General features: G+C 71.5%; 64 protein-coding genes and 1 tRNA gene (1 of these 65 cut by a window edge). 54 read left to right on the top strand and 11 right to left on the bottom strand.

Annotation, left to right across the window (positions count from 1 at the left end):
- The 5 genes from ECOMGDLI_RS20805 to ECOMGDLI_RS20785 form a co-directional block, all read left to right on the top strand.
- Positions 1–783, top strand: partial view of an MFS transporter gene (locus ECOMGDLI_RS20805; protein WP_088318778.1) — the 3' portion only. The gene continues 462 nt to the left of window position 1, outside the view; 783 of the gene's 1,245 nt are visible here — the last part of the coding sequence; its start codon lies off the left edge, out of view; the stop codon is at positions 781–783.
- A 21-nt stretch (positions 784–804) separates the two neighbouring features.
- Positions 805–1,893, top strand: a complete 1,089-nt coding sequence (locus ECOMGDLI_RS20800) for a UDP-N-acetylmuramate dehydrogenase (protein ID WP_088318777.1) — start codon at positions 805–807, stop codon at positions 1,891–1,893.
- 70 nt (positions 1,894–1,963) lie between these two features.
- Complete coding sequence (locus ECOMGDLI_RS20795) at positions 1,964–2,485, top strand: hypothetical protein (protein ID WP_088318776.1); 522 nt, start codon at positions 1,964–1,966, stop codon at positions 2,483–2,485.
- The gene (locus ECOMGDLI_RS35410) at positions 2,391–3,227 is read left to right on the top strand and encodes a hypothetical protein (protein WP_198955045.1); all 837 of its coding nucleotides are present in this window, start codon (positions 2,391–2,393) and stop codon (positions 3,225–3,227) included. Before ECOMGDLI_RS20795 ends, ECOMGDLI_RS35410 begins: the two co-directional genes overlap by 95 nt.
- 137 nt (positions 3,228–3,364) lie before the next feature.
- Positions 3,365–4,405, top strand: a complete 1,041-nt coding sequence (locus tag ECOMGDLI_RS20785; protein WP_088318775.1) for an adenosine deaminase — start codon at positions 3,365–3,367, stop codon at positions 4,403–4,405.
- Between the two features lie 22 nt (positions 4,406–4,427).
- On the opposite strand, the gene ECOMGDLI_RS20780 is transcribed toward ECOMGDLI_RS20785, so the two are convergent.
- The 6 genes from ECOMGDLI_RS20780 to ECOMGDLI_RS20755 form a co-directional block, all read right to left on the bottom strand.
- Entirely contained in the window at positions 4,428–5,060 is a 633-nt protein-coding gene (locus ECOMGDLI_RS20780) for a response regulator transcription factor (RefSeq protein ID WP_088318774.1), read from the bottom strand.
- The gene (locus ECOMGDLI_RS20775) at positions 5,057–6,253 is read right to left on the bottom strand and encodes a sensor histidine kinase (RefSeq protein WP_158221087.1); all 1,197 of its coding nucleotides are present in this window, start codon (positions 6,251–6,253) and stop codon (positions 5,057–5,059) included. Before ECOMGDLI_RS20775 ends, ECOMGDLI_RS20780 begins: the two co-directional genes overlap by 4 nt.
- Positions 6,254–6,275: 22 nt before the next feature.
- A complete protein-coding gene (locus tag ECOMGDLI_RS20770; protein ID WP_088318772.1) occupies positions 6,276–7,133 on the bottom strand; it encodes an ABC transporter permease in 858 nt (285 codons plus the stop codon).
- Positions 7,130–8,056, bottom strand: coding sequence for an ABC transporter ATP-binding protein (locus ECOMGDLI_RS20765; RefSeq protein ID WP_088318771.1), 927 nt, complete (start codon positions 8,054–8,056; stop codon positions 7,130–7,132). The genes ECOMGDLI_RS20770 and ECOMGDLI_RS20765 overlap by 4 nt, the downstream gene beginning before the upstream one ends.
- A 118-nt stretch (positions 8,057–8,174) precedes the next feature.
- Positions 8,175–8,654: a hypothetical protein gene (locus tag ECOMGDLI_RS20760; protein ID WP_088318770.1), complete on the bottom strand. Its 480-nt coding sequence runs from the start codon at positions 8,652–8,654 to the stop codon at positions 8,175–8,177.
- Positions 8,655–8,834: 180 nt separating this feature from the next.
- Positions 8,835–10,088, bottom strand: a complete 1,254-nt coding sequence (locus ECOMGDLI_RS20755; RefSeq protein ID WP_233153562.1) for a pyridoxal phosphate-dependent aminotransferase — start codon at positions 10,086–10,088, stop codon at positions 8,835–8,837.
- 203 nt (positions 10,089–10,291) lie between these two features.
- Between ECOMGDLI_RS20755 and ECOMGDLI_RS20750 the strand changes: the two genes are divergently transcribed.
- From ECOMGDLI_RS20750 to rplA, 5 genes are all read left to right on the top strand, one after another.
- A tRNA-Trp gene (locus ECOMGDLI_RS20750) sits at positions 10,292–10,364 on the top strand.
- A 104-nt stretch (positions 10,365–10,468) separates the two neighbouring features.
- Complete coding sequence (secE, locus tag ECOMGDLI_RS20745; RefSeq protein ID WP_158221086.1) at positions 10,469–10,696, top strand: preprotein translocase subunit SecE; 228 nt, start codon at positions 10,469–10,471, stop codon at positions 10,694–10,696.
- A 69-nt stretch (positions 10,697–10,765) separates the two neighbouring features.
- Positions 10,766–11,680: a transcription termination/antitermination protein NusG gene (gene nusG, locus ECOMGDLI_RS36315; RefSeq protein WP_255396013.1), complete on the top strand. Its 915-nt coding sequence runs from the start codon at positions 10,766–10,768 to the stop codon at positions 11,678–11,680.
- A gap of 104 nt (positions 11,681–11,784) precedes the next feature.
- The gene (rplK, locus tag ECOMGDLI_RS20735) at positions 11,785–12,216 is read left to right on the top strand and encodes a 50S ribosomal protein L11 (protein WP_088289620.1); all 432 of its coding nucleotides are present in this window, start codon (positions 11,785–11,787) and stop codon (positions 12,214–12,216) included.
- Positions 12,217–12,323: 107 nt separating this feature from the next.
- Positions 12,324–13,040, top strand: coding sequence for a 50S ribosomal protein L1 (gene rplA / locus ECOMGDLI_RS20730; protein ID WP_088289621.1), 717 nt, complete (start codon positions 12,324–12,326; stop codon positions 13,038–13,040).
- Between the two features lie 89 nt (positions 13,041–13,129).
- On the opposite strand, the gene ECOMGDLI_RS20725 is transcribed toward rplA, so the two are convergent.
- Positions 13,130–13,585 carry a flavodoxin family protein gene (locus ECOMGDLI_RS20725; protein ID WP_088318768.1) on the bottom strand — a complete coding sequence of 152 codons (456 nt, stop codon included), beginning with the start codon at positions 13,583–13,585 and terminating at the stop codon, positions 13,130–13,132.
- A 407-nt stretch (positions 13,586–13,992) separates the two neighbouring features.
- On the opposite strand from ECOMGDLI_RS20725, the gene rplJ reads away from it, so the two are divergent.
- From rplJ to ECOMGDLI_RS20515, 42 genes are all read left to right on the top strand, one after another.
- Complete coding sequence (rplJ, locus tag ECOMGDLI_RS20720; RefSeq protein WP_088289624.1) at positions 13,993–14,643, top strand: 50S ribosomal protein L10; 651 nt, start codon at positions 13,993–13,995, stop codon at positions 14,641–14,643.
- Positions 14,644–14,705: 62 nt separating this feature from the next.
- Complete coding sequence (gene rplL / locus ECOMGDLI_RS20715; RefSeq protein WP_088318767.1) at positions 14,706–15,095, top strand: 50S ribosomal protein L7/L12; 390 nt, start codon at positions 14,706–14,708, stop codon at positions 15,093–15,095.
- A 533-nt stretch (positions 15,096–15,628) separates the two neighbouring features.
- Positions 15,629–19,114 (top strand): DNA-directed RNA polymerase subunit beta, encoded by a 3,486-nt coding sequence (gene rpoB / locus ECOMGDLI_RS20710; protein WP_088318766.1) that lies wholly within the window; start codon positions 15,629–15,631, stop codon positions 19,112–19,114.
- A gap of 141 nt (positions 19,115–19,255) precedes the next feature.
- Positions 19,256–23,134 (top strand): DNA-directed RNA polymerase subunit beta', encoded by a 3,879-nt coding sequence (locus tag ECOMGDLI_RS20705; RefSeq protein ID WP_088318765.1) that lies wholly within the window; start codon positions 19,256–19,258, stop codon positions 23,132–23,134.
- Between the two features lie 406 nt (positions 23,135–23,540).
- The gene (gene rpsL, locus ECOMGDLI_RS20700) at positions 23,541–23,915 is read left to right on the top strand and encodes a 30S ribosomal protein S12 (RefSeq protein ID WP_088289628.1); all 375 of its coding nucleotides are present in this window, start codon (positions 23,541–23,543) and stop codon (positions 23,913–23,915) included.
- A 1-nt stretch (position 23,916) separates the two neighbouring features.
- The gene (gene rpsG, locus ECOMGDLI_RS20695) at positions 23,917–24,387 is read left to right on the top strand and encodes a 30S ribosomal protein S7 (protein ID WP_088289629.1); all 471 of its coding nucleotides are present in this window, start codon (positions 23,917–23,919) and stop codon (positions 24,385–24,387) included.
- A 75-nt stretch (positions 24,388–24,462) separates the two neighbouring features.
- The gene (fusA, locus tag ECOMGDLI_RS20690; protein ID WP_088318764.1) at positions 24,463–26,565 is read left to right on the top strand and encodes an elongation factor G; all 2,103 of its coding nucleotides are present in this window, start codon (positions 24,463–24,465) and stop codon (positions 26,563–26,565) included.
- A 167-nt stretch (positions 26,566–26,732) separates the two neighbouring features.
- Entirely contained in the window at positions 26,733–27,926 is a 1,194-nt protein-coding gene (gene tuf / locus ECOMGDLI_RS20685) for an elongation factor Tu (protein ID WP_088318763.1), read from the top strand.
- A gap of 466 nt (positions 27,927–28,392) precedes the next feature.
- Positions 28,393–28,701 carry a 30S ribosomal protein S10 gene (gene rpsJ, locus ECOMGDLI_RS20680; protein WP_088289632.1) on the top strand — a complete coding sequence of 103 codons (309 nt, stop codon included), beginning with the start codon at positions 28,393–28,395 and terminating at the stop codon, positions 28,699–28,701.
- A 14-nt stretch (positions 28,702–28,715) separates the two neighbouring features.
- Positions 28,716–29,360: a 50S ribosomal protein L3 gene (gene rplC, locus ECOMGDLI_RS20675; protein ID WP_088289633.1), complete on the top strand. Its 645-nt coding sequence runs from the start codon at positions 28,716–28,718 to the stop codon at positions 29,358–29,360.
- Position 29,361: 1 nt separating this feature from the next.
- Positions 29,362–30,045 (top strand): 50S ribosomal protein L4, encoded by a 684-nt coding sequence (gene rplD / locus ECOMGDLI_RS20670; RefSeq protein ID WP_088318762.1) that lies wholly within the window; start codon positions 29,362–29,364, stop codon positions 30,043–30,045.
- A 5-nt stretch (positions 30,046–30,050) separates the two neighbouring features.
- On the top strand, positions 30,051–30,353 hold the full coding sequence (gene rplW / locus ECOMGDLI_RS20665) for a 50S ribosomal protein L23 (RefSeq protein ID WP_088289694.1): 303 nt from the start codon (positions 30,051–30,053) through the stop codon (positions 30,351–30,353).
- A 35-nt stretch (positions 30,354–30,388) separates the two neighbouring features.
- Positions 30,389–31,225 carry a 50S ribosomal protein L2 gene (gene rplB, locus ECOMGDLI_RS20660; RefSeq protein ID WP_088318761.1) on the top strand — a complete coding sequence of 279 codons (837 nt, stop codon included), beginning with the start codon at positions 30,389–30,391 and terminating at the stop codon, positions 31,223–31,225.
- A 15-nt stretch (positions 31,226–31,240) separates the two neighbouring features.
- Positions 31,241–31,522, top strand: a complete 282-nt coding sequence (gene rpsS, locus ECOMGDLI_RS20655) for a 30S ribosomal protein S19 (protein ID WP_088289636.1) — start codon at positions 31,241–31,243, stop codon at positions 31,520–31,522.
- 66 nt (positions 31,523–31,588) lie between these two features.
- Positions 31,589–31,999, top strand: a complete 411-nt coding sequence (rplV, locus tag ECOMGDLI_RS20650; RefSeq protein ID WP_088289637.1) for a 50S ribosomal protein L22 — start codon at positions 31,589–31,591, stop codon at positions 31,997–31,999.
- Positions 31,999–32,844, top strand: a complete 846-nt coding sequence (gene rpsC / locus ECOMGDLI_RS20645) for a 30S ribosomal protein S3 (protein ID WP_088289638.1) — start codon at positions 31,999–32,001, stop codon at positions 32,842–32,844. Before rplV ends, rpsC begins: the two co-directional genes overlap by 1 nt.
- Before the next feature lie 3 nt (positions 32,845–32,847).
- Positions 32,848–33,267 (top strand): 50S ribosomal protein L16, encoded by a 420-nt coding sequence (gene rplP / locus ECOMGDLI_RS20640; RefSeq protein ID WP_088289639.1) that lies wholly within the window; start codon positions 32,848–32,850, stop codon positions 33,265–33,267.
- Positions 33,267–33,500 (top strand): 50S ribosomal protein L29, encoded by a 234-nt coding sequence (rpmC, locus tag ECOMGDLI_RS20635; protein ID WP_088289640.1) that lies wholly within the window; start codon positions 33,267–33,269, stop codon positions 33,498–33,500. Before rplP ends, rpmC begins: the two co-directional genes overlap by 1 nt.
- Entirely contained in the window at positions 33,497–33,802 is a 306-nt protein-coding gene (gene rpsQ, locus ECOMGDLI_RS20630) for a 30S ribosomal protein S17 (RefSeq protein WP_088318760.1), read from the top strand. Before rpmC ends, rpsQ begins: the two co-directional genes overlap by 4 nt.
- Positions 33,803–33,920: 118 nt before the next feature.
- Positions 33,921–34,289, top strand: coding sequence for a 50S ribosomal protein L14 (rplN, locus tag ECOMGDLI_RS20625; protein WP_088289642.1), 369 nt, complete (start codon positions 33,921–33,923; stop codon positions 34,287–34,289).
- A gap of 1 nt (position 34,290) precedes the next feature.
- Positions 34,291–34,644 (top strand): 50S ribosomal protein L24, encoded by a 354-nt coding sequence (rplX, locus tag ECOMGDLI_RS20620; RefSeq protein ID WP_088289643.1) that lies wholly within the window; start codon positions 34,291–34,293, stop codon positions 34,642–34,644.
- Complete coding sequence (gene rplE, locus ECOMGDLI_RS20615; protein ID WP_088318759.1) at positions 34,644–35,225, top strand: 50S ribosomal protein L5; 582 nt, start codon at positions 34,644–34,646, stop codon at positions 35,223–35,225. Before rplX ends, rplE begins: the two co-directional genes overlap by 1 nt.
- Before the next feature lies 1 nt (position 35,226).
- Positions 35,227–35,412, top strand: a complete 186-nt coding sequence (locus tag ECOMGDLI_RS20610) for a type Z 30S ribosomal protein S14 (protein ID WP_088289645.1) — start codon at positions 35,227–35,229, stop codon at positions 35,410–35,412.
- Between the two features lie 57 nt (positions 35,413–35,469).
- Positions 35,470–35,613, top strand: a complete 144-nt coding sequence (locus tag ECOMGDLI_RS34780) for a hypothetical protein (RefSeq protein ID WP_158220595.1) — start codon at positions 35,470–35,472, stop codon at positions 35,611–35,613.
- Complete coding sequence (rpsH, locus tag ECOMGDLI_RS20600) at positions 35,610–36,008, top strand: 30S ribosomal protein S8 (protein WP_088289647.1); 399 nt, start codon at positions 35,610–35,612, stop codon at positions 36,006–36,008. The genes ECOMGDLI_RS34780 and rpsH overlap by 4 nt, the downstream gene beginning before the upstream one ends.
- Before the next feature lie 15 nt (positions 36,009–36,023).
- Entirely contained in the window at positions 36,024–36,563 is a 540-nt protein-coding gene (gene rplF, locus ECOMGDLI_RS20595; RefSeq protein WP_088318758.1) for a 50S ribosomal protein L6, read from the top strand.
- On the top strand, positions 36,563–36,952 hold the full coding sequence (rplR, locus tag ECOMGDLI_RS20590; RefSeq protein ID WP_088318757.1) for a 50S ribosomal protein L18: 390 nt from the start codon (positions 36,563–36,565) through the stop codon (positions 36,950–36,952). The genes rplF and rplR overlap by 1 nt, the downstream gene beginning before the upstream one ends.
- Positions 36,953–36,998: 46 nt before the next feature.
- The gene (gene rpsE / locus ECOMGDLI_RS20585; RefSeq protein WP_088318756.1) at positions 36,999–37,643 is read left to right on the top strand and encodes a 30S ribosomal protein S5; all 645 of its coding nucleotides are present in this window, start codon (positions 36,999–37,001) and stop codon (positions 37,641–37,643) included.
- Positions 37,643–37,828: a 50S ribosomal protein L30 gene (gene rpmD, locus ECOMGDLI_RS20580; protein WP_088289651.1), complete on the top strand. Its 186-nt coding sequence runs from the start codon at positions 37,643–37,645 to the stop codon at positions 37,826–37,828. Before rpsE ends, rpmD begins: the two co-directional genes overlap by 1 nt.
- Positions 37,828–38,292 carry a 50S ribosomal protein L15 gene (rplO, locus tag ECOMGDLI_RS20575; protein ID WP_088318755.1) on the top strand — a complete coding sequence of 155 codons (465 nt, stop codon included), beginning with the start codon at positions 37,828–37,830 and terminating at the stop codon, positions 38,290–38,292. Before rpmD ends, rplO begins: the two co-directional genes overlap by 1 nt.
- 304 nt (positions 38,293–38,596) lie before the next feature.
- Positions 38,597–39,910, top strand: coding sequence for a preprotein translocase subunit SecY (gene secY, locus ECOMGDLI_RS20570; protein WP_088318754.1), 1,314 nt, complete (start codon positions 38,597–38,599; stop codon positions 39,908–39,910).
- Positions 39,911–39,949: 39 nt separating this feature from the next.
- Positions 39,950–40,522: an adenylate kinase gene (locus ECOMGDLI_RS20565; protein ID WP_088318753.1), complete on the top strand. Its 573-nt coding sequence runs from the start codon at positions 39,950–39,952 to the stop codon at positions 40,520–40,522.
- A 135-nt stretch (positions 40,523–40,657) separates the two neighbouring features.
- The gene (map, locus tag ECOMGDLI_RS20560) at positions 40,658–41,491 is read left to right on the top strand and encodes a type I methionyl aminopeptidase (protein WP_088318752.1); all 834 of its coding nucleotides are present in this window, start codon (positions 40,658–40,660) and stop codon (positions 41,489–41,491) included.
- A gap of 248 nt (positions 41,492–41,739) precedes the next feature.
- Positions 41,740–41,961, top strand: a complete 222-nt coding sequence (gene infA, locus ECOMGDLI_RS20555; protein WP_088289656.1) for a translation initiation factor IF-1 — start codon at positions 41,740–41,742, stop codon at positions 41,959–41,961.
- 66 nt (positions 41,962–42,027) lie between these two features.
- Entirely contained in the window at positions 42,028–42,141 is a 114-nt protein-coding gene (gene rpmJ, locus ECOMGDLI_RS20550; protein ID WP_088289657.1) for a 50S ribosomal protein L36, read from the top strand.
- A 198-nt stretch (positions 42,142–42,339) separates the two neighbouring features.
- Positions 42,340–42,720 (top strand): 30S ribosomal protein S13, encoded by a 381-nt coding sequence (rpsM, locus tag ECOMGDLI_RS20545; RefSeq protein ID WP_088318751.1) that lies wholly within the window; start codon positions 42,340–42,342, stop codon positions 42,718–42,720.
- Between the two features lie 112 nt (positions 42,721–42,832).
- Positions 42,833–43,240 (top strand): 30S ribosomal protein S11, encoded by a 408-nt coding sequence (rpsK, locus tag ECOMGDLI_RS20540; RefSeq protein ID WP_088289659.1) that lies wholly within the window; start codon positions 42,833–42,835, stop codon positions 43,238–43,240.
- A gap of 38 nt (positions 43,241–43,278) precedes the next feature.
- Entirely contained in the window at positions 43,279–43,905 is a 627-nt protein-coding gene (rpsD, locus tag ECOMGDLI_RS20535; RefSeq protein WP_088318750.1) for a 30S ribosomal protein S4, read from the top strand.
- Between the two features lie 162 nt (positions 43,906–44,067).
- The gene (locus tag ECOMGDLI_RS20530) at positions 44,068–45,084 is read left to right on the top strand and encodes a DNA-directed RNA polymerase subunit alpha (RefSeq protein WP_088289661.1); all 1,017 of its coding nucleotides are present in this window, start codon (positions 44,068–44,070) and stop codon (positions 45,082–45,084) included.
- Positions 45,085–45,143: 59 nt separating this feature from the next.
- Positions 45,144–45,872 carry a 50S ribosomal protein L17 gene (gene rplQ / locus ECOMGDLI_RS36910; RefSeq protein ID WP_088318749.1) on the top strand — a complete coding sequence of 243 codons (729 nt, stop codon included), beginning with the start codon at positions 45,144–45,146 and terminating at the stop codon, positions 45,870–45,872.
- 182 nt (positions 45,873–46,054) lie between these two features.
- Positions 46,055–46,846 (top strand): tRNA pseudouridine(38-40) synthase TruA, encoded by a 792-nt coding sequence (locus ECOMGDLI_RS20520; protein ID WP_233153561.1) that lies wholly within the window; start codon positions 46,055–46,057, stop codon positions 46,844–46,846.
- Between the two features lie 151 nt (positions 46,847–46,997).
- Positions 46,998–50,135 carry an ExeM/NucH family extracellular endonuclease gene (locus ECOMGDLI_RS20515; protein WP_198955044.1) on the top strand — a complete coding sequence of 1,046 codons (3,138 nt, stop codon included), beginning with the start codon at positions 46,998–47,000 and terminating at the stop codon, positions 50,133–50,135.
- Positions 50,136–50,151: 16 nt separating this feature from the next.
- Here the strand turns inward: ECOMGDLI_RS20515 and ECOMGDLI_RS20510 are convergent, their stop codons facing one another.
- Positions 50,152–50,847 (bottom strand): maleylpyruvate isomerase N-terminal domain-containing protein, encoded by a 696-nt coding sequence (locus ECOMGDLI_RS20510; protein WP_088318748.1) that lies wholly within the window; start codon positions 50,845–50,847, stop codon positions 50,152–50,154.
- Positions 50,844–51,734, bottom strand: a complete 891-nt coding sequence (locus ECOMGDLI_RS20505) for a hypothetical protein (protein WP_088318747.1) — start codon at positions 51,732–51,734, stop codon at positions 50,844–50,846. The genes ECOMGDLI_RS20510 and ECOMGDLI_RS20505 overlap by 4 nt, the downstream gene beginning before the upstream one ends.
- Positions 51,735–51,889: 155 nt before the next feature.
- On the opposite strand from ECOMGDLI_RS20505, the gene ECOMGDLI_RS20500 reads away from it, so the two are divergent.
- Positions 51,890–52,288: a DUF5709 domain-containing protein gene (locus tag ECOMGDLI_RS20500; RefSeq protein WP_369812775.1), complete on the top strand. Its 399-nt coding sequence runs from the start codon at positions 51,890–51,892 to the stop codon at positions 52,286–52,288.
- Positions 52,289–52,292: 4 nt separating this feature from the next.
- On the top strand, positions 52,293–52,733 hold the full coding sequence (locus tag ECOMGDLI_RS20495; RefSeq protein WP_158221085.1) for a VOC family protein: 441 nt from the start codon (positions 52,293–52,295) through the stop codon (positions 52,731–52,733).
- On the opposite strand, the gene ECOMGDLI_RS20490 is transcribed toward ECOMGDLI_RS20495, so the two are convergent.
- Together ECOMGDLI_RS20490 and ECOMGDLI_RS36905 are read right to left on the bottom strand one after the other, a co-directional pair.
- Entirely contained in the window at positions 52,723–53,649 is a 927-nt protein-coding gene (locus ECOMGDLI_RS20490; protein ID WP_143447820.1) for a pyridoxamine 5'-phosphate oxidase family protein, read from the bottom strand. The genes ECOMGDLI_RS20495 and ECOMGDLI_RS20490 overlap by 11 nt on opposite strands.
- Before the next feature lie 33 nt (positions 53,650–53,682).
- Positions 53,683–53,812: DUF2510 domain-containing protein (locus ECOMGDLI_RS36905; protein ID WP_143447819.1), on the bottom strand; the 130-nt coding region annotated here is incomplete at its 5' end.

Raw genomic sequence — 53,812 nt, 5'->3', positions numbered from 1 at the left:
GTGGGCGGCGCCGGGCTGGGCGCCGTCATGGCCGGGTTCGACGTGCCGGTCGCGGTCCACCTGCCGCTCGTCGCGCTCGCCGTGCTCGGCGCCGCGTACGCCTGCACTCGGGCGTTCCTGCCGGGCGACCACGTCCGGACGGCGGCCGCCCCGGACGAGCCCCGCACCGAGCGGCGCGGCTCCGGCGCGCTCGCTGCCTGGACCGAGCCGCGCACCCTGCTGCTCGGCCTCATGGTCCTCGGGATGGGGATGTCCGAGGGCTCCGCCAACGACTGGATCGCCGTCGGCATGGTCGACGGCTACTCGGTCGACGACGGCATCGGCGCGGCCGGCTACGGCTGCTTCGTCGCCGCCATGACGCTCGCCCGGTTCACCGGCCCGTGGTTCCTGCGCCGGGTCGGGCGGGTCGCGGCGCTGCGGGCCGGCGCGCTCGCCGTCCTCGTCGGGGTCTCGGTCTTCATCCTCGGCTCCCGGCTCGTCGGGGACGTCCCGCTCGCCGTCCCGCTCGCCGTCGCCGCCCTCGGCACCCTGCTGTGGGGCTGGGGCGCCGCGCTCGGCTTCCCGGTCGGGATGAGCGCGGCCGCGGACGACCCGGTCCGGGCCGCGGCCCGGGTCAGCGTCGTCGCGACCGTCGGCTACACCGCCTTCCTCGCCGGGCCGCCGTTCCTCGGGCTGCTCGGCGACCGGTTCGGGGTCGTCCCGGCGCTGTCCGGGGTCGCCGTCGCCGTCGCGCTGTCCCTCCTCGCCGCCGGTTCGGCGCGCCCCCTGGCGCCGTCGGAGTGACGGAGGGTTAGGGTCGAGGTCGTGACCGAGACCTCAGCGGCCACGTCGTCGCCCGGGGTTCCCGGGCAGGCCCTCGCGCTGGCGGATCTGACCACCCTGCGCGTCGGGGGCCCGGCGCGGACCCTCCTGCACGCGACGACGACGGACGCCCTCATCGAGGCGGTGAGCTCGTGCGACGCCGCCGGCGAGCCGGTGCTCGTCCTCGGCGGCGGGTCGAACCTGCTCGTCGGGGACGACGGCTTCGACGGCACCGTCGTGCGGGTCGGCACCCGCGGGGTGGACGTCGACGCGGCCGACCGCTGCGGCGGCGTCTCGCTGCGCGTGGCCGCGGGCGAGCCGTGGGACGACCTGGTCGCCCTCACGGTGGCGCGCGGCTGGGCCGGCGTCGAGGCGCTGTCCGGCATCCCCGGCTCGACCGGCGCCACGCCGCTGCAGAACGTCGGCGCCTACGGCCAGGACGTCGCGGAGACCGTCGCCACCGTCCGCACCTGGGACCGGCAGGACCGCCGCGTCGTCACCATGGCCAACGCCGACCTCGAGTTCGGCTACCGGACGTCGCGGCTCAAGGAGGAGCGGTTCCGTGGCGGCCCGCGCTACGTCGTCCTCGAGGTGACGTTCCAGCTGGTCATCGCCGACCTGTCCGGCCCGGTCCGGTACGCCGAGCTCGCCCGCACGCTCGGCGTCGAACCGGGCGGCCGGGCCCCGACGGCGGCGGTCCGGGAGGCGGTGCTGGGCCTGCGCCGCGGCAAGGGCATGGTCCTGGACGCCGCCGACCACGACACGTGGAGCGCCGGCTCCTTCTTCACCAACCCCGTCCTCGACGTCGCCGCGGCCGCCGCGCTGCCCGAGGGCGCCCCGCGCTGGCCGATGCCGGACGGCCGGGTCAAGACGAGCGCCGCGTGGCTCATCGAGCACGCCGGGTTCGCCCGCGGCCACGGCCTGCCCGGCCCCGCGTCGCTCTCGACGAAGCACACCCTCGCGCTGACCAACCGCGGCACGGCCCGGGCGGCGGACGTCCTGGCGCTCGCCCGCGAGGTGCGCGACGGCGTCCGGACGGCGTTCGGCGTCACCCTCGTGCCGGAGCCGGTCCTCGTCGGCTGCGTGCTGTAGCGGCCGTACCCGGGCCGCCGGGCCGGGCGCGGGGGTCAACCCCGCACCCCCGGCTGCCGAGGACCAGGACATGGACCGGCCGGGCCTCGACGCCCTCTACGCGATGGTCGTCGACGACGCCCTCGGCACGCTCGCGCCGCGGGTGCAGGCCGGGCTCGCCGGGCTCATGGTCGTCGCGGCGCTCTGGGCGGCGCTGCGGCCCCGTCCGCTGCCCGTCGTCGGGTTCCTCGCCGCGGCCTTCGTCTTCGGCCGCGCCAACCACGCCTTCGAGGGGCCGGTGCTCGTCTCCTTCACGCCGGGCCACGGCCTGGTCCTCGCGGACCTGGCGCCGGTCGCCCTGCTCGGGCTCGTCGTCGTCCGGGCCCTCGTCGTCCGGGGCCCGCGCGTCCGGGGCTCCCGCGTCCGGTCCTCCGGCGTCCAGTCCGGCCCGGTGTCTGACGGCTCACACCCGGCCCCCGCCGCGCGTGAGGCGGAGCCCGGTGGGTACCGGGACACCCATGGAGCACTTCGAGTTCGACTTCGCCCTTCCCCTATCGCTGCCGCTGCGGTTCCTCGGGGTCCGGCCCGGCACCGCGCGCGTCGAGGTCGGTGACGAGCACCTCGAGGTCTCGTTCGGCCCGTGGCGCCTCGTCACCGCGCTGAGCAACGTCGAGGACGTCACCGTGACCGGGCCGTACAACCCGCTCAAGGCCTACGGGGTCCGGGTCTCGCTCGCCGACCTCGGCGTCACGTTCGGCACGACGACGGCGCAGGGCCTGTGCGTCACCTTCCGCGAGCCGGTCGCCGCGGCCGTCCCGGGCGGCCTGCTGCGCCACCCGTCGATGACCGTGACGGTCGCCGAGCCGGAGCGGCTCGCACGCGTCCTCACCCGCGTCGCCGGCGCCCCGCGCCCGCTGCTCGCGGCCGTCGAGTCGGACGTCGTCCCGACCGTCCCCGTGCTCGAGCCCGCCGAGGACCGCCGTGACCGCGAGTCGGCCTCCCGCCGGGCCCGCAAGGCCGCCCGCACCCGCGCCGAGCACCGGGCCCAGGAGCAGGCCGAGGCCGAGCGCGCGGCCGCCCGCCGGTCCGCGGCCGCCAAGCGCGGTGCCGCCAAGCGCAGTGCCGCCAAGCGCAGCGAGCGCAGCGCCGTGACCGAGCCGGTCGGCGACGCGCTGGACACCGCGCAGCGCACCGCCGGGCGCACCGTCGAGCGCACGGCCAAGCGCGCGGCGAAGGCCGCCGACCGGACCGCCGACCGGGCCGCCAAGCGCACCGCCAAGCGCACCGCCAAGCGCACGCCCGCCAAGCGCACGCGCACCGCGGCGTCCACTGCGGGGCCCGGCGTCTCCGCCTGACCATGACCGCCGCCGCTCTACCCGTCGGGTGCTTCCGGGTGTCCTTCGGGTAGACGGACGGCGATCGCGGGGGAGACGTTCGCCCGGACGGCGGGGTTGGTGAGCGGAGCGTCGCCGGACGCTGGCAGACTGCGTTCATGGAGGGCACGGGAACCGCACGCACGATCGAGTCGCTGCCCAAGGCCCACCTCCATCTGCACTTCACCGGCTCCATGCGGCCGTCCACGCTCAAGGACCTCGCCGCCAAGCACCGCATCCGGCTGCCGGAGAGCCTGCGCGAGCAGCACCTGCTCCGGCTCACCCCGGACGAGCGGGGCTGGTTCCGCTTCCAGCGCCTGTACGACGCCGCGCGCAACTGCGTCCGGGACGCCGCCGACATGCGCCGCATCGTCGTCGAGGCCGCGGAGGACGACGCCGCCGAGGGCTCCGGGTGGCTCGAGATGCAGGTCGACCCGACGTCCTACGCACCGCACGTCGGCGGACTCACGAACGCGCTCGAGATCGTCCTCGACGCCGCCCGGGAGGCGAGCCGGACGACCGGCTGCAGCGTCGGTGTCGTCGTCGCCGCGAGCCGGATCCGGCACCCCCTCGACGCCCGCACCCTCGCCCGGCTCGCCGCCCGGTACGCCGGCGACGGCCCCGGGGACGTCGTCGGCTTCGGGCTGAGCAACGACGAACGACGCGGCTCCACCGAGGAGTTCGCCGCCGCCTTCGGGATCGCCGCCCGGGCCGGGCTCGCGAGCCTGCCGCACAGCGGCGAGCTGCTCGGCCCCGACCACGTCGACACGACCCTGCGCTACCTGCGGCCCGCGCGCCTGGGCCACGGCGTGCGCAGCGGCGAGGACCCGGACGTGCTGGCCCGCGTCGTCGACGCCGGGATCGCCCTCGAGGTGTGCCCGGCGAGCAACGTCGCGCTCGGCGTCTACCCGACGCTCGCCGAGGTCCCGCTGCGCCCGCTCGTCGACGCCGGCGCCGTCCTCGCCCTCGGCGCCGACGACCCGCTCCTGTTCGGCCCGCGGCTCGCGGCGCAGTACGAGGCCGCCCGCGACGTCCACGGCTTCGACGACGCCGGCCTGGCGCACCTGGCCCGCAGCTCGATCGAGGCCTCCCGGGCGCCGGCCGACGTCCGCAAGCGCCTCCTGACCGCCGTCGACGACTGGCTCGGCGCCCCGGCCTGACCGCACGCCGGGGGAGCGGCCGTCAGCCGCCCGGGCTCGGCAGGATCCCGCGCTCCATCGCGACCGTGACGGCCCGGGTGCGGTCGTCGACCCCGAGCTTGGTGAACGCCCGCAGCAGGTGCGTCTTCACGGTCGCCTCGCCGATGAACAGCACCCGGCCGATCTCGGCGTTCGACAGCCCCTGGGCGACCGCGGCGAGCACCTCGACCTCGCGCGGGGTCAGCGGGTCCGCCGCCGGGCCGCGCATCCGGGACACGAGCCGGGCCGCGACGGCCGGGGCGAGCACGGTCTCGCCGCGCGCCGCCGACCGGACCGCCTCGACGAGCTGCACCCGCGGGGTGTCCTTGAGCAGGTAGCCGGTGGCCCCCGCCTCGACCGCGCGGACGATGTCGGCGTCCGTGTCGTACGTCGTGAGCACGAGCACCCGCACCTCGGGGTGCGCGGCGAGGATCGCCCCGGTCGCCGCGGCACCGTCCATCGTCGGCATCCGCAGGTCCATGAGGACGACGTCGGGGGCCAGTGCGGCCACCTGCGCGACCGCCTCGGCGCCGTCCCCGGCCTCCCCGACGACCTCGAGGTCGGTCTCGACGTCGAGCAGCCCGACGAGGCCCGAGCGCACCACCGGGTGGTCGTCGACGACGAGCACCCGGATCACGCCCCACCGCCCGCGGCGACGAGCGGCACCCGGACGACCAGGTGGGTGCCGCCGCCCGGCGCGCTCGCGACGTCGACGTCGCCGCCGACCTCGCCGACCCGCCCACGCATCCCGGTGAGCCCGAAGCCCTCCGCGGCGCCCGGCGTGAAGCCCTGCCCGTCGTCGGTCACCTCGAGCCGCACGTCGCCGTCCTGCGGCACGAGGCGCAGGACGACGCTGCGTGCCCCGGAGTGCCGGCGGACGTTCGTCAGCGCCTCCTGGACGGCGCGCAGCAGCACGACCTCGCCGTCCCGGGTCAGGTGCGCCACGGCCTCCGGCGCCTCGACCCGGACGACGAGCCCGGTCTCGCGGGCGAACCGCTCGCCGAGGCGGCGGACGGCGTCGGCGAAGGTCCGCCCGTCGAGGTCCACCGGCGACAGCGCCGCGACGAGCGCCCGGGCCTCGGCGAGGTTGTCCCGGGCGACCTCCTCGATCGTCCCGAGCCGGTCGGCCGCGCCGTCCGGGTCGTGCGGCAGCCGCGCGGCCGCGCCCTGGGCGAGCATGACGATGCTCGTGAAGCCCTGGGCGAGCGTGTCGTGGATCTCCCGGGCGACCCGCTCGCGCTCGGCGAGGGTGCCGCGGGCCTGCTCGGCGAGCGCGAGGTCGGCCCGGGCGGCCTCGATCTGGGTGATGAGGTCGGCCCGCTCCTTGGACTGGTCGATGATGCGGGCCACCCAGAAGCCGAGCAGCAGGCTGAACCCGAGGGCGATCCCGAGCTGGGGGACCACCTCGCGGGCCACCTCGGCCGACCAGCCGGCGTTCGTCATGAGCCCCGCCGACGCGCTCACCGTGAGCAGGGCCGCGAACACGGCGCCGCGGAACCGGGTGGCGGTGAACATCCACACGTGCGAGAAGACGACGAACAGCAGCATCGTCATCGCGACGTCGACCGCGCAGGCCACCCCGGTCACGGCGACGGCGACGAGCAGGTACGCCGTCCCGCGGTGGCCCTGGCGGACGTCCTGGCTCGCCGGCAGCACGAGCGTCGCGTACGCGACGGCGAGCACCCCGAGCAGCGCGAAGCACGCGACCCGTTCGGCCGGCGTCAGGTGGGTCGTCGAGGTGACCCAGATCGCGGCGAGCCCGACGAACAGCCCGAACGCGACGTGCCAGCCGGTCATGAACCGGTCCCACACGTGCTCGTGCGTGCTCATGGGGTCCATTCTGCGCCGCGCCTCAGCCGGCGTCCCGGCGCTGCCAGCGGAACGTCCGCAGCGCGAGCAGCAGGCCGACGACCGTCCAGGCGGCGAGCACGAGCGCGGTCTGCCCCAGCGCCCACGTACCGCCCGTCTCCTGGGACGCGAACCCCTCCGGCAGGAACACCGACCGCATCCCCTGGGCGAGCCACTTGAGCGGGAACACCGCCCCGACGTTCTGCATCCACCCGGGCAGCTCGCTGTAGACGAAGAACACCCCGGAGATGAACTGGAGCACGATGACGACGGGGCTGACGACCGCGCCGGCGCTGCGGGAGGACCGCGGGACGCTCGAGTAGGCGATCCCGACGACGGTGCCGGCCGCCGTCCCGAGCACGAAGATCCAGGCGAAGCGCAGCCACAGGTCGCCGGACGTCGGCAGGTCGAGCCCGTAGAAGACCCGGCCCACGGCGAGCAGCACCGCGGTCTGCACGACGCTCGTCACGAGGACGAGCCCGATCTTGCCGAGGAAGTACGCCGCCGGTGGCATCGGCGTCCCGCGCAGCCGCTTGAGGGCGCCGTCGTCGCGCTCCACGGCGATCCCGATGGCGAGCGACTGGAAGCTCGACAGCGCGATGCCGGAGGCGATCATCCCGGCCGTGAAGTACTGGGTGAACGAGACCCCGCCGCCGATGTCGCCGGAGAAGACGGCCCCGAAGATGAAGAGCATGATCACCGGGAACGCGAAGGTGAAGACCATGCTGTCGCGCTCGCGGAAGAACTCGCGCAGCTCGATCCGGGTCCGGGCGACGCCGAGGCCCAGCACGGACGGCGTGCGCGCGGCGTGCGGGCGGGCGGCGGTGGCGGCGCCCGTCGGGGTGGTGGCCGGGGTGGTCATCGGGTGCTCCTCGCGAGCTCGGCCGCGGCGTCCTCGACGTCGCCGATCAGGGACAGGTAGACGTCCTCGAGGCTCGGCCGGACGACCTGCAGGCCCGGCACCTCACCGCCGAAGCGGCGTGCGAGCTCGACGACGAGCGGGGTCGGCGCGTCCGTCGACTCCTCGTGGACGACGCCGTCCTCCTCCCACCGGACCCGGGCCCGGTGCGCCATCCGGCCGCCGAGCCGCTCCGGGGTGTCGAGGGCGACGATCCGCCCGGAGGCGATGACCGCGACCCGGTCCGCGAGCTGCTCGGCCTCGTCGAGGTAGTGCGTCGTCAGCAGGATCGTCGTGCCGTCGCTGCGCAGGGAACGCACGAGGTCCCAGAAGTCGCGGCGGGCCTGCGGGTCGAAGCCGGTCGTCGGCTCGTCGAGGAAGAGCAGCTCGGGGTTGCCGACGATGCCGAGCGCGACGTCGAGGCGGCGGCGCTGGCCGCCGGACAGCGCCCGCATCCGGGCCCTGCGCTTCTCCTCGAGGCCGACCGCGGCGATGACCTCGTCGGGGTCGCGGGATCCGGGGTAGTAGAGCGCGAAGTGCCGGACCATCTCCTCGACGGTCAGCTCGGCGTTCTCGTTCGAGGTCTGCAGGACGATCCCGATCCGGGACCGCCAGGTACGCCCCGCGGACGCCGGGTCCGCGCCGAGGACCTCGACCTCGCCGCCGTCGCGGTGCCGGTAGCCCTCGAGGATCTCGACGGTCGTCGTCTTGCCCGCGCCGTTCGGGCCGAGGAGCGCGAAGACCTCGCCCCGCTCGATGTCGAGGTCGAGGCCGTCGACGGCGTGCTTGTCGCCGTAGCTCTTGCGCAGGTCGCGCACCCGGACGGCGTGGGTGTCCCGCGCCTGTCCTGGGGTCGTGGCCGGGGTGGTCGCCGGTGTCGTCGCCATGCCGCCCAGCCTTGCGCGCCGGGGGCCGGCCGCGCGACGACCGATCGTCTGCCCGCCCGTCCACCGACCGGTGGACGCGGTCGGACGTCAGCGGCGCGGCCGCTCGCGGGCCGTGCCGTCAGTCGTCGCTGCCGTGCCCGCCGCTGCCCTTGCCGGAGCCGCCCTTGCCCGAACCGCCCTTGTCGTCGCTGCTGTCGTCGCTGCTGTCGTCGCTGCCCTTGCCCGAACCGGAGCGGGTGCCGCCCTTGTCGTCGGCCTGGGTGTCGTCGGAGCCGCCGGAGCCGCTCTTGCGCAGCCCGCCCTTGTCGTCCCCGGCCTCGGTGCCGTCGTCGCCGTCGTCGCTCCCGTGACCGCCCTTGTCGTCGCCGGCGTCGTCCCCGTCGTCGTCGCGGGACGCGCTCGGGGTGGCCCGGGCCGTGGGCGAGTCGTCGTCCGACGGCTCGGACTGGGACGCGTCGGACAGGTGCAGGCTGCGGTCCCCGCGGACGACCCGCTCCGGCGGCGGCGGCTGCGCCGCCGACCAGACGGCCCCCGTGGCGACCGCGGCCGCCACGACGACGAACGCGATCGAGCCGAGGGCGTTGAGCGGGCGGGACATGGGCGACGGACCTCCACCGGGAGCCGGGCAGGGCGGCCGGGTGCGGAACGACACCCGGCCACCCTCAGTTCTGCCAGCCCACGGCCGCAGCGGCCAGATGCACCTTCGGGCTAGTACCGCCGTCCCGCCCGCCCGTCCCGACCGTCCCGACCGGCCCGGCCCGGTGCGCCCGGCCGGGCGTCAGCGCGCCTCGGCGAGCAGCCGCTGGATCCGGCCGACCCCCTCGGCGAGGTCCTCGTCGCCGAGCGCGTACGACAGGCGCACGTAGCCGCTCGGGCCGAACGCCTCGCCGGGGACGACCGCGACCTCGGCCTCCTCGAGGATGAGGGTCGCGAGCTCGGCGGAGGTCTGCGGGGTCCGCCCGCGGATCGTCCGGCCGAGGACGCCCTTGACGCTCGGGTACACGTAGAAGGCGCCCTGCGGGGTCGGGCAGACGACGCCGTCGATCTCGTTGAGCATCCGGACCATCGTCCGGCGGCGGCGGTCGAAGGCCACCTTCATCTCGTCGACGGCCGCCAGGTCGCCCGAGACGGCGGCCAGCGCGGCGCGCTGGGAGACGTTCGCGACGTTGGACGACAGGTGCGACTGCAGGTTCGTGGCCGCCTTGACGACGTCCTTCGGACCGATCAGCCAGCCCACCCGCCAGCCGGTCATCGCGTACGTCTTGGCGACCCCGTTGAGGACGACGCAGGTGTCGGCGAGCTCGGGGACCTCGACGGCGATGGACGCCGCGCGCACGCCGTCGTAGACGAGGTGCTCGTAGATCTCGTCCGTGATGACCCAGACACCGTGCTCGACGGCCCAGCGGCCGATCGCGCGGACCGCCTCGACCGGGTACACCGAGCCGGTCGGGTTGGACGGCGAGCAGAACAGCAGCGCCTTCGTCCGCGGCGTCCGCGCGGCCTCGAGCTGCTCGACGGTGACGAGGTAGTCCTGGTCCTCGCCGGCGAAGACCTCGACGGGGACGCCGCCCGCGAGCCGGATGGCCTCGGGGTAGGTGGTCCAGTACGGCGCGGGGAGGATCACCTCGTCGCCCGGGTCGACCAGCGTCGCGAACGCCTGGTAGACGGCCTGCTTGCCGCCGTTGGTGATGAGCACCTGCTCGGGCGTCACCGACAGGCCGGAGTCGCGCGCGGTCTTGGCGGCCACGGCGGCCCGCAGCTCGGGCAGGCCGGCCGCGGGGGTGTACCGGTGGTTGGCGGGCTGCGCGCACGCGGCGACGGCGGCCTCGACGACGTAGCCGGGGGTGGGGAAGTCGGGCTCGCCGGCGCCGAAGCCGATCACGGGCCGGCCGGCGGCCTTGAGCGCCTTGGCCTTGGCGTCGACGGCGAGCGTCGCCGACTCGGCGATCGAGCCGATCCGGCGGGACACCCGGGCGGGGGCGTCGGCGTCGTCGGCGACGGGAGGGGCCTGCGGGATGGTCTGTTCGGTCACGGGCCCATCCTTCCACCGCGGGCGGGACGGCTCGCCACGCAATACCCCGTCGTCCCGCGGCGGGTCGGCCCCTCCTTACCACCCGCGCCACGCGGTCGGTTCGACCCGGGGCCGCCGGGTTGCGTATAGTCGCTTACCGGTGGTTGCGAACCGCCATGATGGCGCCTGCCCCGCAGGCCCGTCGGGGCGGCTCACGATCTCCTAGGGCAGTGGCGCAACTGGCAGCGCTCCGGTCTCCAAAACCGGCGGTTGGGGGTTCGAGTCCCTCCTGCCCTGCGAACGATCAGAACGACCCGTGGCTCAGCGGTGCGGAGACCCTCGCCGGTCGCCGGACCAGGCGCGACGGGCCCGAACCGACAGTCGATGATCAGGTGGATCTCGTGACGACAACGCCCGCGACGAAGAGCCGGCGGCGTGGGGGCGGTCTCGGCCTCTTCGTGAGGCAGGTCATCGCAGAGCTGAAGAAGGTCGTCCGGCCCACCCGGAACGAGCTGGTCACCTACACCGCGGTGGTCCTCGTCTTCGTCTGCGCCGTCATGGGCTTCGTCTCGGTCCTGGACTACGGGTTCGGCAAGCTCGTCCTGTGGGTCTTCGGCGGGTCGAGCTGACACCGGGCCCGGCGTGAGCCGGAGCCAGATCCGCACAACGACCGACAGGCGAAGGAAGTAGGACGACAGGTGTCCGAGCAGAGCCCCCACCTCGACGTGGACGACGACCTCGACAGCACGACCGGGGTCTCGGGCGAGGCCGCCCCCACGTGGGAGGACTTCGAGCGTGGCGCGGCGCCGTCCGACGAGGACGCGCAGGCCGACGAGGCGGACGACGCCCCGGTCGCCGACGCGACCCCGGCCGGCTCCGACGACGAGGACGACGCGTCCGACGACGAGCCCGCCGGTGACGACGAGCCCGTGGCGGCCGCCGCCGACGAGCCGACCGACGAGGCCGCCGACGAGGCAGCTGACCAGGCAGCTGACCAGGCGACGGAGGACGAGGACGGCGACGTCGTCGACCCGGTCGCCGAGTTCAAGACGCAGCTGCGGCGCGCCCCCGGCGACTGGTACGTGATCCACTCCTACGCGGGCTACGAGAACCGGGTCAAGGCCAACCTCGAGAACCGGACCTCCAGCCTCAACATGGAGGACTTCATCTTCCAGGTCGAGGTCCCGATGGAGGAGGTCACGGAGATCAAGAACGGGCAGCGCAAGCTCGTCCGTCGGGTCCGGATCCCCGGCTACGTGCTCGTCCGCATGGACCTCACCGACGAGTCGTGGGGCGCCGTCCGGCACACCCCTGGCGTCACCGGCTTCGTCGGCCACACCCACCAGCCGGTGCCGCTGAGCCTCGACGAGGTCTTCTCGATGCTCGCGCCGTCGCTGCAGGCCGCCGAGGGCGCCAAGCCCGCGAAGGCCGAGATCAAGGTCGTCGACTTCGAGGTCGGCGAGACCGTCACGGTCATGGAGGGCCCCTTCGAGACCCTGCCGGCGACGATCAGCGAGATCAACGCCGACCAGCAGAAGCTCAAGGTGCTCGTCTCGATCTTCGGTCGCGAGACCCCGGTCGAGCTGTCGTTCTCGGACGTCTCCAAGCTCTGACCCCACGAGTTCGCGGACGACGGGCCACGCCGTCCGCTGGCCCGTAACGGGCCGAACCGCACGGTCACGCGACCGTGCAGACCACCGAACAGAAGGACCCGGACATGCCCCCCAAGAAGAAGGTCTCAGCTCTGATCAAGCTGCAGATCAACGCCGGCCAGGCGACGCCGGCGCCGCCGATCGGCCCCGCGCTGGGTCAGCACGGCGTGAACATCATGGAGTTCTGCAAGGCGTACAACGCCCAGACCGAGGGCTCGCGCGGCAGCGTCATCCCGGTGGAGATCACGGTCTACGAGGACCGGTCCTTCACCTTCATCACGAAGACGCCGCCGGCCGCCGAGCTCATCAAGAAGGCCGCGGGCGTCCCCAAGGGCTCCGGCGAGCCGCACAAGACCAAGGTCGGCAAGCTCACCGCCGCCCAGGTCCGCGAGATCGCCCAGACCAAGCTCGAGGACCTCAACGCGAACGACCTCGACCAGGCGTCGAAGATCATCGCCGGGACCGCGCGCTCCATGGGCATCACCGTCGAGGGCTGAGCACCACCCCCGACGCGTCACCCGATGCACCGCACCTGAAGCACCATCCGCAGTGGCAGGGCCCGCGCGGCCCACGAGACCACGACTCCACGTACCGAGGAGCAGCAATGCAGCGCAGCAAGGCCTACCGGTCCGCCGCCGAGAAGATCGACGCGGACAAGCTCTACGCCCCGCTCGAGGCCGTCCGGCTCGCGAAGGTGACCTCGACGACGAAGTACGACGCGACCGTGGAGGTCGCGTTCCGGCTCGGCGTCGACCCCCGCAAGGCCGACCAGATGGTCCGTGGCACCGTCAACCTCCCGCACGGCACCGGCAAGACCGCCCGGGTCCTGGTCTTCGCCACCGGTGACCGTGCAGCGCAGGCCGAGGCCGCCGGCGCCGACTACGTCGGCTCCGACGACCTGCTCGAGAAGATCCAGGGTGGGTGGCTCGACTTCGACGCCGTCGTCGCCACCCCGGACCTCATGGGCAAGGTCGGCCGGCTCGGCAAGGTGCTCGGCCCCCGCGGCCTCATGCCCAACCCCAAGACCGGCACGGTGACCATGGACGTCGCCAAGGCGGTCGAGGAGATCAAGGGCGGCAAGATCGAGTTCCGTGTCGACAAGCACGCGAACCTGCACTTCATCATCGGCAAGACCTCGTTCGACGAGACGGCGCTCCTGCAGAACTACGCCGCCGCGCTCGACGAGGTGCTCCGGCTCAAGCCGTCCGCGGCCAAGGGCCGGTACCTCCGCAAGGCCACGATCGCGACGACGATGGGCCCGGGCATCCCGGTCGACCCGAACCGCACGCGCAACCTCGAGGCCGAGGACGTCGACGCCTGACGCGTCGCCCCTCACCGCAGCGGTAATCGCCAGGGCCCGCCGTCCACCCGGACGGCGGGCCCTGGCGCCGTCCGGGGCGCCGCCCCCGGTCAGTCCAGCAGCGTCGCCGCGAGCGTCCCGCCGAGGTCGCGGCAGGCCTCCCGGACGCCGGTGTCGACCGGCCCGGTGACCTCCAGCGGCGCTGCGACCGCCGTCCAGCCCAGCCCGCCGGCGATCGACCGGACGGCCCGGACGGCGCCCGTGACGTCGTCGTTGCCGTGCACCCAGAGCCCGTACGGGCGGCCGGCGACGGCGCCCAGGCACGGGTAGTAGACGGTGTCGAAGAAGTGCTTGAGCGCCCCCGACATGTAGCCGAAGTTCGCCGGCGTCCCGAGCAGGTAGCCGTCGGCGGCGAGCACGTCCGCCGCCCCGGTCGACAGCGCAGGCGAGGCGACGACGTCCACCGCCCCGCCGAGGTCGGGGTGCCGGGCCCCGGCGAGCACCTCCTCGAGGAGGGCGCGCGTCACGGGCGAGGGCGTGTGGTGGACGACGAGCAGGCGCGGCACGCCCCGAGGCTACGGCGCCCGTCCACCGCTCATGCTCGCGGCGCGTACCGCCTTCGGCGCACTTTGTCCCGGTTCGGCGCTGCGAACGGGTACCTGCCGCGAGCATGAGCGGTGGGCGGGGCGGGCGCGGAGGTGCTGGGGGAGAGGCGATTTGGTAGCCCGTCGCGCGTCCCGTACTCTGGAGGCTGCCGAAGACCGCCGGTCGCCACCCCGCAAGGGTGGTCGAAGGTCCCGCATCACGCGGGCGGCCCGCGCAGGTGAACGAGACGCTCGTGCAGCACGTACCGCGACCGCCCGTCAGGGCGGGGTCGGCACGTCTCCACCGACGCCCCGTGCGCCTGCGCCGGGGCGTTCCGCATGTCCGGGCCCTTCTGCGCAGACCGGCACCACTGCACGGAAGGAGAGCCATGGCGAGGCCCGACAAGGCCGCCGCGGTTGCTGAGATCACGGACCGGTTCCGTGAGTCCAACGCCGCTGTGCTGACCGAGTACCGCGGGCTGACCGTGGCGCAGCTCACCCAGCTCCGCAAGAGCATCGGTGGCAACGCCACGTACTCCGTGGTGAAGAACACGCTGACCGAGATCGCCGCGAAGAACGTGGGCATCTCCGCGTTCGACGGCCAGCTTGCTGGCCCGACCGCGATCGCCTTCGTCACCGGTGACCCGGTGGAGACGGCGAAGGGTCTGCGCGACTTCGCCAAGACGTTCCCCGCGCTCGTCATCAAGGGCGGTGTCCTCGACGGCAAGCCGCTGACCGCCGACGAGGTGAAGAAGCTCGCCGACCTCGAGTCGCGCGAGGTTCTGCTGGCCAAGATGGCGGGCGCCATGAAGGCGTCGCTCAGCAAGGCCGTCTACCTGTTCGCCGCCCCGCTGTCGCAGGCGGCGCGGACCATCGACGCGCTCCGTCTCAAGGCGGAGAGCGACCCGAGCGTCCTCGCGGGCGGTGCCGGCACGCCGGCCCCGGTCGCCGAGGCCGCCCCCGCCGAGGTCGAGGCCGCGGCCGAGACCGAGGCACCCGCTGAGGCCGAGCCGGCCGCCGCGGAGACCACCGAGGGCTGAACCGCCCGCCACCACCGCGGGCGCCCTCGCCTCGCGGATCCACAAGGGAAGGACACGCCACCATGGCGAAGCTCAGCACCGACGACCTCCTTGACGCGTTCAAGGAGATGACCCTCATCGAGCTCTCCGAGTTCGTGAAGAAGTTCGAGGAGACCTTCGAGGTCACCGCCGCCGCTCCGGTCGCCGTCGCGGCCGCGGGTGTGGCCGGCGGCGGCGCCGCCGCCGAGGAGGTCGTCGAGCAGGACGAGTTCGACGTCATCCTCGAGGCTGCCGGCGACAAGAAGATCCAGGTCATCAAGGAGGTGCGCACGCTCACGTCCCTCGGTCTCAAGGAGGCCAAGGACCTCGTCGACGGCGCGCCGAAGCCGGTCCTGGAGAAGGTCAACAAGGACGCCGCGGAGAAGGCCAAGGCTGCCCTCGAGGGCGCCGGCGCCACCGTCTCCGTCAAGTGAGGCCGCGCCCCGTCCGGGGCGCGCTCGCTGCACCACCTGCACCGTCTGCATCATCTGCACCACCCGCGAACGGGCGGCCGGTCCTCCGGCCGCCCGTTCCGCGTCCCGGGGCGTGTCGGTGCTGGACACGGGCACCGGCGCGTGCCTCCCCCGATCACGGTCCGTACCCGTGCGGTCGTTGCTCCGTTCGGGTGACGGCGTGACACGCCACGCAGCGACCGAGGGCCGAGTTCTCTTGACGCACCGCCTACGGCCAGTCATCCTCGTTGTGGCTCCACACGGCAGGTCGCAGGCACGAGGCGGCTGCAGTCGGGGGGCTTCGCAGCACAGGTTCCAGCGGCCCAGGAGGTGCCCGGTCAGACCCGCGAGAGGCTTCGCGAGGTCCCGGGAGGTCACTCCTGCGTGGCGGCTGGACATCTCTTCGCGCGCACGGTAGTCTGCCGCTTTGCGCCCGCCCTGTGCCTACCCGTGGATCAGCCATGGGGCACTCGGCGCGCGCCCGTAACGCCCGCAGGCCCGTGGAAGGACCCCTCTTGGCCGCCTCGCGCACCGCGTCCGCTCTTGGCTCGATCGCCCGCACAGCAGCAGGCCGTATCTCGTTCGCAAAGATCAGGGAACCGCAGGAGGTCCCGAACCTCCTCGCTCTCCAGACGGAGAGCTTCGACTGGCTCCTCGGCAACGACAAGTGGAGGGGCCGCGTAGAGGCCGCTCTCGCCGGCTCCCGCCAGGACGTCCCGACCACCTCCGGTCTGGAGGAGATCTTCGAGGAGATCTCCCCGATCGAGGACTTCTCGGGATCCATGTCCCTGTCGTTCCGGGACCACCGCTTCGAGCCGCCCAAGTACTCGATCGACGAGTGCAAGGAGCGGGACATGACCTACTCGGCCCCGCTCTTCGTGACGGCCGAGTTCATGAACACCACCACCGGTGAGATCAAGAGCCAGACGGTCTTCATGGGCGACTTCCCGCTCATGACCGACCGCGGCACCTTCGTCATCAACGGCACCGAGCGCGTCGTCGTCTCCCAGCTCGTCCGCTCGCCGGGCGTGTACTTCGAGCGCACCGCCGACAAGACGAGCGACAAGGACGTCTACACGTCCAAGATCATCCCGTCGCGGGGTGCCTGGCTCGAGTTCGAGATCGACAAGCGCGACATGGTCGGTGTCCGCATCGACCGCAAGCGCAAGCAGTCGGTCACGGTCCTCCTCAAGGCTCTCGGCTGGACCGAGGCGCAGATCCTCGAGGAGTTCGGCGACGTCGAGTCGATGCGCGCCACGCTCGAGAAGGACCACACCGCCGGTCAGGACGAGGCGCTCCTCGACATCTACCGCAAGCTGCGTCCGGGCGAGCCGCCGACCCGCGAGGCCGCGCAGACGCTGCTCGACAACCTCTACTTCAACCCCAAGCGCTACGACCTCGCGAAGGTCGGCCGCTACAAGATCAACAAGAAGCTGGGGCTGGAGCAGGGTCTCGAGCAGGGCACCCTGACGATCGAGGACGTCGTCGCGACGATCCGCTTCCTCGTGTCGCTGCACGCCGGCGCCACGACGATGCCGGGCACCCGCAACGGCGAGCCGTTCGAGGCGCGCGTCGAGGTCGACGACATCGACCACTTCGGCAACCGCCGTCTGCGCACCGTCGGCGAGCTCATCCAGAACCAGGTCCGCACGGGCCTGTCCCGGATGGAGCGCGTCGTCCGCGAGCGGATGACGACCCAGGACGTCGAGGCGATCACGCCGCAGACGCTCATCAACATCCGCCCCGTCGTGGCCTCCATCAAGGAGTTCTTCGGGACGAGCCAGCTCTCGCAGTTCATGGACCAGACGAACCCGCTCTCAGGGCTCACCCACAAGCGCCGCCTGTCCGCGCTCGGCCCGGGTGGCCTCTCGCGCGAGCGGGCCGGCTTCGAGGTCCGTGACGTGCACCCGTCGCACTACGGCCGGATGTGCCCGATCGAGACGCCGGAAGGCCCGAACATCGGTCTCATCGGCTCGCTGTCGACGTACGCGCGGATCAACCCGTTCGGGTTCGTCGAGACCCCGTACCGCAAGGTGAACGACGGTGTCGTCACGGACGACATCCACTTCCTCACCGCGGACGAGGAGGACGAGTTCGTCATCGCGCAGGCCAACGCGCCGATCGCGGAGAACCAGCACTTCGCCGAGGACCGCGTGCTCGTCCGTCGTAAGGGCGGCGAGATGGAGCTGTGGCCGGCCGACGGGGTCGACTACATGGACGTCTCGGCGCGCCAGATGGTCTCGGTCGCGACCGCGATGATCCCGTTCCTCGAGCACGACGACGCCAACCGCGCACTCATGGGCTCGAACATGATGCGCCAGGCCGTCCCGCTCGTCATGGCGGAGACGCCGCTCGTCGGCACCGGCATGGAGTTCCGTGCCGCGGTCGACGCCGGCGACGTCGTCGTCGCGGACAAGGCCGGCGCCGTCACCGAGGTCTCGGCCGACGCCGTCACCGTCATGAACGACGACGGCACGCACACGACGTACCGGATCGCGAAGTTCCGCCGGTCGAACCAGGGCACCGCGTACAACCAGCGCGTGCTCGTCGACGAGGGCGACCGCCTCGAGGTCGGCGGCGTCATCGCCGACGGCCCCTCGACCGACATGGGCGAGATGGCGCTCGGCAAGAACCTCCTCGTCGCGTTCATGTCGTGGGAGGGCCACAACTACGAGGACGCGATCATCCTGTCGCAGCGCCTCGTGCAGGACGACGTCCTGTCCTCGATCCACATCGAGGAGCACGAGGTCGACGCCCGGGACACCAAGCTCGGCCCGGAGGAGATCACCCGCGACATCCCGAACGTCGCCGAGGACGTCCTCGCCGACCTCGACGAGCGCGGCATCATCCGGATCGGTGCCGAGGTCGTCCCCGGCGACATCCTCGTCGGCAAGGTCACGCCCAAGGGCGAGACCGAGCTGACCCCCGAGGAGCGCCTGCTCCGCGCGATCTTCGGCGAGAAGGCGCGCGAGGTCCGCGACACCTCCCTCAAGGTGCCGCACGGCGAGTCCGGCACGGTCATCGGCGTCAAGGTGTTCGACCGCGAGGAGGGCGACGAGCTCCCGCCCGGCGTCAACCAGCTCGTGCGGGTCTACGTCGCCCAGAAGCGCAAGATCACCGACGGCGACAAGCTCGCCGGCCGGCACGGCAACAAGGGCGTCATCTCGAAGATCCTCCCGGTCGAGGACATGCCGTTCCTCTCGGACGGCACCCCGGTCGACGTCGTCCTCAACCCGCTCGGTGTCCCGAGCCGGATGAACATCGGCCAGGTCCTCGAGACGCACCTGGGCTGGGTCGCCTCCCGCGGCTGGTCCGTCGAGGGCACCCCGAAGTGGGCCGCCCGGCTGTCCGACGAGGCCCGCTCGGCCGAGCCCGGCCAGCGCGTCGCGTCGCCGGTCTTCGACGGCGTCAAGGAGGAGGAGATCATCGGTCTCCTCGACTCCTCGACGAAGACGCGTGACGGCGTCCGTCTCATCGACGGCACCGGCAAGGCGCAGCTGTTCGACGGTCGTACGGGTGAGCCGTTCCCGATGCCCATCTCGGTCGGCTACATGTACATCCTCAAGCTGCACCACCTCGTCGACGACAAGATCCACGCCCGTTCGACGGGTCCGTACTCGATGATCACGCAGCAGCCGCTCGGTGGTAAGGCGCAGTTCGGCGGCCAGCGCTTCGGCGAGATGGAGGTGTGGGCCCTCGAGGCCTACGGCGCCTCCTACGCGCTCCAGGAGCTGCTGACCATCAAGTCGGACGACGTCCTCGGCCGGGTCAAGGTGTACGAGGCGATCGTCAAGGGCGAGAACATCCCCGAGCCCGGCATCCCCGAGTCCTTCAAGGTGCTCATCAAGGAGATGCAGTCGCTGTGCCTCAACGTCGAGGTGCTCTCCAGCGACGGCCTGGCGATCCCCATGCGTGAGACCGACGAGGACGTCTTCCGTGCCGCCGAGGAGCTCGGCATCGACCTGTCCCGGCGCGAGCCGAGCAGCGTCGAAGAGGTCTGAGCGCGTCCGGGACCGCCCGCCCCCTAGGGGCGGGCGGCACCCCGTCCGGCACGGACGCCGCGGACCGCGGCGCACACGGCCGGCCAGCTACGTAGTCATCGAGCAAAGACACAGCACCACCACGAGAAAGCAGGCAGCGTCTTGCTGGACGTCAACAACTTCGACGAGCTTCGCATCGGCCTCGCCACGGCCGAGGAGATCCGTCAGTGGTCGCACGGCGAGGTCAAGAAGCCGGAGACCATCAACTACCGCACGCTCAAGCCGGAGAAGGACGGGCTCTTCTGCGAGAAGATCTTCGGTCCGACCCGGGACTGGGAGTGCTACTGCGGCAAGTACAAGCGCGTCCGCTTCAAGGGCATCATCTGCGAGCGCTGCGGCGTCGAGGTCACGCGCGCCAAGGTGCGTCGTGAGCGGATGGGCCACATCGAGCTCGCCGCGCCGGTCACGCACATCTGGTACTTCAAGGGCGTCCCGAGCCGCCTGGGCTACCTGCTCGACCTCGCTCCGAAGGACCTCGAGAAGGTCATCTACTTCGCGGCCTACATGATCACCTGGGTGGACGACGAGTCGCGTCACCGCGACCTGCCGTCGCTCGAGGCGAACATCGAGGTCGAGAAGAAGGAGATCGAGAACCGCCGCGACTCCGACGTCGACGCCCGCGCCAAGAAGCTCGAGGCCGACCTGGCCGAGCTCGAGGCCGAGGGTGCCAAGGGCGACGTCCGCCGCAAGGTCAAGGAGTCGGCCGAGCGCGAGATGGCGCAGCTGCGCAAGCGCGCCGACGCCGAGGTCGACCGGCTCCAGCAGGTCTGGGACCGGTTCAAGAACCTCAAGGTCCAGGACCTCGAGGGCGACGAGATCCTCTACCGCGAGATGCGGGAGCGGTTCGGCCTGTACTTCGAGGGCGGGATGGGTGCGGCCGCGATCCAGAAGCGGCTGGAGTCCTTCGACCTCGACGCCGAGGCCGAGAGCCTGCGCGAGACGATCGCGACCGGCAAGGGCCAGCGCAAGACGCGTGCCCTCAAGCGGCTCAAGGTCGTCTCCGCGTTCCTCACGACCCGCAACTCGCCGATGGGCATGGTCCTCGACTGCGTCCCGGTCATCCCGCCGGACCTGCGCCCGATGGTGCAGCTCGACGGCGGCCGGTTCGCGACGTCCGACCTCAACGACCTGTACCGCCGGGTCATCAACCGGAACAACCGGCTCAAGCGTCTGCTCGACCTCGGTGCGCCCGAGATCATCGTGAACAACGAGAAGCGGATGCTCCAGGAGGCCGTCGACGCGCTGTTCGACAACGGCCGCCGCGGCCGGCCGGTCACCGGCCCGGGCAACCGCCCGCTCAAGTCGCTGTCCGACATGCTCAAGGGCAAGCAGGGCCGGTTCCGCCAGAACCTGCTCGGCAAGCGCGTCGACTACTCGGGCCGTTCGGTCATCGTCGTCGGCCCGCAGCTCAAGCTGCACCAGTGCGGCCTGCCCAAGCAGATGGCGCTCGAGCTGTTCAAGCCGTTCGTCATGAAGCGGCTCGTCGACCTCAACCACGCGCAGAACATCAAGAGCGCCAAGCGCATGGTCGAGCGCGCGCGTCCGGTCGTCTGGGACGTGCTCGAGGAGGTCATCTCCGAGCACCCGGTGCTCCTGAACCGTGCACCGACGCTGCACCGCCTCGGCATCCAGGCCTTCGAGCCGCAGCTCGTCGAGGGCAAGGCGATCCAGATCCACCCGCTCGTCTGCACCGCGTTCAACGCGGACTTCGACGGCGACCAGATGGCGGTGCACCTGCCGCTGTCGGCCGAGGCCCAGGCCGAGGCGCGGATCCTCATGCTCTCGAGCAACAACATCCTCAAGCCGGCCGACGGCCGGCCCGTGACCATGCCCACCCAGGACATGATCATCGGCCTCTACCACCTCACCTCCCAGCGGGAGGGCGTCACCGGTGAGGGCCGCTCGTTCGGCTCGGTGGCCGAGGCGATCATGGCGTACGACGCCCGTGAGCTCGACCTGCACGCCAAGGCCAAGATCCGCATCGCGGGTGTCGTGCCGCCGGCGTCGTGGGTCGCGCCCGAGAACTGGGAGGCAGGCGACCCGATCGTCCTCGAGACCAGCCTCGGTCGCGCGCTGTTCAACGAGACGCTGCCGCCGGACTACGTGTTCGTCGACACCGACGTGGACAAGAAGGAGCTCTCGCGGATCGTCAACGACCTCGCCGAGCGCTACCCGAAGGTCGCCGTCGCCGCGACGCTGGACGCCCTCAAGGAGGCCGGTTTCCACTGGGCCACCCGCTCGGGCGTCACGGTCTCGATCTCGGACGTCGTCACGCCTCCGGGCAAGCAGGACATCCTCGACCGCTACGAGATCAAGGCGGCGAAGGTCCAGTCCCAGTACGAGAAGGGCCTCATCACCGACGACGAGCGTCGGCAGGAGCTCATCGAGATCTGGACCCAGGCCACCAACGAGGTCGCCAAGGAGATGGAGGGCAACCTCCCGCGGACGAACTCCATCTACAAGATGGTCGCGTCCGGTGCCCGTGGTAACTGGATGCAGATGCGCCAGATCGCGGGTATGCGAGGCCTCGTCGCCAACCCGAAGGGCGAGATCATCCCGCGCCCGATCAAGGCGAACTTCCGCGAGGGCCTGACCGTGCTCGAGTTCTTCATCTCGACGCACGGTGCGCGAAAGGGTCTGGCCGACACCGCGCTGCGGACGGCGGACTCCGGCTACCTGACGCGTCGTCTCGTCGACGTCGCGCAGGACGTCATCATCCGCGAGGAGGACTGCGGCACCGAGCGCGGTCTCATGATGCCGATCGCGACCGAGGTCGCCGGTGGCGGCCTGCGCCGTCACGACGACGTCGAGACGAGCGTGTACTCGCGCTCGTCGGCCGAGGACGTCGTCGTCGGCGGCGAGGTCCTGCTCCCGGCGAACACCGACCTGGGCGACGTGAACATCAACGCCCTCGTCGAGCGCGGCGTGAAGCAGATCAAGGTCCGCTCGGTCCTCACCTGCGAGTCCAAGGTCGGCACGTGCGCCCGGTGCTACGGGCGTTCGCTGGCGGCCGGGATCCTCGTCGACATCGGCGAGGCGGTCGGCATCATCGCCGCCCAGTCGATCGGCGAGCCGGGCACGCAGCTGACGATGCGGACCTTCCACACCGGTGGTGTCTCCTCCGAGGGCGGTGACATCACCCACGGTCTGCCGCGTGTCCAGGAGCTCTTCGAGGCGCGCACCCCGAAGGGTGTCGCCCCGATCTCCGAGGCGGCCGGCCGGGTCCGGATCGACGACGCGGAGCGCTCGCGCAAGCTCGTCGTCGTGCCGGACGACGGCTCGGAGGAGATCGCCTACCCGATCTCCCGGCGGTCCCGTCTCCTCGTCGAGGACGGCGGTCACGTCGAGGTCGGCCAGCAGCTCATCCAGGGCGCCGTGGACCCCAAGCAGGTCCTGCGCATCCTCGGGCCGCGCGCCGTCCAGGTGCACCTCGTGGACGCCGTCCAGGAGGTCTACCGGAGCCAGGGCGTGTCGATCCACGACAAGCACATCGAGGTCATCGTCCGCCAGATGCTCAAGCGGGTGACGATCATCGAGTCCGGGGACGCCGAGCTGCTGCCCGGCGAGCTCGTAGAGCGCTCGCGCTTCGAGGGCGAGAACCGGCGGGTCGTGTCCGAGGGCGGTACGCCGGCCTCGGGTCGTCCCGAGCTCATGGGCATCACGAAGGCGTCGCTCGCGACGGAGTCGTGGCTGTCCGCCGCGTCCTTCCAGGAGACGACCCGGGTCCTCACCGACGCCGCGATCAACGGCAAGAGCGACCCGCTGCTCGGCCTCAAGGAGAACGTCATCATCGGCAAGCTCATCCCGGCCGGTACGGGGCTGCCCCGCTACCGGAACATCCGGGTCGAGCCGACCGACGAGGCGAAGGCCGCCATGTACACGATGCCCGGCTACGAAGAGGTCGACTACGGCCACTTCGGCACCGGCAGCGGTGCGGCGGTCCCGCTCGAGGAGTTCGACCTCGGACGCTACGACCGCTGACGCGGTCGCCGGGGCACTGTTCCCACGGTGTCGCCGGCGCCGGTGGGGGAGGGCACTACCAGCCCTCCTCCGCCCGGCGTCGGCGACCCGCCGGGGGACCCGCCGACGGGGCGGGGGCCGTTTTGACGCTCGCTGCGGCAGACGGGTAACCTCGACATCCGTGCCTGGGTCTGCCCGGGCTTTCCCGGCTGCCCGGGGCGGTCGCTGAGCCGAAACGTCCAGCGACTCGTGGCAGCCAGAGCGCCTGCTCCAACCGACTCCCTCTCGGAACCGGTCCGGAGCGCAGCGCGGACGACGCGACACGCCCGACCCCGGGGGTCGGGGAACACCCGGTGCGGCAGCCGCCGCCCACGACGGAAGACCACACGAGCCACGGCTCGAGGCGAAGAGAGAGTTCGGAGAACCGGTGCCCACGATCCAGCAGCTGGTCCGCAAGGGCCGCCAGGACAAGGTCGGCAAGACGAAGACGCCGGCCCTCAAGGGGAGCCCCCAGCGGCGCGGCGTGTGCACCCGCGTCTACACGACGACGCCGAAGAAGCCGAACTCGGCGCTGCGCAAGGTGGCGCGTGTCCGCCTCACCAGCCAGATCGAGGTCACGGCGTACATCCCGGGCGTCGGCCACAACCTCCAGGAGCACTCGATCGTGCTCGTCCGCGGTGGCCGTGTGAAGGACCTTCCCGGTGTCCGCTACAAGATCATCCGCGGCTCGCTCGACACCCAGGGCGTGAAGAACCGCAAGCAGGCCCGCAGCCGTTACGGCGCGAAGAAGGAGAAGAGCTGACATGCCCCGCAAGGGTCCGGCCCCGAAGCGGCCGCTCATCGTCGACCCGGTCTACGGGTCCCCGCTGGTGAGCCAGCTCGTCAACAAGGTTCTCCTCGACGGCAAGAAGTCCGTCGCGGAGCGCATCGTCTACGGCGCACTCGAGGGCTGCCGCGAGAAGACCGGTACCGACCCGGTCATCACGCTCAAGCGCGCGCTCGACAACGTCAAGCCCAGCATCGAGGTCAAGAGCCGCCGCGTCGGCGGTGCGACCTACCAGGTGCCGATCGAGGTCAAGGCCGGCCGCTCGACGACGCTGGCGCTGCGCTGGCTCGTCGGCTACTCCAAGGCGCGCCGCGAGAAGACCATGACCGAGCGGCTCATGAACGAGATCCTCGACGCGAGCAACGGCCTCGGCGCCGCGGTCAAGCGTCGCGAGGACACGCACAAGATGGCCGAGTCCAACAAGGCCTTCGCGCACTACCGCTGGTGACGCGGCGGCGCGGGTCACCCCCGCGCCGCACCCCGCACCGGCTGACGACTTCGACACGAGGCGAGGCAGACTTCCGTGGCACTCGACGTGCTGACCGACCTGAACCAGGTCCGCAACATCGGCATCATGGCGCACATCGACGCCGGCAAGACCACGACCACCGAGCGGATCCTCTACTACACGGGGATCAACTACAAGATCGGTGAGGTCCACGACGGCGCGGCCACGATGGACTGGATGGAGCAGGAGCAGGAGCGCGGCATCACCATCACGTCCGCCGCGACGACCTGCTTCTGGCAGGGCACCCAGATCAACATCATCGACACCCCGGGCCACGTCGACTTCACGGTCGAGGTCGAGCGGTCGCTGCGCGTCCTCGACGGCGCGGTCGCGGTGTTCGACGGCAAGGAGGGCGTCGAGCCCCAGTCCGAGACGGTCTGGCGCCAGGCGGACAAGTACAACGTCCCCCGGATCTGCTTCGTCAACAAGATGGACAAGCTCGGCGCGGACTTCTACTTCACCGTGCGCACGATCAAGGAGCGTCTCGGCGCGGAGCCGCTGCCGATCCAGATCCCGATCGGCGCCGAGTCCGACTTCGTCGGCGTCATCGACCTCGTCTACAACCGCGCGCTCACCTGGCGCGGGGACACCGGCAAGGGCGAGGACTACACGATCGAGGAGATCCCGGCCGACCTGGCCGAGAAGGCGGCGGAGTACCGCCACCACCTCATCGAGCGCGTGGCCGAGACCGACGAGGCCCTCCTCGAGAAGTACCTCGGCGGCGAGGAGCTGACGCCCGAGGAGATCAAGGGCGCCATCCGCAAGATGGTCATCGCCTCCGAGATCTACCCGGTGCTCTGCGGCTCGGCGTTCAAGAACAAGGGCGTCCAGCCCATGCTCGACGCCGTCCTCGACTACCTGCCGTCGCCGCTCGACGTGCCCCCGATGGAGGGCCACGCCGTCAACGACCCCGACGTCATGGTGCTGCGCAAGCCGGAGTCGAGCGAGCCCTTCTCGGCGCTGGCGTTCAAGATCGCCACGCACAAGTTCTTCGGCAAGCTGACGTACGTGCGGGTCTACTCCGGCCGGATCACCACCGGCGCCCAGGTCATCAACTCGACCAAGGGCAAGAAGGAGCGTCTGGGCAAGTTCTTCCAGATGCACGCCAACAAGGAGAACCCGGTCGACGAAGCGACCGCCGGCCACATCTACGCCTTCATCGGCCTCAAGGACACCACCACCGGCGACACGCTCTGCGACATCGCCAACCCGGTGGTCCTGGAGTCGATGACGTTCCCCGAGCCGGTCATCAGCGTCGCCATCGAGCCGAAGACCAAGGGCGACCAGGAGAAGCTCGGCACCGCGATCCAGAAGCTCGCCGAGGAGGACCCGACCTTCCAGGTCCAGCAGGACGAGGAGACGGGCCAGACCATCATCAAGGGGATGGGCGAGCTCCACCTCGACATCCTCGTCGACCGGATGCGCCGCGAGTTCGCCGTCGAGGCGAACGTCGGCAAGCCGCAGGTCGCGTACCGCGAGACGATCCGCACCGCGGTGCCGAAGTACGACTACACCCACAAGAAGCAGACCGGTGGGTCGGGTCAGTACGCCAAGATCCAGTTCAAGATCGAGCCGATGGACACCGCCGAGGGCACGTTCTACGAGTTCGAGAACAAGGTCACCGGCGGCCGCGTCCCGCGCGAGTACATCCCGAGCGTGGACCAGGGCTTCCAGGACGCCATGCAGTACGGCGTCCTCGCCGGCTACCCGATGGTCGGCGTCAAGGCGAGCCTGCTCGACGGTGCCTCGCACGACGTCGACTCGTCCGAGCTGGCCTTCAAGATCGCCGGCTCGATGGGCTTCAAGGAGGCGGCACGGCGCGCCGACCCCGTCCTCCTCGAGCCGATCATGGCCGTCGAGGTCCGTACGCCCGAGGAGTACATGGGCGAGGTCATCGGCGACCTCAACTCCCGCCGTGGTCACATCCAGTCCATGGAGGACGTCAGCGGCGCCAAGGTCGTCAGGGCCCTGGTCCCGCTGTCGGAGATGTTCGGGTACGTGGGTGACCTGCGGAGCAAGACCCAGGGTCGTGCCGTGTACACGATGCAGTTCGACTCGTACGCCGAGGTCCCGCGCAACGTGGCCGAGGAGATCATCAAGAAGTCCCGGGGGGAGTGAGCCCCAGGCTCACGCCCTTCGGGAGCCTCGGTCGGCAGATCGGGTCCGGAGCGCCGGCACCACCGGTAACCGGTTCGACCAGCAGGCCCGGCACCACCTAGCGTCAAACCCCAAGACCATCACGTCAGGCAGCACCAACACCCGACAGCGCAAACAGGAGGACCACCGTGGCGAAGGCGAAGTTCGAGCGGACTAAGCCGCACGTCAACATCGGCACCATCGGTCACATCGACCACGGGAAGACGACGCTCACCGCGGCGATCACCAAGGTGCTGCACGACAAGTACCCGGAGCTCAACCCCTTCACGCCGTTCGACCAGATCGACAAGGCTCCCGAGGAGCGTCAGCGCGGTATCACGATCTCGATCGCGCACGTCGAGTACCAGACGGAGGCGCGGCACTACGCGCACGTGGACTGCCCGGGTCACGCGGACTACATCAAGAACATGATCACCGGCGCGGCCCAGATGGACGGCGCGATCCTCGTGGTCGCGGCGACCGACGGCCCGATGCCGCAGACGAAGGAGCACGTCCTCCTGGCCCGCCAGGTCGGCGTCCCCTACATCGTCGTGGCGCTCAACAAGTCGGACATGGTCGACGACGAGGAGATCCTCGAGCTCGTCGAGATGGAGGTCCGCGAGCTGCTGACCTCCTACGAGTTCCCCGGCGACGACCTCCCGGTCGTCCGCGTCTCGGCGCTCAAGGCGCTCGAGGGCGACGAGGAGTGGAGCGCCAAGCTCCTCGAGCTCATGGACGCCGTCGACTCGTCGATCCCCGAGCCGCTGCGTGAGACGGACAAGCCGTTCCTCATGCCGATCGAGGACGTCTTCACGATCACCGGTCGTGGCACGGTCGTCACCGGCAAGGTGGACCGCGGCATCCTCAAGGTGAACGAGACGGTCGAGATCGTCGGCATCAAGGAGAAGTCGACGACCACGACGGTCACCGGCATCGAGATGTTCCGCAAGCTGCTCGACACCGCCGAGGCGGGGGAGAACGTCGGCCTCCTGCTCCGTGGTATCAAGCGCGAGGACGTCGAGCGCGGCCAGGTCGTCGTCAAGCCGGGCTCGATCACGCCGCACACCGAGTTCGAGGCGAACGTCTACATCCTCAGCAAGGACGAGGGTGGCCGGCACACGCCGTTCTACGACAACTACCGTCCGCAGTTCTACTTCCGGACGACGGACGTCACGGGCGTCGTGCACCTGCCCGAGGGCACCGAGATGGTCATGCCCGGTGACAACACCGAGATGCGGGTCGAGATGATCCAGCCCATCGCCATGGAGGAAGGCCTCAAGTTCGCGATCCGTGAGGGTGGCCGCACCGTCGGCGCCGGCCGGGTCACGAAGATCCTCAAGTGATCCCACGGGCCGCCGCCCGCCTCTGACGAGGTGGGCGGCGGCCCGCGGCACGCCCTCTGCGGGCGCGCCGCACACCGCGGGCCCGGGGTTCCGGGCGGCGGAGGGCAGGCCGGCGGTGACCCCGCCGGTGCGCCGTCCGACGCCCTTCCGGGGCCGGCGGAGCACCACAGCACGACGTGCGCGCCCACCGGGCGCGCGTCCAGAGGCGGATTCGCCAAGGGCTGTCCGGTTCTGGCACACTGTTCAGGTTGTTCGGTGCGCTGAGGTCCTTGCCTTGCGCGCCGCTGTCCGGCTCCTGCCGGGTCGACGACCATCTCGAGATCGAGGCACCGGAAGGTGCCGGGGCCAGTCCGTGCGAAGCGCGCGACACGCCCGACCTCGGGGGTCGGAGACCCACGGCGGTCGGCGGCCGCGAGGAACCCGTGACGAGAAGCACCGGATCGAAGAGAGAGAGCACAGCGAAGCGATGGCGGGACAGAAGATCCGCATCCGGCTGAAGGCCTACGACCACGAGGTCATCGACAGTTCGGCGCGCAAGATCGTCGACACGGTCGTTCGTACCGGTGCGTCCGTGGCCGGCCCGGTGCCGCTGCCGACCGAGAAGAACGTGTTCTGCGTGATCCGTTCTCCGCACAAGTACAAGGACAGCCGCGAGCACTTCGAGATGCGCACGCACAAGCGGCTCATCGACATCATCAACCCCACGCCGAAGACGGTCGACTCGCTCATGCGGCTCGACCTCCCGGCCGGGGTCGACATCGAGATCAAGCTCTGAGGGACCTCGCAGTCATGACGAAGCAGATCAAGGGTGTCCTGGGCGAGAAGCTCGGTATGACGCAGGTCTGGGACGACGCCGGCAAGCTCGTGCCGGTCACCGTCGTCCAGGCCGGGCCGTGTGTCGTGACCCAGGTGCGCACCGCAGACAACGACGGTTACGACGCCGTGCAGATCGCCTTCGGGGCGATCGACCCGCGCAAGGTGAACAAGCCGATGTCGGGGCACTTCGAGAAGGCAGGCGTGACTCCGCGCCGCTTCGTCGTCGAGCTCCGGACGCCCGATGCGGGCGAGTACACGCCGGGCCAGGAGGTGACCGCCGAGCTCTTCGAGTCCGGGCAGGTCGTCGACGTGGTCGGCCGTACCAAGGGCAAGGGCACCGCGGGTGTCATGAAGCGCCACGGCTTCAAGGGCCTCGGCGCCTCCCACGGCACGCAGCGCAAGCACCGTTCGCCCGGTTCCATCGGCGCCTGCGCGACCCCCGGTCGCGTCTTCAAGGGCGTCCGGATGGCGGGCCGGATGGGCGCCGAGCGCCAGACCACCCAGAACCTCACCGTCCACGCCGTCGACGCCGAGCGCGGGCTGCTCCTCATCAAGGGCGCCGTCCCCGGCCCCCGGGGCGCCGTCGTCCTGGTGAAGACCGCTGCGAAGGGAGCCTGACATGGCGACCGTCGACGTGCTCGACCCCACGGGCAAGAAGGCCGGCACGGCCGACCTGCCCGACGAGGTGTTCGACGTCCAGACGAACGTCCCGCTGATCCACCAGGTCGTCGTCGCCCAGCTCGCCGCGGCGCGCCAGGGCACGGCCTCCACCAAGAACCGTGGTGAGGTCTCCGGCGGCGGCAGGAAGCCGTACAAGCAGAAGGGCACCGGCCGCGCCCGTCAGGGCTCGACCCGTGCGCCGCAGTTCACCGGTGGTGGGGTCGTCCACGGCCCGACGCCGCGGGACTACTCGCAGCGCACGCCCAAGAAGATGAAGGCCGCCGCCCTGCGCGGCGCCCTCTCGGACCGGGCCCGTCACGGCCGGATCCACGTGCTGTCCAGCCTCGTCGAGGGCGAGCAGCCGTCGGCGAAGTCGGCGCTCGCGGCGCTGCTCAACGTGTCGACCCGCAAGAACCTGCTCGTGGTCGTCGAGCGTGACGACAACGTCGCGTGGAAGAGCCTGCGCAACCTCGAGCAGGTCCACGCGATCGTCGCCGACCAGCTGAACACCTACGACGTGCTCGTCTCCGACGACGTGGTGTTCACCGCCGGTGCGCTCGAGGCCTTCGTCGCCGGCCCGGTCAAGGGCAAGGGCGTCAAGGCCGTCGCGTCCGAGAGCGAGACCGAGGAGGCTGCGCTGTGAGCACCATCGGCAACGTCCACAAGGACCCGCGCGACATCCTGCTCGCGCCGGTCGTCTCCGAGAAGAGCTACGGGCTCCTCGACGAGGGGAAGTACACCTTCCTCGTCGACCCGCGGGCGAACAAGTCCGAGATCAAGCGCGCCGTCGAGGCTGTCTTCGGCGTCACGGTGTCCTCGGTCAACACGGCCAACCGTCAGGGCAAGACACGCCGGACCAAGTTCGGTACCGGTCAGCGCAAGCACACCAAGCGCGCGATCGTCACGCTCAAGGACGGCACCATCGACATTTTCGGCGGTCCGGTCGCCTGACGGCCCGGCTGATCTGACTCGAGGACTGAAACCCCATGGGAATCCGTAAGTACAAGCCGACGACGCCGGGCCGACGTGGCTCGTCCGTCGCCGACTTCGTCGAGATCACCCGGACCACGCCTGAGAAGTCGCTCGTCCGTCCGCTGTCGAAGAACGGCGGGCGGAACAACGCCGGTCGTGTCACGACGCGGCACCAGGGCGGCGGCCACAAGCGTGCGTACCGCGTCATCGACTTCCGTCGTCACGACAAGGACGGAGTGCCGGCCAAGGTCGCGCACATCGAGTACGACCCCAACCGCACGGCGCGCATCGCGCTCCTGCACTACGCGGACGGCGAGAAGCGCTACATCCTCGCGCCGAACAAGCTGTCGCAGGGTGACCGCATCGAGAACGGCCCGTCGGCCGACATCAAGCCGGGCAACAGCCTCGCGCTGCGCAACATCCCGGTCGGTACGGTCGTGCACGCCATCGAGCTCCGCCCCGGCGGCGGCGCCAAGATCGCCCGTTCCGCGGGGGCCTCGGTGCAGCTCGTCGCCAAGGACGGCCCCTACGCGCAGCTGCGCATGCCGTCGGGCGAGATCCGCAACGTCGACGTCCGCTGCCGCGCGACGATCGGTGAGGTCGGCAACGCGGAGCAGTCGAACATCAACTGGGGCAAGGCCGGCCGTATGCGGTGGAAGGGCAAGCGCCCGACCGTCCGTGGTGTCGCCATGAACCCCATCGACCACCCGCACGGTGGTGGTGAGGGCAAGACCTCCGGCGGCCGTCACCCGGTCAGCCCCTGGGGCCAGGCCGAGGGTCGTACGCGCAAGCCGAACAAGCCGAGCGACTCCCTCATCGTCCGTCGCCGTCGTACCGGCAAGAAGCGCTGACAGGAGCCCTGAACGATGCCTCGCAGTCTGAAGAAGGGCCCCTTCGTCGACGACCACCTCCAGAAGAAGGTGGACGTGCAGAACGAGAAGGGGACCAAGAACGTCATCAAGACCTGGTCCCGTCGCTCGATGATCATCCCGGGGATGCTGGGTCACACGCTCGCGGTGCACGACGGCCGCAAGCACGTCCCGGTGTTCGTCACCGAGTCGATGATCGGCCACAAGCTGGGGGAGTTCGCTCCGACCCGGACGTTCCGCGGCCACGAGAAGGACGACCGTAAGGGCCGCCGCCGCTGACGCGGTGGCCGGTCGTTCACAGAAAGCTCAAGGACAACCCCAGTGGTAGAAGGCAAGGGGACAGCGATGGAAGCCAAGGCGCAGGCGCGGTACGTCCGCGTCACGCCCATGAAGGCCCGCCGCGTCGTGGACCTCATTCGTGGCCGGGACGCCCAGCAGGCGCTCGCGGTGCTCGAGTTCGCCCCTCAGGCGGCGAGCGAGACCGTTCGCAAGGTCGTGCAGAGCGCGATCGCGAACGCGCGGGTGAAGGCCGACAAGGCGTCGGAGCCGTTCGACGAGCGTGAGCTCTTCGTGTCGGCGGCCTACGTCGACGAGGGCCCGACGCTCAAGCGCTTCCGGCCACGTGCGCAGGGTCGCGCGTACCGGATCAACAAGCGCACGAGCCACATCACGGTCGTGGTCGCACCGCGGCCGGCCAAGTCCGGCGCCGGGGCATCGCCCGCGGCGAAGTCGAGTACGAAGGGGAGGACCCGATAGTGGGGCAGAAGGTCAACCCGCACGGGTTCCGCCTCGGTATCACCACCGAGCACAAGAGCCGTTGGTTCGCCGACTCCACGAAGACCGGTCAGCGTTACCGGGACTACGTGAAGGAGGACGTGGCGATCCGCAAGCTCATGTCCAAGGGCATGGACCGTGCAGGCATCAGCCGTGTCGAGATCGAGCGCACGCGGGACCGCGTCCGCGTCGACATCCACACCGCCCGGCCGGGCATCGTCATCGGCCGTCGCGGCGCGGAGGCCGACCGCATCCGCGGCGAGCTCGAGAAGCTCACGGGCAAGCAGGTGCAGCTGAACATCCTCGAGGTCAAGAACCCCGAGATCGACGCGCAGCTGGTCGCCCAGGGCATCGCCGAGCAGCTCGCGAGCCGCGTGTCCTTCCGGCGCGCGATGCGCAAGGGCATGCAGTCGTCGCTGCGCGCGGGTGCCAAGGGCATCCGGGTCCAGTGCTCGGGCCGCCTCGGCGGCGCCGAGATGAGCCGGTCGGAGTTCTACCGCGAGGGTCGTGTGCCGCTGCACACGCTGCGCGCGAACATCGACTACGGCTTCTACGAGGCCCGCACGACCTTCGGCCGCATCGGCGTGAAGGTCTGGATCTACAAGGGTGACGTGACGAGCCGCGAGCTCGCCCGCGAGCAGGCGGCTGCGCCGCGCGCTCCGCGGCGCGAGGGCGGCCGTGACGGCGGCCCGCGCGGCGACCGCGCGGCCCGTCCGCAGCGTCGCCGTCCCGACAGCGCTCCCGGTCAGGACGCGGCCCCCGCCGCGGCCGCGCCGGCTGCCGAGGCTCCGGCCGCGGCCGAGCCGACCAGTGGAACGGAGGCCTGAGCCGTGCTCATCCCCCGTCGTGTGAAGCACCGCAAGCAGCACCACCCGGACCGTACGGGCGCTGCGAAGGGTGGCACGGCTGTGACGTTCGGCGAGTGGGGCATCCAGGCCCTCGAGCCGGCGTACGTGACCAACCGGCAGATCGAGGCCGCTCGTATCGCGATGACCCGCCACATCAAGCGTGGCGGCAAGGTCTGGATCAACATCTACCCGGACCGTCCTCTCACGAAGAAGCCCGCCGAGACCCGCATGGGTTCCGGCAAGGGCTCGCCCGAGTGGTGGATCGCGAACATCAAGCCCGGCCGCGTGATGTTCGAGCTGTCGTTCCCCAGCGAGAAGGTGGCTCGTGAGGCGCTCACCCGCGCCATCCACAAGCTGCCGATGAAGTGCCGGATCGTCCGGCGCGAGGGCGGTGACCTCTGATGGCAGTGGGTTCCAAGGACCTGGCTCCGGAGAACCTGCGGGCTTTCGACGACGATCGTCTCGTCGAGGAGCTCCGCAAGGCCAAGGAGGAGCTGTTCAACCTGCGCTTCCAGTCGGCCACCGGGCAGCTCGAGAGCCACGGCCGCCTGCGCGCCGTGCGCAAGGACATCGCGCGGATCTACACCATCATGCGCGAGCGGGAGCTCGGCATCACCGAGGGGCCGCAGGCATGAGCGAGACGAGCGAGAAGGCTGCAGTGAGCGAGACCAGCGAGACCGAGGAGACGCGCGGGTACCGCAAGACCCGTCGCGGCTACGTCGTGAGCGACAAGATGCAGAAGACCGTCGTGGTCGAGGTGGAGGACCGGGTCAAGCACCCGCTCTACGGCAAGGTCCTTCGGCGTTCGCACAAGGTCAAGGTGCACGACGAGCAGAACACCGCCGGCGTGGGCGACCTCGTGCTCATCATGGAGACCCGGCCGCTGTCGGCGACGAAGCGCTGGCGTCTGGTCGAGGTCCTCGAGAAGGCCAAGTAAGACGTTCGGTGCCGTCCGGCCGGGGTGACCCGGCCGGACGTGCGCCACAGGCAACTGCCATTTCAGTTCCGCAAGGCTCCCTCGCGGGAGAACCGGCGCGACGACAGGAGCAAACGAAGTGATCCAGCAGGAGTCGCGACTGCGAGTCGCCGACAACACGGGTGCCAAGGAGATTCTCTGCATCCGCGTTCTCGGTGGCTCCGGTCGCCGCTACGCGGGCATCGGCGACGTCATCGTCGCGACCGTCAAGGACGCGATCCCGGGCGGCAACGTCAAGAAGGGCGACGTCGTCAAGGCGGTCATCGTCCGCACGGTCAAGGAGCGCCGCCGTCCCGACGGCTCGTACATCCGCTTCGACGAGAACGCAGCCGTGATCCTGCGGGCCGACGGGGACCCCCGCGGTACCCGCATCTTCGGCCCGGTGGGCCGCGAGCTGCGCGACAAGAAGTTCATGAAGATCATCTCGCTCGCGCCGGAGGTGCTCTGACATGGCGAAGATCCGTATCAAGAAGGGCGACACCGTCCAGGTGATCTCCGGCCCCAAGTCCAACAAGGGCAAGCAGGGCAAGGTCATCGCGGTGTACGTCGAGACGAACCGGGTCCTCGTCGAGGGCGTCAACCGGATCAAGAAGCACACCAAGGTGGGCACCTCGGGCCGCGGGGCGAAGACCGGCGGCATCATCACGCAGGAAGCCCCCATCCACATCAGCAACGTCGCGCTGGTGGACCCGGAGACGAAGAAGCCGACCCGCGTCGGCATCCGCACCGAGACCGTCGAGCGCGACGGCCGCACCAAGACCGTGCGCGTCCGGTTCGCCAAGCGCTCGGGTAAGGACATCTGATGACGAGCGACACGGTCGAGACGACCGGCACGAAGGTGCTGCCGCGGCTCAAGACGCGCTACCGCGAGGAGATCGCGCCGGCGCTCCGCAAGGACTTCTCGTACCCGAACGTCATGCAGACGCCCGGTCTGGTGAAGATCGTCGTCAACATGGGCGTCGGCGAGGCGGCCCGTGACTCCAAGCTGATCGAGGGCGCGATCCGCGACCTGGCCGCGATCACCGGCCAGAAGCCGCAGGTCACCAAGGCCCGCAAGTCCATCGCGCAGTTCAAGCTGCGCGAGGGCATGCCGATCGGCTGTCACGTGACGCTGCGCGGCGACCGGATGTGGGAGTTCCTCGACCGGCTGCTGTCGGTCGCGCTCCCGCGCATCCGCGACTTCCGCGGCCTGTCGCCGAAGCAGTTCGACGGGCGGGGCAACTACACGTTCGGTCTCAACGAGCAGTCGATGTTCCACGAGATCGACCAGGACCGCATCGACCGGGTCCGGGGCATGGACATCACCGTCGTGACGACCGCGACGACGGACGACGAGGGTCGGGCGCTGCTGCGTCACCTCGGCTTCCCCTTCAAGGAGAACTGACGTGGCCAAGACCGCACTGATCAACAAGGCCAACCGCAAGCCCAAGTTCGCCGTCCGCGGCTACACGCGCTGCCAGCGCTGCGGCCGTCCGCACTCGGTCTACAAGAAGTTCGGCCTGTGCCGCGTGTGCCTTCGTGAGATGGCGCACCGCGGCGAGCTGCCGGGCGTGACGAAGAGCAGCTGGTAACCGGCGATGGCAACCCTCGAGCTGGTCCCCCTGCGGTCCACGCTTCCCACGGGCCGGATGACGCTGCGACACAGCATCCCGGCCTTCAACCCCGTCGTCCTGGACCTCGAGTCCGTGGACGACATCATGACCACTACGCCGCAGGTCGCCGAGCTCGGTGACGGCGAAACCGCGGCGAGGAAGGGCGGCGAAGCCCGATGACCATGACCGACCCGATCGCAGACATGCTGACTCGTCTGCGCAACGCGAACTCGGCCTACCACGACGCCGTGAGCATGCCGTACAGCAAGCTCAAGGCGCACGTGTCCGAGATCCTCCAGCAGGAGGGCTACATCGCCTCCTGGAACGTTGCGGACGCAGAGGTCGGCAAGACGCTGACGATCGTCCTGAAGTACGGGCCCAACCGGGAGCGCTCGATCGCCGGCATCCGGCGCATCAGCAAGCCCGGTCTGCGCGTCTACGCGAAGTCGACGAACCTGCCGCGCGTGCTCGGCGGCCTGGGTATCGCGATCCTCTCGACGTCGTCGGGCCTGCTGACCGACAAGCAGGCGAACAAGAAGGGCGTGGGTGGGGAAGTCCTCGCCTACGTCTGGTGACGGGAGAGTAGACAGATGTCCCGCATCGGCAAGCAGCCCATCCCGGTCCCCTCGGGCGTCGACATCAACGTCGACGGCCGAGAGGTGACGGTCAAGGGGCCCAAGGGCACCCTGTCCCACGAGGTCGCCGGCGCTCTCGTCGTCCAGCGCGAGGACGACAAGCTCGTCGTCGTGCGCGCCGACGAGGAGCGCAGGACCCGTGAGCTCCACGGCCTCACCCGGACCCTCATCTCCAACATGGTCGTGGGTGTCACCCAGGGCTACGAGAAGAAGCTCGAGATCGTCGGCACGGGTTACCGCGTCGTCGCGAAGGGCTCCAACCTCGAGTTCGCCCTGGGGTACAGCCACCCCATCACCGTCGAGCCGCCGGCCGGCGTGACCTTCGCGGTCGAGGCGCCCACGCGCTTCTCCGTGTCGGGCATCGACAAGCAGCAGGTCGGCGAGGTCGCGGCCAACCTTCGCAAGCTCCGCAAGCCCGACCCCTACAAGGGCAAGGGTGTTCGCTACGCGGGCGAGCAGGTCAAGCGCAAGGTCGGAAAGGCTGGGAAGAAGTAATGGCAGTCGGTCTGAAGCGCAGCGGTGGCGGCGCCGGCAAGGGGTCCGTCGCGGCCCGCGTCCGCCGGCACGTCCGTGTCCGCAAGCACATCGTCGGCACGACGGCGCGTCCGCGCCTCGTCGTGACGCGGTCCGCCCGGCACCTCTTCGTCCAGGTCGTCGACGACTCGGTCGGCAAGACCGTGGCCTCGGCCTCCACCATGGAGGCCGACCTGCGCGCCCTCGAGGGCGACAAGACGGACAAGGCCAAGCGGGTCGGCGAGCTCGTCGCCGCCCGGGCCAAGGCCGCGGGCGTCGAGTCGGTCGTGTTCGACCGGGCCGGCAACAAGTACCACGGCCGGGTGGCCGCGGTGGCCGACGGCGCACGCGAGGGTGGTCTGGCGCTGTGACGTACGCACGGACCGCAGTGAACATGCGAGAGGGAAGGAACCTCTGATGGCTGGACCCCAGCGCCGAGGCGGAGGCCCCGTCGGAGCCGCCGGTGGTGGCAGCGGCGACAACAGCGGCCGCCGTGGCGGTCGTGACCGCGACAACCAGCGCGGCGGTCGTGACGGCGGCGCGGAGAAGACCGCGTTCGTCGAGCGCGTCGTGACGATCAACCGTGTGGCCAAGGTCGTCAAGGGTGGCCGCCGCTTCAGCTTCACCGCGCTCGTCGTGGTGGGCGACGGCGACGGCACCGTGGGCGTCGGCTACGGCAAGGCCAAGGAGGTGCCCGCGGCGATCGCCAAGGGTGTCGAGGAGGCCAAGAAGCACTTCTTCAAGGTGCCCCGCATCCAGGGCACCATCCCGCACCCGATCCAGGGTGAGGCCGCCGCGGGCGTCGTCATGCTCAAGCCGGCGTCGCCGGGTACCGGCGTCATCGCCGGCGGCCCGGTCCGCGCCGTCCTCGAGTGCGCCGGCATCCACGACGTCCTCAGCAAGTCGCTCGGCTCGAGCAACGCGATCAACATCGTGCACGCCACGGTGGCCGCGCTGCGCGGGCTCGAGCGTCCCGAGGAGGTCGCGGCCCGCCGCGGTCTCCCGATCGAGGACGTCGCCCCGGCGGCGCTCCTGCGGGCCCGTGCGGGGGTGACCAGCTGATGGCACGCCTCAAGGTGACCCAGATCAAGTCCAAGGTTGGTGGCATCCAGGCGCACCGCGACACCCTGCGTTCGCTGGGCCTGAAGCGGATCGGCGACACCGTCGTCAAGGAGGACCGTCCCGAGTTCCGCGGGATGGTCCGCCACGTCCGCCACCTCGTCAAGGTCGAGGAGGTCGACGACTGATGTCGGAGTCGACGAACAGCGAGCACACGCTCAAGGTCCACCACCTGCGTCCGGCCCCGGGCGCCCGTACCGCCAAGACCCGTGTGGGTCGTGGTGAGGGCAGCAAGGGCAAGACCGCCGGTCGTGGCACCAAGGGCACGAAGGCGCGTTACCAGGTCTCGGCCGCCTTCGAGGGCGGTCAGATGCCTCTGCACATGCGTCTGCCCAAGCTCCGTGGCTTCAAGAACCGCTTCCGCGTGGAGTTCCAGGTCGTCAACCTGGATCGGCTCTCCGCTCTCTTCCCCGAGGGCGGTGCCGTCAGCGTCGAGGACCTCGTCGCCAAGGGCGCCGTCCGTGACGGCGCTCCGGTCAAGGTGCTCGGCGACGGCGAGGTGACGGTGGCCCTGCAGGTCACGGTCAACGCGTTCTCCGCCAGCGCCCGCGAGAAGATCGCCGCCGCCGGGGGCACCGCGACCACGCTCTGACGTGCAGGCGGCCGGCGCACCGCGCCGGCCGCCCGCCGCCGGACCGCGGGTCCACCTCGCACCACCCAGGCCGGGTCCGGCCCGTCGCCCCTGAGGCGGTGGGTGCGGACCCTTCCTGCTTGTCCAGCCTCCGCGGGGGGACGCACGTCACCCCGCGCGGCGCACCGGCACCGCTCGCCGAGCACGTGCCACCTCTCGTCGCGGCAGCCTTCCGCGCCTCTCCCGAACCGGGGAGGGCCGGATGTTATGGTCACGACGAGGTTGTCTCTAGGCCGCCCCCTCGGGCGGCGCGCAGGAGGAAGTTGTGCTCTCCGCGTTCGCCCGGGCCTTCCGGACGCCGGACCTGCGGCGCAAGCTGCTGTTCACCATGGCGATCATGGCGGTCTTCCGGCTGGGCTCGTTCGTCCCGACCCCCGGGGTCGACTACCAGGCGGTCCAGCGGTGCATCGGCACCCAGGCCAACAGTGGTCTCGGCCTCATCAACCTCTTCAGCGGCGGGGCGCTGCTGCAGCTGTCGGTGTTCGCGCTGGGGATCATGCCCTACATCACCGCGAGCATCATCATCCAGCTGCTCACCGTCGTCATCCCCCGCTTCGAGACGCTCAAGGAGGAGGGCCAGGCCGGCACCGCGAAGCTCACGCAGTACACGCGGTACCTCACCATCGGCCTCGCGATCCTCCAGTCGACGACGCTCGTCGCGATCGCGCGCAACCCCGGCGGGCTCTTCCAGAGCTGCAACGAGGATCTCGTCCCGAGCAACAGCTACGTGACGATCCTGCTCATGGTCGTCACGCTGACGGCCGGCACGGGCCTCATCATGTGGCTCGGCGAGCTCGTCACCGAGCGCGGCGTCGGCAACGGCATGTCGCTGCTCATCTTCACCTCGATCGCGGCCGGCTTCCCCGGCGCCCTGTGGTCGATCAAGCAGCAGAACGACAGCATCGACACGATGCTCATCGTCATCGCGATCGGCATCGTCATCATGGCGCTCGTCGTCTTCGTCGAGCAGTCCCAGCGCCGCATCCCGGTCCAGTACGCCAAGCGCCAGATCGGCCGCAAGATGTACGGCGGGACGAGCACGTACATCCCGATCAAGGTCAACATGGCCGGCGTCATCCCGGTCATCTTCGCCTCGTCGCTGCTCTACATCCCGGCGCTCATCGCCCAGTTCAACCGGGGCGACCGGACCCAGCCACCGTCGGCCTGGGTGAACTGGATCGAGACCCACCTGGTCAAGGGTGACCACCCGATCTACATGCTCGCCTACGTCGCGCTCATCATCTTCTTCACGTACTTCTACGTCGCGATCACGTTCAACCCGGACGAGGTCGCCGAGAACATGAAGAAGTACGGCGGCTTCATCCCGGGCATCCGGGCCGGCCGGCCGACGGCGGAGTACCTGGACTACGTCCTCACCCGCATCACGCTGCCGGGGGCGATCTACCTCGCGGTGATCTCGCTGATCCCGCTGGTGGCCTTCGCGCTGCTCAACGCGAACACGAACTCGTTCCCGTTCGGCGGCACGTCGATCCTCATCATCGTGGGCGTCGGCCTGGAGACGGTGAAGCAGATCGAGTCCCAGCTCCAGCAGCGGCACTACGAAGGGTTCCTGCGATGAGGTGCGCCCCGGCGCGCACCCGGTGAGGTCGGTGCACCCATGAGACTCGTCCTTCTCGGCCCTCCCGGGGCGGGCAAGGGGACCCAGGCCAAGCGGCTCTCGGAGCGGCTCGGCATCCCCGCGATCTCGACCGGAGACATCTTCCGGGCGAACATCAAGGGCGGGACGCCGCTCGGGCAGCTCGCGCAGAGCTACACCAGCGCGGGCAAGCTCGTGCCCGACGAGGTCACGAACGACATGGTCAAGGACCGCCTCGCCCAGCCCGACACCGAGAACGGCTTCCTCCTCGACGGGTACCCGCGCAACGCGGGCCAGGTCGAGGCGCTCGACGCCCTGCTCGCCGCGGCCGACAGCGGCCTCGACGCCGTCGTCCAGCTCACCGCGGACACCGACGAGCTCGTCGCCCGGCTGCTCAACCGGGCGACCGTCGAGGGCCGCGAGGACGACACCGAGGACGTCATCCGGCACCGGCAGGAGGTCTACAACTCGGAGACCGCCCCGCTCGTCGACATCTACTCGGCGCGCGGCCTGCTCGTCGCGGTCGACGGGATGGGCGACATCGACGACGTCACCGAGCGGCTCCAGGCCGCGCTGTCGGCGCTCGAGGCCTGACGGCACCCGCACGACCCGCACCGACGCAGGAGCCCCCGGACCACGACGGTCCGGGGGCTCCTGCGTCGCACGGGCCGGGCGGGTGCGAACGGGGACGGCGCGAACCGGGCCCGGACCTCACGTAGGCTCTCCCGCATGCTCGGACGCGACCGGATCCAGTACAAGACGACGGACCAGATCCGCCTGATGCGCAAGGCCGGGCTCGTCGTCGCCGACGCGCTCGACGCCGTCCGTGCGGCCCTGCGGCCCGGGGTCACGACGAAGGAGCTGGACGCCGTCGCGCACGACGTCATCCGCTCCGCGGGCGCCGTCCCGTCGTTCCTCGGCTACGGGCACCCGCCGTTCCCCGCCGTCACGTGCATCTCGGTCAACGAGGAGATCGTCCACGGGATCCCCGGCGCGCGGGTCGTCCGTGAGGGCGACGTCGTCTCGGTCGACTGCGGGGCGATCCTGTCCGGGTGGCACGGCGACTCGGCGTTCACCGCCGTCGTCCCGCGGGCCGACGGCACGGTCGACCCCCGGGACGCGGACCTGTCCGCGGTGACCGAGTCCTCGATGTGGCACGGCATCGCCGCGATCCGGGCGGGGGAGCGGCTCGGGGAGATCGGCGGGGCCGTCGAGGACCACGTCGCGGACCGCTACGGCCTCGTCGAGGACTACGGCGGCCACGGGATCGGCACCGAGATGCACCAGGCGCCGCACGTGCTCAACTACCGCACGCGGGACAAGGGACCGCGGATGCGGGCGGGCCTGTGCGTGGCGATCGAGCCGATGCTCGCCGCCGGCGACCCCGCGAGCCGGGAGCTGGCCGACGGCTGGACCGTCGCGACCCGGGACGGCGGCAAGGCCGCGCACTGGGAGCACTCGGTCGCCCTGCACGACGGCGGGATCTGGGTGCTCACCGCGCGGGACGGCGGAGAGGCGGCGCTCGGCGCGCTCGGCGTGAAGGTCGCCCCGCTCGCGGACTGAGTCCCTGCGCGCCGCGGACGTCGTCGCGCGGACGTCGTGGCGCGGACGCCGGGGCCCGCACGCCGGGGTGCGACAAAGCGACGATTTCTCTCCCGGCGTGTCGCTGGCGTAGACTCGCTAGTCGGCTCACGAACATCTGTGCCCATCGTCTCCCCGCGGCTGGTCTGGAGATGGCAGGCGCCCGTCACACGTGCGCTGAGAAGGTCAACGTGCCCGGGGTCCACCCGGTCAGAAGGAATGCGGAGGACATGGCCAAGAAAGACGGGGTCATCGAGATCGAGGGCACCGTGGTCGAGGCACTGCCGAACGCGATGTTCCGCGTGGAGCTGGGCAACGGTCACAAGGTTCTCGCCCACATCTCGGGCAAGATGCGCCAGCACTACATCCGAATCCTCCCCGAGGACCGGGTCGTGGTGGAGCTGAGCCCGTACGACCTGTCTCGTGGTCGCATCGTCTACCGCTACAAGTAACCCGACCGCCTCTGACGCGCAGCTCACGCGATGCGGGTGCGCGTGCGTCACGTCTGAAAGACAGCGATGAAGGTCAAGCCGAGCGTCAAGAAGATCTGCGACAAGTGCAAGGTGATCCGCCGTCACGGCCGGGTCATGGTCATCTGCGAGAACCAGCGTCACAAGCAGCGCCAGGGCTGAGCGAAGGCTCACTCCGGCGGACCAGGACCTGAGGGTCCCCGCACGTACGTCGCACCGCCCAGAGCAGTAACCCGCCCCCCGAGCGGTCAGGCCCGTCAGGGCCACCCTCGGGACGCCACCCCCGGCCGGAGGCCGGGGACCCGGACAGATCCCCGGGACCGGTGCTGCAGCAGACCTCCGAGCACAGAAGAGAGATCCATGGCACGCCTCGTCGGCGTCGACCTCCCCCGCGAGAAGCGGGTCGAGATCGCGCTCACCTACATCTTCGGCGTGGGTCGCACCCGCTCCAAGGAGGCCCTCGCAGCCACCGGCATCAACCCGGACACCCGGGTTCGTGACCTCGGTGACGAGGACCTCGTCAAGCTCCGTGACTACATCGACGTGAACTTCAAGGTCGAGGGTGACCTCCGCCGCGAGGTCGCGGCGGACATCCGGCGCAAGGTCGAGATCGGGTGCTACGAGGGTCTGCGGCACCGCCGCGGCCTGCCCGTCCGCGGCCAGCGCACGAAGACCAACGCGCGTACGCGCAAGGGTCCGAAGCGCACGGTCGCCGGCAAGAAGAAGCCGGGCAAGAAGTAGTAGCCGGCGCGACGCCGTCCTGCGGACGTCGTCCCGCGCCGCTTCCCGGGCCCGCCTCGCCGGCCCGATCTCAGACTGCAGACCAGCCACACAGACCAGGAGTATTTGGTAGATGCCTCCCCAGAAGAGGGTCGCCGCCGGGGCGCGCAAGCCCCGTCGCAAGGAGAAGAAGAACGTCTCCCACGGCCAGGCGCACATCAAGAGCACCTTCAACAACACGATCGTGTCCATCACGGACCCGACGGGCGCCGTGATCTCGTGGGCCTCCGCCGGTCAGGTCGGCTTCAAGGGCTCCCGCAAGTCCACGCCGTTCGCCGCGCAGATGGCCGCCGAGGCCGCTGCACGCCGGGCGCAGGAGCACGGGATGCGCAAGGTCGACGTCTTCGTCAAGGGGCCGGGTTCCGGCCGCGAGACCGCGATCCGCTCCCTCCAGGCCACCGGCCTCGAGGTGGGCTCGATCCAGGACGTCACCCCCACCCCGCACAACGGGTGCCGCCCGCCGAAGCGCCGCCGCGTCTGACGCGCCGACCCGACCCAGCCTGAGGAGAACGAGTACACATGGCGCGTTACACCGGCGCTGACTGCAAGCGCTGCCGCCGCGAGAAGACCAAGCTGTACCTCAAGGGTGCAAAGTGCGACAGCCCGAAGTGCCCGATCGAGATCCGGCCCTACCCGCCGGGTGAGCACGGCCGCGCGCGCACCAAGGAGAGCGAGTGCCTGCTCCAGATGCGCGAGAAGCAGAAGGCCGCGCGCATCTACGGGGTCCTCGAGAAGCAGTTCCGTGGCTACTACGAGGAGGCGAACCGCCGGACCGGCAAGACCGGCGAGAACCTGCTGCGCATCCTCGAGTCGCGGCTCGACAACGTCGTGTACCGGGCCGGCTTCGCCAAGTCCCGGGACATGGCCCGTCAGGTCGTCCGGCACGGTCACATCCTCGTGAACGGCCACAAGGTCGACATCCCGTCGTACCGCGTGACGGAGAACGACATCATCGAGGTGCGCGAGAAGTCCTTCGAGATGACGCCCTTCGTCATCGCGCGCGCCGAGGCCGGCGAGCGGACCGTCCCGGCGTGGCTCGAGGTCATCCCGAACCGGATGCGTGTCCTGGTCCACGGCCTCCCGGCCCGCCAGGTCATCGACACCCCGGTCCAGGAGCAGCTGATCGTCGAGCTCTACAGCAAGTAGTGACGTGGCGCGGGAGGGCTTCGGCCCTCCCGCGCCTTCGCACGCTCCTGCCGCACCACGGGGCAGGCGAACCACCGGCACCACCCCTGACGGCATATGGAGGCCGCGCAGGGTCAGCTCGGGGCATCAAATAGCGGATGCTCCTGGAAGGAAGATCACGACATGCTCATCGCACAGCGGCCGACGCTGACCGAAGAGGTCGTCGGCGAGAACCGTTCGCGGTTCGTCATCGAGCCCCTCGAGCCCGGCTTCGGCTACACGCTCGGCAACAGCCTGCGGCGCACGCTGCTCTCGTCGATCCCCGGTGCCTCGGTCACGAGCATCCGCGTCGACGGCGTCCTCCACGAGTTCACCACCGTCCCGGGGGTGAAGGAGGACGTCACCGAGCTCATCCTCAACATCAAGGGCCTCGTCGTCTCCAGCGAGCACGACGAGCCGGTCGTCATGTACCTGCGCAAGCAGGGCCCGGGCACCGTCACCGCCGCGGACATCGCGCCGCCGGCGGGCGTCGAGGTGCACAACCCGGACCTCCACATCGCGACCCTCAACGGCAAGGGCAAGCTCGAGATGGAGCTGACCGTCGAGCGCGGTCGTGGCTACGTCTCGGCGAACCAGAACAAGTCCGGTGACCAGGAGATCGGCCGCATCCCGGTCGACTCGATCTACTCGCCGGTCCTCAAGGTGACGTACAAGGTCGAGGCGACGCGTGTCGAGCAGCGCACCGACTTCGACCGGCTCATCGTCGACGTCGAGACCAAGCCCTCGACGCAGCCGCGCGACGCCATGGCGTCGGCCGGCAAGACGCTCGTCGAGCTGTTCGGTCTCGCCCGCGAGCTGAACGTCGAGGCCGAGGGCATCGACATGGGCCCGTCGCCGTCGGACGCCGCGCTCGCGGCCGACCTCGCGCTGCCGATCGAGGAGCTCGACCTCACGGTCCGCTCCTACAACTGCCTCAAGCGCGAGGGCATCCACACCGTCGGCGAGCTCGTCGCGCGCAGCGAGGCGGACCTGCTCGACATCCGCAACTTCGGCGCGAAGTCCATCGACGAGGTCAAGGCCAAGCTCCACGGCATGGGTCTTGCTCTCAAGGACAGCCCGCCCGGGTTCGACCCCGCGCTCGTCGTCGACAGCTTCGGCGCCGACGACGACATGTCCTACGCCGAGGACGAGCAGCTCTGACCACCCCACCCCGGGCCTGCTAGCCAGGCCCGGGGCAACTCGCGAGGAGAACGACAGACATGCCCACGCCCACCAAGGGTCCGCGGCTCGGCGGTGGTCCGGCGCACGAGCGGCTGCTCCTGGCCAACCTGGCCACGCAGCTGTTCGCGCACCGGAGCATCACGACCACGGAGGCCAAGGCGAAGCGGGTGCGCCCGCTGGCCGAGCGGCTCATCACCTTCGCCAAGCGCGGCGACCTCGCGGCCCGTCGGCGCGTGCTGACCGTCGTGCGGGACAAGAGCGTCGTGCACGAGCTCTTCACCGAGATCGCGCCGGTCATGGCCGAGCGTCAGGGTGGCTACACCCGGATCACGAAGATCGGCCCCCGCAAGGGCGACAACGCGCCCATGGCGGTCATCGAGCTCGTGCTCGAGCCGCTCAGCGCGAAGAAGTCGACCGTCGCCGAGGCCGAGGCCGCGACGAAGCGGGCCGCCAAGAAGGCGCCGGCCAAGAAGGCCGCCGCTGCCGAGGCTCCCGCCGAGGAGACCCCGGTCGTGGAGGCCGCCGCGGAGCCGGCCGAGGGTCCGTACGGTCCCGACTCGGCCGCCGCCCCGGCGGACGGCTCGGCGCCCGAGGGCTTCGACATCAAGGGCAACGCGGACTCGATGAAGTTCCACACGCCCGAGTCGCCCTGGTACGGCCAGACGAAGGCCGAGGTCTGGTTCCGGACCGCCGAGGCCGCCGAGGCCGCGGGCTTCGTCAACGCCAAGCCGGCGGACGACGAGGCGGACGACGAGGCGAAGGCCTGAGCACGCACCACCCCAGCACCACCTCCGACGAGCCCGCCGGGCCCGGAGGCGCACAGCGTGACGCTGCTGCGCCGACCGGGGCCGGCGGGCTCGCCGGCTTTGCCGGGGACGGCGGCGGGTCACCGCTCGTCCGGGTCCGCCTCGACCTCGGCTACGACGGCACCGACTTCGCCGGATGGGCCGTGCAGCCGGGCCGGCGGACGGTCGCCGGGACGCTGCTCGCCGGGCTCGGGACGGTCCTGCAGGTGCCGGAGGAGGGGCTCGGGCTCGTCGTCGCGGGGCGCACGGACGCCGGTGTCCACGCCACCGGGCAGGTCGCGCACGTCGACCTCCCGCCGGACCGCTGGGCGGCGCTGCCGGGCCGCAGCGACCTGGCGCCCGCGCAGGCCCTGCTGCGCCGGCTCGCCGGCGTCCTGCCCGGCGACGTCCGGGTGCACCGCGCCGCGCCCGCCCCGGCCGGCTTCGACGCCCGCTTCTCGGCGCTGCGGCGCCGGTACGCGTACCGGGTCTGCGACGACCCCGCCGGGGTGCCGCCGCTGCGGCGGCACGACGTGCTCGCGCACCGCCGCCCGCTCGACGTCGCGGCGATGGACGCCGCCGCGGGCCGGCTCGTCGGGCTCCACGACTTCGCGGCCTTCTGCAAGCGGCGCGACGGCGCGACGACGGTCCGGACGCTCCTGGAGTACGGGTGGACCCGCGACGCCGACGGGTTCGCCGTCGCCCGGGTCGTCGCGGACGCCTTCTGCCACTCGATGGTCCGGGCTCTCGTCGGCGCCCTGCTCGCCGTCGGGGACGGCCGCCGTCCGCCCGCCTGGCCCGCCGAGGTGCTCGCGGGCCGGGTCCGGGACCCGGGGGCCGCGGTCGTGGGACCGCAGGGGCTGACCCTCGTCGAGGTGGTCTACCCGGACGACGCGCTGCTCGCCGAGCGGGCGGCGCAGGCCCGCGCCGTGCGGACGCTCCCGGCCGGCGGCTGACCGCCGCCCTCCGCCGGGACCGGCCGCCACCACGCGGAGCGGACATAGCCGTCATGCGGCGTTCACCGGTCATTCGACACCAAGGGTTCACAAGGGTCCGGGTCATCCCATAGGTTCGCGGGCAGTCGTCCCGTGGCCGGAGGGGTCCTTCATGTCGTCGCGCTCGATCGCCGCACGCCCTGCGCCCTCCCGCCGCTCCGGCCGCAGGAAGTGGCTCGTCGCGGGGGTCGCCGCCGCTGTTTGTGCGTCCGGCCTCACCGGTCTCGCGGGTGCGACGGCGGCCGGGGCGGCGTCGTCCGGGCTCGTCGTCAGCGAGGTCTACGGCGGCGGCGGGAACGGCGGCGCCTCGTTCCGCAACGACTACGTCGAGCTCCAGAACCGGGGGAGCGTCGCGGTCGACGTGACCGGCTGGTCGGTGCAGTACGCGTCGGCGGCCGGGACGACGTTCGCGGCGACACCGCTCACCGGCACGGTCGAGCCCGGCGCGTTCTACCTGGTGCAGCTCGCCGGCGGCGCGGCCACGTTCCCGGCGCTCCCCGCGCCGGACGCGACCGGGACGACGAACATGAGCGCCACGAGCGGCAAGGTCGCCCTGGTCGGCGCGACGGCGCCGCTCGCCGGGTGCTCGGTCGCGGTGTCGTGCGCGGCCGCGCCCGGCGTCGTCGACTTCGTCGGCTACGGCACCCCGAACGACTGGGAGGGGCCGGCGGCGGCCGAGCCGGGCGGCAACGCGCTCGGGGTGTACCGGCTCGACGGTGCGGACACCGACGACAACCTCGCCGACTTCAGCGCCGCGGTGCCCACGCCGCGGGCCGCGACCGCGGTGGCCGCAGCACCCGGCACGGACTGCTCCGCGCCGGACACGACGGCCGGTGCGGTCCAGGGCAGCGGTCCCGCGACGCCGGTCCCGGGAACGACCGTGACCGTCCAGGGCACCGTCGTCGGGGACTACGAGGGCCCGGCGCCCGCGCTGCGCGGCTTCTACCTCCAGGACGCCGGTGACGGCGACCCGACGACGTCCGACGCGGTGTTCGTCTTCAACAACCTCGAGGGGCTCTCGCCGGACTCGGTGCGCCCGGGGCAGACGGTGCAGGTGACCGGCACGGCCGGCGAGTTCCAGGACCAGACCCAGGTCTCGGCGTCCCGGATCGACGTCTGCGCCGACGCCCCCGCACCGGCCCCCGTCGACGTGACGCTGCCGGCGACGCCAGAGCAGCTCGAGCCGTTCGAGGGGATGCTCGTCCGGCTGCCGCAGACCATGACGGTCACGGAGCTGTTCCAGCTCGGCCGGTTCGGCGAGGTGCTCGTGTCGTCGGGCGGCAAGCTCGTCCAGCCGACGGCGCGGTTCCGGCCCGGCCCGGAGGCCGCCGCCCTGCAGGCCGAGAACCTCGCGGACCAGATCTTCCTCGACGACGGCTCCAACGTGCAGAACCCGGCGACGATCGTCTTCGGGCGCGGGGGCGCGCCGCTGTCGGCGACGAACCCGCTGCGCGGCGGGGACACGGTGACCGGCGCGGTCGGCGTCCTCACGTACGGCTTCGGCGGTGACGCCACCGCCTCCCCGAACGCGTTCCGGGTGCGGCCGGTCGGCGCCCTCGGCGGTACGGCGACGTTCGAGGCGACGAACCCGCGGCCCGCGGGGACGCCGGACGTCGGCGGCACGCTGCGGGTGGGCAGCGCCAACCTGCTGAACTTCTTCAACACCTTCACCGGCTGCACGCTCGGGGTCGGCGGGCCGACGACGGGCTGCCGCGGTGCGGAGAACCAGCTCGAGTACGACCGGCAGCTGCCCAAGCAGGTCCTGGCGATCACCTCGCTCGGCGTCGACGTCCTCGGGGTCAACGAGCTCGAGAACGACGGGTACGGCCCGTCGAGCTCCGTGGCCGTCCTCGTGGACGCGCTCAACGCGGCCGAGGGGGCGGGCACCTGGGCGTTCGTCGACGCGGACGCGGGCACCGGCGTGACGAACTCCGCCGGCACCGACGCGATCCGGACGGCGCTGCTCTACAAGCCGGCCGCGGTGACGCCGGTGGCGGGGGCGACGTTCACCGACCGGGCCAAGGACGCCGCAGGCCTCGACGTCTTCGAGCGGCACCCGGTCGCCCAGACGTTCCTCGTGCGCCGCAACGGTGCGCGGGTCACGGTCGTCGCGAACCACTTCAAGTCCAAGGGCTCGTGCCCGACCGACCTCACGTCGCCCGACGCCGACCGGGGCGACGGGCAGAGTTGCTGGAACGCCCGGCGGACGGCGCAGGCGACCGAGCTCGCGCGCTGGCTCGCCGCGGACGTCGCCCCGGCCGCCGGGACCACGGACGTGCTCGTCGTCGGTGACCTCAACTCGTACGCGGGGGAGGACCCGGTCTTCGCGCTCGAGAGCGCCGGGTACGTCAACCTGCCGAAGCGCTTCGGCGGCGAGGAGGCGTACTCCTACGTCTTCGACGGCCAGTGGGGCTACCTCGACCACGTGCTCGCCTCGGCCTCCCTCGCGCCGAGGGCGACCGGTGCCGCGGACGTCCACATCAACTCCGACGAGGCGTCGGTGCTCGACTACAACACGAACTTCAAGTCCGTGTTCCAGGTCGGCGCCGGGCCGGCGTCCCTCTACGCACCGGACCGGTTCCGCACGAGCGACCACGACCCGGTCGTCACGGGCCTGCAGACGGTGGGCGCCACGACGACCGCCGTGACGTCGTCCGCGCCGGCCGCGACCTACCGCGGCGCGGTGTCGTGGACGGCGACGGTCTCGCCCGTCGCCGGGGAGGCGACCCCGACCGGCACCGTGCAGTTCACCCTCGGCGGCAAGGCCTTCGGGGCGCCGGTGCCGCTCGTCGGCGGCGTCGCGACGAGCGCGTCGACCCGGGACCTGCCGCCCGGCGCGACGACCGTCGGGGCGTTGTACTCCGGCGACGCCGACTACTCGGGCAGCACGACGACCTTCGCGCAGGAGGTCCGGTTCGCGGTCTCGGTGACGCGGCCCGCGGACGGCGCGACGGCGCGTGCCGGGTCCACCGTCCAGGTGCGCGTGCAGCTGCGTGACGCGAACGGCCGGACGGTGCCGGACGCGCTCGCCCGGCAGTGGGTCGCGACGTGCTCGGTGAAGGTCGAGGTGATCGGCGTCCAGACCCTCGCGCCGAGGTGCGTGCGGGAGTACGACCGCTCCGACCGCGAGCTCGAGCTGTCGTGGAAGACCGCGCGCTCGCCGAAGGGCGCCGTGACCGTCACGGTGCTCGTGACCTACCCGGGGATCACCGCGGCGCAGACGGTGAGCCGGTCGGTCACGCTCACCTGACGCGGGGCCGGCCGGGTCAGAACGAGCGCAGGGCGTCGACGGCGTCGCGTTCGCGGCGGGCGAGCGCCCGCAGGACGGCGGCGTCGCCGTGCCGGTGCCGTGCGGCCCCGACGAGGACGGCGACCGCCTCGGAGAGTGCGTCGTCGGGCGGGTCGGCGACGTCGTCCGCGGCGTCGACGCCCGGCCCGAGCCCCACGGACAGCTCGAGATCCTCGGCGTGCACGCACAGCTCGACGAGCCGGGTGCGGAGGAACTCGTCGAGGAGCATGACCTGCCCGCCGTAGGCGGCGACGAGCCGGTCGGCGGGCTCGGCCCCGAACCGTGCGGGCAGGCTGTCGAGGCACGTGCGTGCGCGGGCCGCGACGCCGGCCGGACCGGGGGAGGCGTCCTCGTGGGCCCGGGACCGGATGCCGGTGTTCATGTCGGAGTCGAGGTCGTCGAGGCCGGTGAAGGCGCCGAAGTACGCCTCGGCACCGATCGTGGGCCCGGTCGGCGGCGGGTCGGCGTCGAGGAAGGCCGCGACGAGCAGGACGGAGCGGCCGAGGTGCGCGGCGAGGTCCCCGACCGTCATCCGGTCGAGGATGCTCGGCTCGTCCCAGTGCCGGGCGACCTCGTGGCGCTCGAGCAGGTCGACGGCCACGCCGGCGGTGGCGAGGTAGAGCGTGCGGAGGGGGGAGAGCGGGCCGGCGGTGCCCGGGTGCTGTGTCGTCACGGGTCGATCCTCGGGCCGGGGGAGCCCGGTGCGCCAGGACGTACCGGCGACCCGTCCGGCCACGTGCCCGGCGGCGGCAGCGGGGAGGACGGCGTCAGGTGGCCGACGTTCACCCAGCCGTGGTGCCCGGTCCGGCGGGTCTCGCGAGCCGTCGTCCACAGCCCTGCCGAGCCCGGTGCGGTCGGTGACGGGCCGAGCCGCACGACCCGGGCGCCGTCCGGGACCGGCTCGCCCGGCCCGGAGACCATCGCCCGGCAGGCGCCGCCGGACCAGTGGCCGCGCAGGGACACGAGGTCCGGGAAGCGTCGCGCGAGAAGGGCGCCGAGCGGTGACGGCCCGAACGGGACCCGGCGGCGGACACGGGTGTGGGCGTTGCCCGCCAGCAGGACCGCCGCTCCGCCGTCGGCGACGACCGGGGTGGACGCGGCGGCGGCGAGGTCGGCCATGGCGGCGTCGCGCGGCCGGTCTAGCAGGGCCACGACGTCGTCCGGCACCGCGGTGCCCGGCTCCGACCAGGGCAGGTCGACGGCGCGGACGGCCAGGGTGCCCTGCTGCGCGGTGCGGTGCAGGGACCGGAGGAGCCGCAGGAGGCCGCGGCCGGCGCGGCCGTCGTCGAACCCGGGCGGCGGGTGCCAGAACCGGGACGCCGTGAGCGCCGTCCGCGCGGCCGTGTCGTCCTCGCGCGAGAAGAACGCGTCGAGGGCCGGCTGCTCGGACGACGGGACCTCCAGGACGACCGCGACGGGCAGACCGCGACCGACGGCGAGAGCGGTGAGCCGGGCGACGACGGCGGGCAGCTCGTGGGTCCCGTGCATCTCGCCGACGAGGACGACGGCGCCGGGGACGACGAAGCGGTCCAGCGGGTCGTCGGCCGGCAGCCTGTCCATGCCTCCAGGATGCCGCGGCGCGGGTCGAGCAGCGCGGATCGATGGCGCGGATCGACGGGCGCGGATCGATTGGCGCGCGGGCGGCGCGGTGACAGGCTCGTGCCGTGAGCGACGGCATCTACGAACCGGTCAACGACGACGAGAACGACTCCGAGGTGCTGGACCTGGACCAGGTCTTCGGTGAGGACGGGGCGGACGAGGTCCTCGACACGTCCTGGTCCCCGCCGGAGCGGCCCCGGGCGATGGACTCGTTCGGCACGACCCTCGAGGAGGAGATGACCGGGGAGTCCCTCGACCAGCGCCTCGCGCAGGAAGAGCCGGACCCGGCTCTCGCGGTCGACCCGGTCGAGGGCGAGATCCTCGACGACGGCGAGGTCGGCGGGCCCCGGGCCGGACGGCTCGTCGCGCCGGACGAGGGGGCGCACGAGGACACCGAGAAGGACCTCGTCGCGTCCGACGTCGGCATCGACGCCGGAGCGGCGAGCGCGGAGGAGGCGGCGATGCACGTCGTCGACGGTGACGCCACGGCGGTCGACGAGGGCTCGTCGGTCTGAGGTCGTGGCCGGCCCGGGGAACGTCTCGATCATCACGCTCGGCGTGGCGGACGTCGACCGTGCGGCCGCCTTCTACACCGCGCTCGGGTGGCCGCGGTCGACGCGGTCGGTGGACGGCGTCATCCACTGGTTCGACGTCGGTGGCTTCTACCTCGGCGTCTACGAGGCGGCGGCGCTCGCGGTCGACTCGGGGTACGGGGCCGGTGACGTCCGCCCGCCCGGGTCGTTCTCGGGCGTGACCGTCGCGGTCAACCTCGGCAGCGCCGAGGAGGTCGACGCCGCCCTCGCGGCCGCGCTGGCAGCGGGCGCGCGGCAGACGCTCGCGCCGACGACGACCGACTACGAGGTCTACCACGCGTGCTTCGCCGACCCCGACGGCCACACGTGGGAGGTCGCGTGGAACCCGGGGTTCCCGATCGTCGACGGGCGGACCGTCATCCCGTGAGGTGCGAGGGCGACCCTTCGGCGGGGGCGTCGCCCGGCTGCCGGACGAAGCGGGCGCGGCGGACCGCCACCTCGAGGTGGCCCGGTTCCCCGCCGTGCTGCGCGTAGTAGGCCTGCCGGAACCGCCAGCGGGGCAGGTGCCGTAGCTCCGTGGCCAGCTCGTGCGGGGCGAGGTAGTAGCGCGCCGCGAGTGCGGTCGCGGTCCGCAGCGGCGGCAGCCCGGACCGGACGACGGCGGTGCCCTCGACGAGGAGCCGGCGCCGGTCCGCGCGACCGCGCTCGCCGCCGAGCAGGAGCGTGACGTCCGGGTGGGTCGTCACGTTGCGGCCCGCCCAGGACGACCCGCCGGACGTCACCCGGAGGACGCCTCCGCGGTCGGGGACGAACCAGATCGGGGTCGCGAACGGCATACCGCCGGGGGACGTCGTCCCGAGGACGAGCACCCGGCTCGCGCGGACGAAGCGCAGCGCGTCGCCCGGTGCGTCACCGTCGCCCTGGGGCTCTGCCGTCGGGACCGCGTTGCGGTGCAACGGTTCTGCGGACCGGCCGTCGGGCGCCGGTGCCGGTGTGCCGACCGGGCGCAGGGCGCCGTAGTCCCAGCAGACGGTCCGGTCCGCGGCGAGACGGAACGTCGCACGGCCCGGTGCGCCGTCGTCGCCGGTGCACCGGAGGACGCCACGGACGGCCACCGCCCGCAGGGCGAACCAGCCGATCCCGTCGTCGAGCATGACCTGGGCCCGCGCACCGTCCAGCCGGTCGGCGTCCTCGGCAGCGACCGTGACGGTCAGCGCCGCCGGGTCGCCCTGCACCTGGACCGGCAGCAGCCGGGTCGAGCCGTCGAGGACGACGGCGAGGCAGGCCCGGGGAGCGGCACGGTAGAGGTCGGCGACGGCTTCCGGCAGGACGTCCCGGGTCACCGGCGGCGCCCCGCTCCGCGGCGAGGTCACCGGTCAGCGCCCGGCGGGCGGGTGGGTCCACCCGGTCCAGGCGCGGCCGTCCCACCAGCGCAGCGGTGCCGCCCGCCAGGGGTCGGGGTACCAGCCGGCCGGGGTGGCCGGGCGGTGCGGCTGGTACCCCGAC

Source organism: Kineosporia sp. R_H_3 (genome assembly GCF_002198675.1).
Classification (GTDB): domain Bacteria; phylum Actinomycetota; class Actinomycetes; order Actinomycetales; family Kineosporiaceae; genus R-H-3.
The sequence above is the reverse complement of the archived record's forward strand: the minus strand, read 5'-3'. Positions and strand labels throughout refer to the sequence as shown.

What these genes read in the sequence shown, in the direction of transcription:
- ECOMGDLI_RS20795 (WP_088318776.1), top strand. Translation starts at nt 1,964, where the DNA reads ATGGACCGGCCGGGCCTCGACGCCCTCTACGCGATGGTCGTCGACGAC.
- ECOMGDLI_RS35410 (WP_198955045.1), top strand. Translation starts at nt 2,391, where the DNA reads ATGGAGCACTTCGAGTTCGACTTCGCCCTTCCCCTATCGCTGCCGCTG.
- ECOMGDLI_RS20785 (WP_088318775.1), top strand. Translation starts at nt 3,365, where the DNA reads ATGGAGGGCACGGGAACCGCACGCACGATCGAGTCGCTGCCCAAGGCC.
- ECOMGDLI_RS20775 (WP_158221087.1), bottom strand. Translation starts at nt 6,253, where the DNA reads ATGAGCACGCACGAGCACGTGTGGGACCGGTTCATGACCGGCTGGCAC.
- ECOMGDLI_RS20770 (WP_088318772.1), bottom strand. Translation starts at nt 7,133, where the DNA reads ATGACCACCCCGGCCACCACCCCGACGGGCGCCGCCACCGCCGCCCGC.
- ECOMGDLI_RS20765 (WP_088318771.1), bottom strand. Translation starts at nt 8,056, where the DNA reads ATGGCGACGACACCGGCGACCACCCCGGCCACGACCCCAGGACAGGCG.
- ECOMGDLI_RS20760 (WP_088318770.1), bottom strand. Translation starts at nt 8,654, where the DNA reads ATGTCCCGCCCGCTCAACGCCCTCGGCTCGATCGCGTTCGTCGTCGTG.
- rplK (WP_088289620.1), top strand. Translation starts at nt 11,785, where the DNA reads ATGCCCCCCAAGAAGAAGGTCTCAGCTCTGATCAAGCTGCAGATCAAC.
- rplA (WP_088289621.1), top strand. Translation starts at nt 12,324, where the DNA reads ATGCAGCGCAGCAAGGCCTACCGGTCCGCCGCCGAGAAGATCGACGCG.
- rplJ (WP_088289624.1), top strand. Translation starts at nt 13,993, where the DNA reads ATGGCGAGGCCCGACAAGGCCGCCGCGGTTGCTGAGATCACGGACCGG.
- rplL (WP_088318767.1), top strand. Translation starts at nt 14,706, where the DNA reads ATGGCGAAGCTCAGCACCGACGACCTCCTTGACGCGTTCAAGGAGATG.
- rpsG (WP_088289629.1), top strand. Translation starts at nt 23,917, where the DNA reads ATGCCCCGCAAGGGTCCGGCCCCGAAGCGGCCGCTCATCGTCGACCCG.
- rpsJ (WP_088289632.1), top strand. Translation starts at nt 28,393, where the DNA reads ATGGCGGGACAGAAGATCCGCATCCGGCTGAAGGCCTACGACCACGAG.
- rplC (WP_088289633.1), top strand. Translation starts at nt 28,716, where the DNA reads ATGACGAAGCAGATCAAGGGTGTCCTGGGCGAGAAGCTCGGTATGACG.
- rplD (WP_088318762.1), top strand. Translation starts at nt 29,362, where the DNA reads ATGGCGACCGTCGACGTGCTCGACCCCACGGGCAAGAAGGCCGGCACG.
- rplB (WP_088318761.1), top strand. Translation starts at nt 30,389, where the DNA reads ATGGGAATCCGTAAGTACAAGCCGACGACGCCGGGCCGACGTGGCTCG.
- rpsS (WP_088289636.1), top strand. Translation starts at nt 31,241, where the DNA reads ATGCCTCGCAGTCTGAAGAAGGGCCCCTTCGTCGACGACCACCTCCAG.
- rplV (WP_088289637.1), top strand. Translation starts at nt 31,589, where the DNA reads ATGGAAGCCAAGGCGCAGGCGCGGTACGTCCGCGTCACGCCCATGAAG.
- rpmC (WP_088289640.1), top strand. Translation starts at nt 33,267, where the DNA reads ATGGCAGTGGGTTCCAAGGACCTGGCTCCGGAGAACCTGCGGGCTTTC.
- rpsQ (WP_088318760.1), top strand. Translation starts at nt 33,497, where the DNA reads ATGAGCGAGACGAGCGAGAAGGCTGCAGTGAGCGAGACCAGCGAGACC.
- rplX (WP_088289643.1), top strand. Translation starts at nt 34,291, where the DNA reads ATGGCGAAGATCCGTATCAAGAAGGGCGACACCGTCCAGGTGATCTCC.
- rplE (WP_088318759.1), top strand. Translation starts at nt 34,644, where the DNA reads ATGACGAGCGACACGGTCGAGACGACCGGCACGAAGGTGCTGCCGCGG.
- ECOMGDLI_RS34780 (WP_158220595.1), top strand. Translation starts at nt 35,470, where the DNA reads ATGACGCTGCGACACAGCATCCCGGCCTTCAACCCCGTCGTCCTGGAC.
- rpsH (WP_088289647.1), top strand. Translation starts at nt 35,610, where the DNA reads ATGACCATGACCGACCCGATCGCAGACATGCTGACTCGTCTGCGCAAC.
- rplF (WP_088318758.1), top strand. Translation starts at nt 36,024, where the DNA reads ATGTCCCGCATCGGCAAGCAGCCCATCCCGGTCCCCTCGGGCGTCGAC.
- rplR (WP_088318757.1), top strand. Translation starts at nt 36,563, where the DNA reads ATGGCAGTCGGTCTGAAGCGCAGCGGTGGCGGCGCCGGCAAGGGGTCC.
- rpsE (WP_088318756.1), top strand. Translation starts at nt 36,999, where the DNA reads ATGGCTGGACCCCAGCGCCGAGGCGGAGGCCCCGTCGGAGCCGCCGGT.
- rpmD (WP_088289651.1), top strand. Translation starts at nt 37,643, where the DNA reads ATGGCACGCCTCAAGGTGACCCAGATCAAGTCCAAGGTTGGTGGCATC.
- rplO (WP_088318755.1), top strand. Translation starts at nt 37,828, where the DNA reads ATGTCGGAGTCGACGAACAGCGAGCACACGCTCAAGGTCCACCACCTG.
- ECOMGDLI_RS20565 (WP_088318753.1), top strand. Translation starts at nt 39,950, where the DNA reads ATGAGACTCGTCCTTCTCGGCCCTCCCGGGGCGGGCAAGGGGACCCAG.
- map (WP_088318752.1), top strand. Translation starts at nt 40,658, where the DNA reads ATGCTCGGACGCGACCGGATCCAGTACAAGACGACGGACCAGATCCGC.
- infA (WP_088289656.1), top strand. Translation starts at nt 41,740, where the DNA reads ATGGCCAAGAAAGACGGGGTCATCGAGATCGAGGGCACCGTGGTCGAG.
- rpmJ (WP_088289657.1), top strand. Translation starts at nt 42,028, where the DNA reads ATGAAGGTCAAGCCGAGCGTCAAGAAGATCTGCGACAAGTGCAAGGTG.
- rpsM (WP_088318751.1), top strand. Translation starts at nt 42,340, where the DNA reads ATGGCACGCCTCGTCGGCGTCGACCTCCCCCGCGAGAAGCGGGTCGAG.
- rpsK (WP_088289659.1), top strand. Translation starts at nt 42,833, where the DNA reads ATGCCTCCCCAGAAGAGGGTCGCCGCCGGGGCGCGCAAGCCCCGTCGC.
- rpsD (WP_088318750.1), top strand. Translation starts at nt 43,279, where the DNA reads ATGGCGCGTTACACCGGCGCTGACTGCAAGCGCTGCCGCCGCGAGAAG.
- ECOMGDLI_RS20530 (WP_088289661.1), top strand. Translation starts at nt 44,068, where the DNA reads ATGCTCATCGCACAGCGGCCGACGCTGACCGAAGAGGTCGTCGGCGAG.
- rplQ (WP_088318749.1), top strand. Translation starts at nt 45,144, where the DNA reads ATGCCCACGCCCACCAAGGGTCCGCGGCTCGGCGGTGGTCCGGCGCAC.
- ECOMGDLI_RS20515 (WP_198955044.1), top strand. Translation starts at nt 46,998, where the DNA reads ATGTCGTCGCGCTCGATCGCCGCACGCCCTGCGCCCTCCCGCCGCTCC.
- ECOMGDLI_RS20505 (WP_088318747.1), bottom strand. Translation starts at nt 51,734, where the DNA reads ATGGACAGGCTGCCGGCCGACGACCCGCTGGACCGCTTCGTCGTCCCC.